At 62.1% G+C, this 57,671-nt stretch carries 50 protein-coding genes, 1 other RNA gene, 1 pseudogene and 1 riboswitch (2 of these 53 only partly in view); of the genes and pseudogenes, 35 read left to right on the top strand and 17 right to left on the bottom strand.

Annotated elements, in window-relative coordinates; translation table 11 throughout:
- From JOE60_RS11780 to JOE60_RS11755, 6 genes and pseudogenes are all read left to right on the top strand, one after another.
- On the top strand, positions 1 to 1,714 hold the 3' portion of the coding sequence (locus tag JOE60_RS11780) for a glycosyltransferase (protein WP_167263122.1). The gene continues 293 nt to the left of window position 1, outside the view; 1,714 of the gene's 2,007 nt are visible here — the last part of the coding sequence; the start codon falls outside the window, past its left edge; it ends in the stop codon at positions 1,712 to 1,714.
- Between the two features lie 2 nt (positions 1,715 to 1,716).
- A complete protein-coding gene (locus tag JOE60_RS11775; protein WP_167263120.1) occupies positions 1,717 to 2,574 on the top strand; it encodes an ABC transporter permease in 858 nt (285 codons plus the stop codon).
- A gap of 132 nt (positions 2,575 to 2,706) precedes the next feature.
- Positions 2,707 to 3,306 (top strand): annotated as a pseudogene (locus tag JOE60_RS11770) (ABC transporter ATP-binding protein); the annotation flags it as partial.
- A 71-nt stretch (positions 3,307 to 3,377) separates the two neighbouring features.
- Complete coding sequence (locus JOE60_RS11765) at positions 3,378 to 5,480, top strand: DUF6541 family protein (RefSeq protein ID WP_167263116.1); 2,103 nt, start codon at positions 3,378 to 3,380, stop codon at positions 5,478 to 5,480.
- Between the two features lie 2 nt (positions 5,481 to 5,482).
- Complete coding sequence (locus JOE60_RS11760; RefSeq protein ID WP_167263114.1) at positions 5,483 to 5,968, top strand: GtrA family protein; 486 nt, start codon at positions 5,483 to 5,485, stop codon at positions 5,966 to 5,968.
- Positions 5,969 to 5,971: 3 nt separating this feature from the next.
- On the top strand, positions 5,972 to 6,928 hold the full coding sequence (locus tag JOE60_RS11755; RefSeq protein WP_167263112.1) for a glycosyltransferase family 2 protein: 957 nt from the start codon (positions 5,972 to 5,974) through the stop codon (positions 6,926 to 6,928).
- Between the two features lie 79 nt (positions 6,929 to 7,007).
- Here the strand turns inward: JOE60_RS11755 and JOE60_RS11750 are convergent, their stop codons facing one another.
- Positions 7,008 to 10,220 carry a chitobiase/beta-hexosaminidase C-terminal domain-containing protein gene (locus JOE60_RS11750; protein ID WP_338112507.1) on the bottom strand — a complete coding sequence of 1,071 codons (3,213 nt, stop codon included), beginning with the start codon at positions 10,218 to 10,220 and terminating at the stop codon, positions 7,008 to 7,010.
- A 443-nt stretch (positions 10,221 to 10,663) separates the two neighbouring features.
- On the opposite strand from JOE60_RS11750, the gene JOE60_RS11745 reads away from it, so the two are divergent.
- The 3 genes from JOE60_RS11745 (at position 10,664) to JOE60_RS11735 (ending at position 13,508) form a co-directional block, all read left to right on the top strand.
- On the top strand, positions 10,664 to 11,287 hold the full coding sequence (locus JOE60_RS11745) for a hypothetical protein (protein ID WP_167263110.1): 624 nt from the start codon (positions 10,664 to 10,666) through the stop codon (positions 11,285 to 11,287).
- Between the two features lie 276 nt (positions 11,288 to 11,563).
- Positions 11,564 to 12,001: a hypothetical protein gene (locus JOE60_RS11740; protein WP_167263108.1), complete on the top strand. Its 438-nt coding sequence runs from the start codon at positions 11,564 to 11,566 to the stop codon at positions 11,999 to 12,001.
- Between the two features lie 160 nt (positions 12,002 to 12,161).
- Complete coding sequence (locus JOE60_RS11735) at positions 12,162 to 13,508, top strand: hypothetical protein (protein WP_167263106.1); 1,347 nt, start codon at positions 12,162 to 12,164, stop codon at positions 13,506 to 13,508.
- 70 nt (positions 13,509 to 13,578) lie between these two features.
- Here the strand turns inward: JOE60_RS11735 and JOE60_RS11730 are convergent, their stop codons facing one another.
- Complete coding sequence (locus tag JOE60_RS11730) at positions 13,579 to 16,263, bottom strand: GH25 family lysozyme (protein ID WP_167263104.1); 2,685 nt, start codon at positions 16,261 to 16,263, stop codon at positions 13,579 to 13,581.
- 283 nt (positions 16,264 to 16,546) lie between these two features.
- Here JOE60_RS11730 and JOE60_RS11725 point away from each other — a divergent pair, with 283 nt between their 5' ends.
- The 13 genes from JOE60_RS11725 (at position 16,547) to ssrA (ending at position 26,737) form a co-directional block, all read left to right on the top strand.
- Positions 16,547 to 17,770: a TadA family conjugal transfer-associated ATPase gene (locus tag JOE60_RS11725; RefSeq protein WP_167263102.1), complete on the top strand. Its 1,224-nt coding sequence runs from the start codon at positions 16,547 to 16,549 to the stop codon at positions 17,768 to 17,770.
- Entirely contained in the window at positions 17,770 to 18,621 is an 852-nt protein-coding gene (locus JOE60_RS11720; RefSeq protein ID WP_167263100.1) for a type II secretion system F family protein, read from the top strand. Before JOE60_RS11725 ends, JOE60_RS11720 begins: the two co-directional genes overlap by 1 nt.
- On the top strand, positions 18,618 to 19,559 hold the full coding sequence (locus JOE60_RS11715; protein ID WP_167263098.1) for a type II secretion system F family protein: 942 nt from the start codon (positions 18,618 to 18,620) through the stop codon (positions 19,557 to 19,559). Before JOE60_RS11720 ends, JOE60_RS11715 begins: the two co-directional genes overlap by 4 nt.
- 34 nt (positions 19,560 to 19,593) lie before the next feature.
- Positions 19,594 to 19,836 (top strand): hypothetical protein, encoded by a 243-nt coding sequence (locus tag JOE60_RS11710; protein ID WP_167263096.1) that lies wholly within the window; start codon positions 19,594 to 19,596, stop codon positions 19,834 to 19,836.
- Between the two features lie 62 nt (positions 19,837 to 19,898).
- Complete coding sequence (locus JOE60_RS11705; protein WP_167263094.1) at positions 19,899 to 20,246, top strand: TadE/TadG family type IV pilus assembly protein; 348 nt, start codon at positions 19,899 to 19,901, stop codon at positions 20,244 to 20,246.
- 82 nt (positions 20,247 to 20,328) lie between these two features.
- Positions 20,329 to 20,721, top strand: coding sequence for a hypothetical protein (locus JOE60_RS11700; RefSeq protein WP_167263092.1), 393 nt, complete (start codon positions 20,329 to 20,331; stop codon positions 20,719 to 20,721).
- A complete protein-coding gene (locus JOE60_RS11695) occupies positions 20,718 to 21,170 on the top strand; it encodes a pilus assembly protein TadG-related protein (protein ID WP_314323462.1) in 453 nt (150 codons plus the stop codon). The genes JOE60_RS11700 and JOE60_RS11695 overlap by 4 nt, the downstream gene beginning before the upstream one ends.
- 99 nt (positions 21,171 to 21,269) lie before the next feature.
- Entirely contained in the window at positions 21,270 to 22,388 is a 1,119-nt protein-coding gene (gene prfB, locus JOE60_RS11690; RefSeq protein WP_167263090.1) for a peptide chain release factor 2, read from the top strand.
- Positions 22,389 to 22,578: 190 nt separating this feature from the next.
- Positions 22,579 to 23,343 (top strand): cell division ATP-binding protein FtsE, encoded by a 765-nt coding sequence (gene ftsE / locus JOE60_RS11685; RefSeq protein WP_167263088.1) that lies wholly within the window; start codon positions 22,579 to 22,581, stop codon positions 23,341 to 23,343.
- A complete protein-coding gene (gene ftsX / locus JOE60_RS11680) occupies positions 23,340 to 24,254 on the top strand; it encodes a permease-like cell division protein FtsX (protein WP_167263086.1) in 915 nt (304 codons plus the stop codon). The genes ftsE and ftsX overlap by 4 nt, the downstream gene beginning before the upstream one ends.
- A gap of 55 nt (positions 24,255 to 24,309) precedes the next feature.
- A complete protein-coding gene (locus JOE60_RS11675; protein ID WP_167263084.1) occupies positions 24,310 to 25,725 on the top strand; it encodes a M23 family metallopeptidase in 1,416 nt (471 codons plus the stop codon).
- Positions 25,726 to 25,789: 64 nt separating this feature from the next.
- Positions 25,790 to 26,260 carry an SsrA-binding protein SmpB gene (gene smpB, locus JOE60_RS11670; RefSeq protein ID WP_167263082.1) on the top strand — a complete coding sequence of 157 codons (471 nt, stop codon included), beginning with the start codon at positions 25,790 to 25,792 and terminating at the stop codon, positions 26,258 to 26,260.
- Between the two features lie 108 nt (positions 26,261 to 26,368).
- Positions 26,369 to 26,737, top strand: a transfer-messenger RNA (tmRNA) gene (gene ssrA / locus JOE60_RS11665).
- 87 nt (positions 26,738 to 26,824) lie between these two features.
- Here the strand turns inward: ssrA and JOE60_RS11660 are convergent.
- The gene (locus JOE60_RS11660) at positions 26,825 to 27,199 is read right to left on the bottom strand and encodes a hypothetical protein (protein ID WP_239528854.1); all 375 of its coding nucleotides are present in this window, start codon (positions 27,197 to 27,199) and stop codon (positions 26,825 to 26,827) included.
- 37 nt (positions 27,200 to 27,236) lie between these two features.
- Between JOE60_RS11660 and JOE60_RS11655 the strand changes: the two genes are divergently transcribed.
- Entirely contained in the window at positions 27,237 to 28,655 is a 1,419-nt protein-coding gene (locus tag JOE60_RS11655; protein WP_167263080.1) for an MFS transporter, read from the top strand.
- 15 nt (positions 28,656 to 28,670) lie between these two features.
- Here JOE60_RS11655 and JOE60_RS11650 read toward each other — a convergent pair whose 3' ends face one another.
- From JOE60_RS11650 to JOE60_RS11620, 7 genes are all read right to left on the bottom strand, one after another.
- A complete protein-coding gene (locus JOE60_RS11650) occupies positions 28,671 to 29,384 on the bottom strand; it encodes a metal-dependent transcriptional regulator (RefSeq protein ID WP_167263078.1) in 714 nt (237 codons plus the stop codon).
- 9 nt (positions 29,385 to 29,393) lie between these two features.
- Positions 29,394 to 30,224, bottom strand: a complete 831-nt coding sequence (locus JOE60_RS11645; protein WP_167263076.1) for a class I SAM-dependent methyltransferase — start codon at positions 30,222 to 30,224, stop codon at positions 29,394 to 29,396.
- Positions 30,225 to 30,361: 137 nt separating this feature from the next.
- Positions 30,362 to 31,756, bottom strand: coding sequence for an aminotransferase class V-fold PLP-dependent enzyme (locus JOE60_RS11640; RefSeq protein ID WP_167263074.1), 1,395 nt, complete (start codon positions 31,754 to 31,756; stop codon positions 30,362 to 30,364).
- A gap of 33 nt (positions 31,757 to 31,789) precedes the next feature.
- Positions 31,790 to 31,903, bottom strand: a riboswitch (SAM riboswitch).
- Positions 31,904 to 32,076: 173 nt separating this feature from the next.
- Positions 32,077 to 32,889, bottom strand: coding sequence for a histidinol-phosphatase (gene hisN, locus JOE60_RS11635; RefSeq protein ID WP_167263072.1), 813 nt, complete (start codon positions 32,887 to 32,889; stop codon positions 32,077 to 32,079).
- Positions 32,890 to 32,943: 54 nt separating this feature from the next.
- A complete protein-coding gene (rsgA, locus tag JOE60_RS11630) occupies positions 32,944 to 34,059 on the bottom strand; it encodes a ribosome small subunit-dependent GTPase A (protein ID WP_167263070.1) in 1,116 nt (371 codons plus the stop codon).
- A gap of 2 nt (positions 34,060 to 34,061) precedes the next feature.
- On the bottom strand, positions 34,062 to 35,429 hold the full coding sequence (gene aroA / locus JOE60_RS11625) for a 3-phosphoshikimate 1-carboxyvinyltransferase (protein ID WP_167263068.1): 1,368 nt from the start codon (positions 35,427 to 35,429) through the stop codon (positions 34,062 to 34,064).
- A gap of 6 nt (positions 35,430 to 35,435) precedes the next feature.
- On the bottom strand, positions 35,436 to 35,951 hold the full coding sequence (locus JOE60_RS11620; RefSeq protein ID WP_167263066.1) for a DoxX family membrane protein: 516 nt from the start codon (positions 35,949 to 35,951) through the stop codon (positions 35,436 to 35,438).
- Between the two features lie 181 nt (positions 35,952 to 36,132).
- Between JOE60_RS11620 and JOE60_RS11615 the strand changes: the two genes are divergently transcribed.
- Complete coding sequence (locus tag JOE60_RS11615; protein WP_167263064.1) at positions 36,133 to 36,936, top strand: sigma-70 family RNA polymerase sigma factor; 804 nt, start codon at positions 36,133 to 36,135, stop codon at positions 36,934 to 36,936.
- Complete coding sequence (gene rsrA, locus JOE60_RS11610; RefSeq protein WP_167263062.1) at positions 36,933 to 37,193, top strand: mycothiol system anti-sigma-R factor; 261 nt, start codon at positions 36,933 to 36,935, stop codon at positions 37,191 to 37,193. The genes JOE60_RS11615 and rsrA overlap by 4 nt, the downstream gene beginning before the upstream one ends.
- A gap of 95 nt (positions 37,194 to 37,288) precedes the next feature.
- On the opposite strand, the gene JOE60_RS18590 is transcribed toward rsrA, so the two are convergent.
- From JOE60_RS18590 to JOE60_RS11600, 3 genes are all read right to left on the bottom strand, one after another.
- A complete protein-coding gene (locus JOE60_RS18590; protein WP_369299106.1) occupies positions 37,289 to 37,363 on the bottom strand; it encodes a 50S ribosomal protein bL37 in 75 nt (24 codons plus the stop codon).
- Between the two features lie 112 nt (positions 37,364 to 37,475).
- A complete protein-coding gene (locus JOE60_RS11605; RefSeq protein WP_167263060.1) occupies positions 37,476 to 38,075 on the bottom strand; it encodes a GDSL-type esterase/lipase family protein in 600 nt (199 codons plus the stop codon).
- Positions 38,076 to 38,219: 144 nt separating this feature from the next.
- Positions 38,220 to 42,005 carry a multifunctional oxoglutarate decarboxylase/oxoglutarate dehydrogenase thiamine pyrophosphate-binding subunit/dihydrolipoyllysine-residue succinyltransferase subunit gene (locus JOE60_RS11600; protein WP_167263058.1) on the bottom strand — a complete coding sequence of 1,262 codons (3,786 nt, stop codon included), beginning with the start codon at positions 42,003 to 42,005 and terminating at the stop codon, positions 38,220 to 38,222.
- Between the two features lie 492 nt (positions 42,006 to 42,497).
- Between JOE60_RS11600 and JOE60_RS11595 the strand changes: the two genes are divergently transcribed.
- The 5 genes from JOE60_RS11595 (at position 42,498) to JOE60_RS11575 (ending at position 47,894) form a co-directional block, all read left to right on the top strand.
- Positions 42,498 to 43,847 carry a hemolysin family protein gene (locus tag JOE60_RS11595; RefSeq protein ID WP_167263056.1) on the top strand — a complete coding sequence of 450 codons (1,350 nt, stop codon included), beginning with the start codon at positions 42,498 to 42,500 and terminating at the stop codon, positions 43,845 to 43,847.
- Positions 43,844 to 44,917, top strand: a complete 1,074-nt coding sequence (locus tag JOE60_RS11590) for a hemolysin family protein (RefSeq protein WP_167263054.1) — start codon at positions 43,844 to 43,846, stop codon at positions 44,915 to 44,917. Before JOE60_RS11595 ends, JOE60_RS11590 begins: the two co-directional genes overlap by 4 nt.
- A gap of 149 nt (positions 44,918 to 45,066) precedes the next feature.
- Complete coding sequence (locus JOE60_RS11585) at positions 45,067 to 46,026, top strand: metal ABC transporter solute-binding protein, Zn/Mn family (protein ID WP_167263052.1); 960 nt, start codon at positions 45,067 to 45,069, stop codon at positions 46,024 to 46,026.
- A 160-nt stretch (positions 46,027 to 46,186) separates the two neighbouring features.
- On the top strand, positions 46,187 to 47,002 hold the full coding sequence (locus JOE60_RS11580) for a metal ABC transporter ATP-binding protein (protein WP_204814917.1): 816 nt from the start codon (positions 46,187 to 46,189) through the stop codon (positions 47,000 to 47,002).
- 1 nt (position 47,003) lies between these two features.
- Entirely contained in the window at positions 47,004 to 47,894 is an 891-nt protein-coding gene (locus JOE60_RS11575) for a metal ABC transporter permease (protein WP_167263050.1), read from the top strand.
- Here JOE60_RS11575 and JOE60_RS11570 read toward each other — a convergent pair.
- Positions 47,891 to 48,358, bottom strand: a complete 468-nt coding sequence (locus JOE60_RS11570) for a Fur family transcriptional regulator (protein ID WP_167263048.1) — start codon at positions 48,356 to 48,358, stop codon at positions 47,891 to 47,893. The genes JOE60_RS11575 and JOE60_RS11570 overlap by 4 nt on opposite strands.
- Before the next feature lie 94 nt (positions 48,359 to 48,452).
- On the opposite strand from JOE60_RS11570, the gene JOE60_RS11565 reads away from it, so the two are divergent.
- Positions 48,453 to 49,106, top strand: coding sequence for an MBL fold metallo-hydrolase (locus tag JOE60_RS11565; protein ID WP_167263046.1), 654 nt, complete (start codon positions 48,453 to 48,455; stop codon positions 49,104 to 49,106).
- On the opposite strand, the gene cds1 is transcribed toward JOE60_RS11565, so the two are convergent.
- Positions 49,103 to 50,185 (bottom strand): L-cysteine desulfhydrase Cds1, encoded by a 1,083-nt coding sequence (gene cds1, locus JOE60_RS11560; RefSeq protein ID WP_167263044.1) that lies wholly within the window; start codon positions 50,183 to 50,185, stop codon positions 49,103 to 49,105. The two genes, JOE60_RS11565 and cds1, sit on opposite strands and share 4 nt — an antisense overlap.
- Before the next feature lie 104 nt (positions 50,186 to 50,289).
- Between cds1 and JOE60_RS11555 the strand changes: the two genes are divergently transcribed.
- Genes JOE60_RS11555 through JOE60_RS11545 form a run of 3 tightly spaced genes read left to right on the top strand, consistent with a single transcriptional unit; the run spans position 50,290 to position 52,762 of the window.
- Positions 50,290 to 51,186 carry a sulfurtransferase gene (locus JOE60_RS11555; RefSeq protein WP_167263042.1) on the top strand — a complete coding sequence of 299 codons (897 nt, stop codon included), beginning with the start codon at positions 50,290 to 50,292 and terminating at the stop codon, positions 51,184 to 51,186.
- A complete protein-coding gene (locus JOE60_RS11550; RefSeq protein WP_167263040.1) occupies positions 51,183 to 52,337 on the top strand; it encodes an NAD(P)-dependent alcohol dehydrogenase in 1,155 nt (384 codons plus the stop codon). Before JOE60_RS11555 ends, JOE60_RS11550 begins: the two co-directional genes overlap by 4 nt.
- The gene (locus tag JOE60_RS11545; protein ID WP_167263038.1) at positions 52,334 to 52,762 is read left to right on the top strand and encodes an HIT family protein; all 429 of its coding nucleotides are present in this window, start codon (positions 52,334 to 52,336) and stop codon (positions 52,760 to 52,762) included. Before JOE60_RS11550 ends, JOE60_RS11545 begins: the two co-directional genes overlap by 4 nt.
- Positions 52,763 to 52,784: 22 nt before the next feature.
- Here JOE60_RS11545 and hrpA read toward each other — a convergent pair whose 3' ends face one another.
- Positions 52,785 to 56,714, bottom strand: a complete 3,930-nt coding sequence (gene hrpA, locus JOE60_RS11540) for an ATP-dependent RNA helicase HrpA (protein ID WP_167263036.1) — start codon at positions 56,712 to 56,714, stop codon at positions 52,785 to 52,787.
- A gap of 120 nt (positions 56,715 to 56,834) precedes the next feature.
- Entirely contained in the window at positions 56,835 to 57,005 is a 171-nt protein-coding gene (locus tag JOE60_RS11535; RefSeq protein WP_167263034.1) for a hypothetical protein, read from the bottom strand.
- An 81-nt stretch (positions 57,006 to 57,086) separates the two neighbouring features.
- Here JOE60_RS11535 and JOE60_RS11530 point away from each other — a divergent pair, with 81 nt between their 5' ends.
- Positions 57,087 to 57,671, top strand: partial view of a helix-turn-helix domain-containing protein gene (locus tag JOE60_RS11530; protein WP_167263032.1) — the 5' portion only. The gene runs 384 nt beyond the window's last position; the window shows 585 of its 969 coding nt (coding positions 1-585); it begins with the start codon at positions 57,087 to 57,089; the stop codon falls past the right edge of the window.

Raw genomic sequence — 57,671 nt, 5'->3', positions numbered from 1 at the left:
TTACTTCAACGCGTTCCCCGCCAGCTACTGGCGCAAGTGGACCGTGGCAACCAAGACTGTCCTTCACCTGGACACCGAGGGCGAGGGCACGGTTATTGTTTACCGTTCCAACGCCCGCGGCGCTGCGCAGCGTGTGGACTCGATCCTTGTAGAGGGCGCATCCAGCAACGACTTCGAGTTGCCCCTCGCTCCCTTTGGCGACGGCGGCTGGTATTGGTTCGACCTGATCGCCGGCGGCGACGGCATGACGCTGAAGAGCGCGCACTGGGCCGTGCCCGATGAGGGCCGTCCGCAGGGCAAGGTCACGCTGGGTGTCACCACCTTCAACCGTGCCGACTACTGCCTTGAGACCATCAAGTCCATTGATGCGGACGCAGGGCTTCGTGAGATCCTTGCCGAGCTCATCATCGTGGACCAGGGCAACAAGAAGGTTGCCGATGAGGCAGGCTTCGATTCCGTGGCCGAGTCCATGGGCGAGCAGTTGCGCGTCATCAACCAGGGCAACCTGGGTGGTTCCGGTGGGTTCGCCCGCAACATGTACGAGATGCTCGTGTCCGACAAGAGCGATTACGTCATGCTGCTGGACGACGACATTGAGCTGGAAACCGAGGGTGTCATGCGCGCTGTCGCGTTCGCTGACCTCTGCCGGAAGCCCACGATCGTGGGTGGCCACATGTTCGACATGTACAACAAGTCGGTTCTCCACGCCTACTCAGAGGTAGTGAACTTCTACCGCTTCCTCTGGGGCCCGGTGGAAGGTCTGGGCAACCACGACTTCTCTGCGGCCGGCCTCCGGTCCACCCCGCAGCTTCACAGGCGTTGGGACGCGGACTACAACGGCTGGTGGATGTGCCTCATCCCCAAGACCGTGGTGGAAACCATTGGCTTGTCCCTCCCGGTCTTCATCAAGTGGGACGACGCCGAATACTCCCTGCGCGCCCGCGCAGCTGGATTCCCCACGGTTACGCTCCCGGGTGCCGCAGTGTGGCATGTCTCCTGGGCGGACAAGGACGACTCCGTTGACTGGCAGGCGTACTACCACGAGCGCAACAGGCTTATTGCGACATTGCTTCACTCGCCGTTCCCCAAGGGTGGACGTATCCTGCGCGAAAGCCTGAACGCGGACGTCAAGCACTTGGTATCCATGCAGTACTACCCCGAGCAGGCACGCATCATGGCTCTTCGTGATGTCCTGGCGGGCCCGGGGAATCTGCACGATCAGCTACCCACCATGATGCCGAAGCTTCGCGCCATGCGTGACGAGTTCCAGGACTCGCAGATCAAGACGGATCCGTCAGCCTTCCCGGAAGTTTTCCGCAAGCGTCCCCCGAAGAAGCCCCAGTCCTACAAGCAGCCGGGTGCGCTGGGCCTGCTTCCCTGGGCCGTGAAAACCGTCCTGAAGCAGGCGTTGGCTCCGGTCCGCGACTCTGCCAAGGTCAACCCTGAAGCGCACGTTGCGCACCAGGATGGCAAGTGGTGGAGCCTGGCACATCTGGACAGCGCCGTGGTGTCCAACGCCGATGGCACTGGTGCGTCCTGGCACCTGCGTGATCCCCAGCTGGCCCGTCAACTGGTGGTGGAGTCAGCGAAGCTCCACGCACAGCTTTTCTCGAACTGGGAGACCCTGCGGACCCAGTACCGTGAGGCCCTTCCGGAGATCACCTCCATGGAATCCTGGCGGAAGACCTTTGAAGCGTCGGAGCCCACCAAGTAGCGATGTCGAACTCCACTGATACATATGCCGTTCCCGGAGTAGGCGCCGGGCTTCTTGACGTCTACCGTCGCCGGTATCTGCTCAAGCTGATCGTGCGCAAGGAACTCCGGGTCCGGTACCGTGGCTCGGTGCTGGGTTTGGCGTGGTCCTACGTCAAGCCGTTGGTTCAGTACGTGGTGCTGTTCTTCGCCTTGGGCATCGTGTTGCGCGTGGGGGACCAGATCCCCAACTACGCGCTGTACATGTTCTCCGGCGTTATTGTCATCAACTTCTTCTCCGAGGCGTTCTCGAATGCCACACGGTCGATCGTTTCGAACGCGGCGTTGGTGAAGAAGATCTACCTGCCGCGGGAGCTCTTCCCCGTCGCCTCGGTGTGGGTTGCGGCAGTACATTTTCTGCCGCAACTGATCGTGTTGCTGGCAGCAGCGCTGCTCAACGGTTGGCACCCTGACATTTCGCAGCTTTTTGGTGCGTTGCTCGGGTTCGTCATTGTTGCGGTCACGGCCACGGGATTGGGACTGCTTGCCGGTGCCATCAATGTGTTCTTCCGGGACGCGGAGAACATCGTGGACATGCTCATGATGATTGTTACGTGGACTTCCCCGGTCCTCTACGACTGGACCATGATCCGGCGCCTGGCCGCACCCTGGGTATTGACCATTTATCAACTCAATCCCATCACGGTGGCTGTGGAACTGTTCCACTGGGCCTTCTGGTACCCCACCGTCAACCAGCCTGTCGAGTTGCCACCACACCTGTTGATGACCGGCTTCATTGGTCTGGGCATGGCTGCATTGTTCCTAGTTATCGGCCAGATCGTCTTCCGACGCCTTGAAGGCCACTTTGCGCAGGAGGTTTAGTTGGGCGCCGCAGTAATCGTCAAGGGGCTGAAAAAGACCTTCAACCTCCGCCATTCGCATTCCATGAAGGAAACACTGGTGTGGCTCGTGAAGGGCCGCAAGGGTGAGCTGACCAAGAAGTTTGATGCCCTGCGTGATGTGAGCTTCGAAATCCAGCCGGGCGAGACCGTGGCCCTGCTGGGCTTCAACGGTTCCGGCAAGTCCACGCTGTTGAAGCTGATCTCCGGCGTGATCCTGCCGGATCAGGGGACGGTCCGCACCAAGGGTCGTGTGGCCGGCCTGATCGAAGTTGGCGCAGGCTTTCACCCGGATCTTTCCGGCCGTGAAAATGTGTACCTGAACGCTGCCATCCTGGGAATGTCGGAGCAGGAGATCGAGGAGAAGTTCGACGACATCGTGGCTTTCTCGGAGATCGAGCAGTTCATCGATACCGAAGTGAAGTTCTACTCATCGGGTATGTTCCTTCGCCTGGCGTTCGCTGTTGCCGTCCACACCCAGCCGGACATCTTCCTGGTGGATGAGATCCTGGCGGTGGGCGACGAACCCTTCCAGCGCAAGTGTCTGGCCAAGATCAAGCAGCTCTCCGACGAGGGGCGAACCTTGGTGGTGGTCAGCCATGACCTCGACATGATCGCACGTATCTGTGACCGCGGCGTCGTACTGTCCTCGGGAACAGTGCAGTTCGAGGGACCTGCTGACGAGGCTGTGGCCTGGCTTCGGGACCGCAACTAACCGGCATCAATTGCAAGAGTCGTCTGTCAACGGATGGCTAGTAGAAGCATCTAAGAAAGGCGATCGTAGGAATGGGTATCGGCCCCCTGCTGTTGTGTGTACTCCTGATCGTTGTGTTGTGGTGGGGTCCAGGCTGGCTCCTGGGCGAAGCCCTGGGCGTGCGTCGTATTCTGCTGCCCGTGGTTGCCCCCTTGCTGGGAATGGGCGTCCTGACAGTTATCGGTGTCATGGGCAACGCCTTGGGCTTGAGCTGGCAGTTGCTGCCAGTGGTGCTGGTTCTGCTGCTGCTGTCGGCAGTTCTCTTCGTAGCGCGCCTTGCCCTCCAGCGGCGATTCCCGGATAAGTTCGATAATCCTCCCGCAAAAAGCATCTTCGGGAAGCACCACTTCAAGGGCACGTGGGTGGTCATCCTCGCGGGTCTGGTTGCCGGCGGTGCCGTCGCTGCGGTGTCGTGGACTGTTGGTACCGAGGGTCTCCTGGGAATCAACCAGGACTGGGACATCCCCTGGCACGCCAACATGATCCGGTTGATCTCGGTCAACCACGAGTGGGATCCCAGCATCGCGGGCAACTTTGCCTACTACGACACCAATATTGCCGAAGCGCCGATCCGCAGCTACCCGATCGCCTTCCACGCCGTGCTCTCGCTTTTCTGGCCGATGAGCGGCGTCAGCATCCCCGTTTTCCTGAACGTCTTTGTCCTGGTGATGATGGGTGTCCAGTTGCCCCTGAGCACCATGGCGCTGACCATGGTGGTGACCCGCCGCCCTCTTGCAGTGGCAGCCGCGGGTGCCGTGTCAGGCTGGTTCACCGTGTACCCATACGACCTGCTGTGGCGTGGTCCGCTGATCCCTTTCTTTGCTGGAATGTTGCTGGTGGGGCCCTTTGTCTACCTTGCTGTCAAGGGTGCTGTGGACCGTCGGAAGTTCTGGATTCCGGGGATAGCCTTCGGCGCAGTCGGCCTGATCGCCGTCCACCCCTCCCTGGCCTTCGTGGTCTTGCCGGTCCTGGTTTTTTGGATGCTCTCCGCGCTGGTTCGCCGCAAGGGAAGAATCTTGGGAATCACCGTCTACCTGGCGGTCTCGGGTGTGCTGGCCGTGATTCTCGGGCTGCCCATCATTACCCAGATGCTGAAGGAATCCGAGCGCGTTTCCAAGCAGGTCTGGGCAGCCGACACGGACCGCAACGGTGCCATCCAGAACATCATTTTCCTGAATCACGGCTCCATGGCCATGCCGATCCTCACCGCTATGGTGGCCTTGGGCTGCCTTGCCCTGGTCTTCAGGATCCGCATGTGGTGGTATTTCGGACCGGTCCTGGCGTTCGCGTTCCTGTCCGTTTACACCATGGGTACGGACAACCCCCGCTTTATGTCACTGACGGCGCCTTTCTACGATGACCAGTGGCGGATTTTCGGCATTCTGGTGATGCTCCTCATACCGCTGGCGGGCCTGGGTGTCGCCCAGGTCGCAGAGGCAGTTGCCTGGCTCGTTGGCAGGGTCCGCGCTTCCCGCTCCACCAACCGGGAGGTGGGCTCATCACGCCGGGGCAGCACGGTATTGACGGCTGCTGTGGCGGCCGCAGTGCTCCTGGTCAGCGGTATTGCGGCCATTCCGTACTTCAAGCAAAACGCGGAGCGGATCAACATCAACACCAAGGTGGACGGTGCAACTCTCAGCAAATCCGAGGTGGATCTGCTCAGCACCATGGACCGCTATGTCCCTCAAGACGCCACCGTCCTGAACGATTCCTGCGATGGTTCCGTGTGGATGTACGCGCTCGGGAACCGTATGCCCATGATTCGCCACTTCGAAATCCTTCCCACCAACCGGCAGTTGCTGGTCCTTCAGAAGCTGGGTGACCTGGCCTCCGACGACGCCGCACGTGCCGCTGCTTCCGAGCTCGGCATCGAATGGGTGTACATCGCCGATGGGCGGATCCGTGCGTGGGATGAGCCAAAGCCGGGCCTGACACAGCCGGATTCCATCCCGTACCTTAAGCTCGTGGTGCGTGAGGGCAACGCGGCCCTGTACCAGATCGACTGGAGCCAGCTCCCTGGCGGCAAGCAAGCGTTCGACGCCGCGTCCAAGGACCGTCTTCAGCTGGACGGTGTCTCCGGCATCCTTGAGAACACCAAGCCTGATGGCATTGCCCCGCTAGGAAGGATCTGCTGATCATGAAGGCTTTCATCGGAAAGTTCATGGCCTCGAGCCTGTTCAAGTTCCTTGTGGTGGGCGGCCTGAGCTTCCTGGTTGACCTTGGCCTGCTTGCTCTGTGTTTCCAGGTCTTCGGCTGGCCCCTGTGGCTCGCAACCGGAGCCGGTTTCTGGGGCAGCTTCTTCTTCAACTACTTCCTGCAGCGTCATTTCGCCTTCAACGGTGGTGGCACTGCTCTGGGCGGCGTTCTCAGGTACTCGGTCCTTCTGGCATTCAACACCGTGGCCGTCATGGGCATAGTGGAGCTCTTCCAGTTCCTTGGGGCCGGATATGTAGTGGGTAAAGTAGTTGCGACCATTGTCACCATGGGGTGGAACTACTTCATCTACAAGCACTGGATCTTCCCGCAGCAAAAGCAAGTGAAGAACGCCACTGAACCTGTAAATGGCGAGCCTGACTCCGGCTTGCCGGCCCAAAAACTCACACCTAACAGCAGCGAAGGATAATCGATGTATCGAGGCGTTCGAATTGCCGCGGTAGTACCGGCCTATAAAGAAGAAAACCACATTGCACGGGTCATCGAAACGATGCCCGACTTTGTCGATGACATTGTCATCGTTGATGACTGCAGCCCGGACGACACCTCTGGCGCTGCCCGCCGGGCCGACGACGGCCGGGTCACCTTGATCCGCCACGAGGTCAACCAGGGTGTTGGTGGCGCTGTCCTGACGGCCCACAAGGCCGCGATGGAACTGGGCGCAGACATCAACGTCGTCATGGCCGGCGACGCACAGATGGATCCCGATTACCTTCCACAGCTGCTGGATCCTGTAGTTGACGGCTATGGTTTCGCCAAGGCCAACAGGTTCTTCTCCGGCGAATCGTTCGCCGGCATGCCCGGCTACCGCATCTTCGGCAACATTGTGTTGTCCTTCATGACCAAGCTGGCTTCGGGCTACTGGCACATCTTCGATCCCCAGAATGGCTACACCGCCATCCGGACCGAGGTGCTCCGTCGTTTGCCCATGAACAAGGTCGCTGCCCGTTACAGCTTCGAGAACGACCTTCTCATCCACCTGAACATCCTGGATGTTCCGATTGTGGACGTTCCCATTCCGGCCGTGTACGGCAATGAGGTGTCCAGCATCAAGCTCCGGAAGGTCATCCCGGAACTCCTGGCAATGCTCTTCGGTGGTTTCTGGCGCCGGGTGTGGTGGAAGTACATGGTGTGGTCCTTCTCCGCCGTGGCCCTCCTGCTCATTGCCGGGATCGCGCTGATCGTCATGGGCCTTGTGGCCGGGATCTGGGTCCTGGCAGCCAGTGTGGGTTCGCCCACGGCGGGGTCGGTGATGCTTGCTGTGGTGCCGTTTGTGCTGGGCGTGCAGATGCTGCTGGTTTCGCTGCAACTGGATATTCAGGCCAGTCCCAACAGGCCCTCCATGCACCCCATGAAGGAACGCACCTAAAGGGCAGGACTCGAGAACACAAAGGGAGAGCCCGGACGCATCAAGCGTCCGGGCTCTCCCTTTTGTGCACCCCGTTCAGCTAGGGGAGGGAGGTAAACCCTCCCCAGCCCCATCCCACCTGGCTGCGGGACAGCCAACCGGAGTTTCCGTTGCCCGGGTAGAGGAAGAGGTTGCCACCCGAGTCCCGGGCGAGGACATCGTTCTTGCCGTCGCCGTTGAAGTCACCCGGGCCCAGGATGGCGGTCATTCCGCTCCAACCACTTCCCACCTGGACCCTGCTGAGCCACCCGCCGGTTCCGTTGCCGGGGTACAGCCAGAGGATGCCTGAGGTGTCGCGGGCAAGAACATCGGATTTCCCGTCACCATTGAAGTCGCCGGTGCTGAGGATCGCATTCATGGCATTCCACCCGGCGCCCACCTGCACGCTTGATGCCAAGCCGCCGCTGCCGTTGCCACGGTAGAGCCACAAGGTGCCCGCGGAGTCCCGTGCCAGGATGTCGGCTTTTCCGTCGCCGTTGAAGTCGCCCGGAGCGAGGATGAGCGTCATGCCCTGCCACGCCGTTCCTGCCTGGACCCTTGTCTGCAATCCACCGGTGCCGTTGCCCGGATAGAGCCAGAGGACCCCGCTGGTGTCGCGAGCCAGGATGTCGCTGCGTCCGTCACCGTTAAAGTCCTTGGTGGGGATGATCGCATTGAGCGAGTTCCATCCGGTCCCCAGGGACCGCTGGGTCAGCCATCCACCCGTTCCATTGCCCGGGTACAGCCACAAGGTGCCGCTGTTGTCCCGTGCCACCACATCGTTCTTGGCGTCGCCTGTGTAGTCCTTCCAGGTGTTGGCCGGCGGTGCAGTCACGGTGTAGTTCTGCGTCACGATTGCGGAACTGTTGTTGGAGGTGTCAACGGCGAAATACTTCAGCGTCATGGCTGCCGTCAGGATGATCGGCGCCGTGTACTTGTTCCCGGCCGTAGCCGTGGGATTTGCGCCGTTGGTGGTGAAGTAGATACTGGATCCCGCCTCGTTGGACGCCAGCGTGATCTGTTGATTCGCGGGGTAGCTGCCACCAGGCGGGGTGGCAGTGACCACCGGGGATGTGGTGTCCAGCACCGTGTAGGCGCGGGTCACCACGGTTGAGGCGTTGCCGAAGGCATCCACAGCCACTGCCTTGACGGTGGTGTTCGCTGTCAGGGCAAACGCGGCGGTGTAGGCCTTGGTGGTGCCTGTAGCCGAGGTTGCCGGCGTGGTGCCGTCAGTGGTGTAGAAGATGCTCCCGGCCTCACTTGATGACATGGTGACTTGCTGCCCGGAGGCATAGCCGCCGGCCGCGGGGGACACCGTGAGGGTGGGGGCCACATTGTCCAGGACGTAGCTTTGGCTGGTCACGGACGAGGTGTTTCCTGCTGTGTCCCGGGCGAAGTACTTCAGTGTCATGGACGTCAACGGGATCGGCCCGGCGTAAACGGGGCTGGCCGTTGTGGGAGTTGACCCGTCGGTTGTGACGAACACCGTGGCAGCTTCATTGACCGAAAGGGCAATGGTCTTGTTGGGTCCGTAGGTTCCGCCGACGGGATCAGCCGTCACCACCGGCGCGGTGGTGTCGGGGGCGAATACCGTCACATTCCGCGTGGCCGTAGCTGTGTTTCCTGCGTTGTCCCTGGCCTCCACGGTGAAGGTGGCAGGACCGCTGGGAAGGTCCGTGTACACCTTGGGAGAGGTGCATTCAGTAAAGGCGTTGGAGCCAAGCTTGCACCTGAAACCGGCGATGTCCGGTGACGACGAGGCGAAAGTGAAGGAAGGCGAGATGCCTACCGTTGCGCCCTCCGCCGGGTCACTGATGGCAACCTGCGGAGCCGTCAGATCAGCCGTGACAGTCACCGTGGCAACGGGGCTGATATTGCCTGCCATGTCCGTGGCCCTCACTCCGAGGACGTGCTGGCCCGCCGTTGTGAGGTTGTAAACGTAACTGTTGCTGCAGGCCGTGAACACGGTGGTGGAATCGACCGAGCAGCCCAGTGTGGTGTCGGGATCGGACGTTACCCCCAGTACCGGCTTCCCGTTGACTGTTGAACCGGCAAGCGGTGCGGTGATCACGGGTGCGGCAGGTGCCGTCAGATCAACGGTGAAGGAGCGCGATACCGGCAGACCCGATGGTGCTGCCCGGACCGAGAACGTGTATGCGCCGTTGGCCAGGGCAGCGGCCGGCGTGTAGGTACCGCCCGTGCAAACCTGCCACACCGGCGTAGCGGTGCTCAGTTGCAGGCTGCACTCGAGTGCTCCGCCTGCGGGGGTGGAAGCGACAGCGAAGGTGGGGGTGGAATCATTGGTGAAGGCCGGGTTTGCCGCCTGAGTTCCGTTGGCCGCCGTCGGACCACTGATGATGGAGGGGACCACGCCGCCCAACGTCAGCAACCTGCCGCGTTCACTGGGCTTGGCCGGATCCAGCTGGCCCGGATCTTCCATGACCAGGACCTTGCCGTTCCGCATGGACAGCCCACCGATTTTGCTGAAGCCAAGGGCCCACTGATTGTCCACTGTGTCCGTGCTCAGGTCAATGCGGGAGATGGTGTCCTTGCCGGCGTCGGCCGTGGTGGTTCCGCCTCCGGTACCGGTGTAGAGAACCAGGGGTGACTGCCAGTCGTAGTAAAGCGCTGTCGGCTTCCCGACGTTGTACAGCGGGGCCGGAACGAAATTGGTCAGCACGCCGTCGTCGGGAGCGGTGAAGACCGTCAGGCCAGACGTCTCAGCCACGTAGACCACCACGTTGCCGGAGCTGTTCCGGTGCGTGGCGGCCAGGCCCAGTGACTTCGAATTCACCGAGGCGATCGATTCGATGCTGGGGTGCAGCGCTGTGGGGTCCACGATCTTGATGATGGAGCGCGCATTCGCGAAGGACAGGTAGATGTTCCCGTCCGGGCCGTCGCTGACTGCGTTGGGCCGAAGATCGCTGTCGAAAATTGTCAAAGAACCGTTGTAATCGAAGGTCGACTTTCCCGGGTTCCAGCGTGCGCGCACAACATCGGAACTTCCGACGGCGGCATCCGGGATGAAGGCGATTTCGTCGCCGCTGCCGGCAGAAGCGGGTGACGGATCAATCATGGCCGGAGTGCCGGCCAGCGCGGGGCCGTCAGCGTGGCCGGGGAGTGTTCCTCCAAGGCAGGTGCCGGCCTCAATGGCTCCAGTGGTTGTTCCGCTGGTTTCGGTGACCCGGCAGAAGCCTGCCCGCGCATCCGAGACCCACAGCCGACCCTTGGGGTCCACGACGGTTCCGGAGGCTTTGGTCAAGCCGGTAGTCACAGTTTGGCGCGCTTGGTCTGCGAAGGCCGGCCCTGCGGTGAGTACACCGGTCAGAGCCGCCGTGGCCAGACTGGCCGTGGCCAGAACCGCTGTGACCTTGTGGCGTTGCCGCCCGTCACCCGCTCCACTGCGGACGGTTTTTCGGGAGTTTGGATGAAAGGTTCTTGAGCGACCGGCGAAGGCAAGACATGCCAAACCAAGCTGAAGAACACTGCGATTGCGCGTGTCCACCGAGGGATCCCCACTTCATTCGGATGCTCCCCAGCTCCGCATGCATTGGTTATTCGCCCCACGCCGTTTCCGGCTGCGTCTTAGTACATCTTCCACCAATTCCCGGATTTGTCACTAGTGGTTCCCATAAAACTGCGCTGTGGCCGGTATATGACGCGGCAACACGCTTGACCGTTCTGTGCCGGCCCCGCACGATGGTGGTGGAGGTTCGAATGCGCAAATCGTGGGCAATGGCAGTACCGCTGGTGATGCTTTTGGTCGGGTGCACGGCACCCTCTCCGCAGCCAACAACAGCCGGCCCCACCCCGCAACCAAGCGTGGGCAGCACAGCGTCGGCCAGCCAGCCGCCGTCGGACATCACGTCCCAACCGGTCACACCGAGCGGGCCGGCACTGCCCACGCAGGGCCCGGCTGCGGACCGGGAGCTGTCCGGTGCTGACGAACCCGGCCGGTACGCCTACCTTTGCACCAGCCTGGACGCATCACCGGAAGTCCAGCTGTCCAGCCTGGCCGAAGTGTGGGCCGCCACCAACTACACCCGCATGGCTTCCTGTGACGTCAGCTTCCAGGGCGACCAGCCTTTTGAACCGACTCCCGCCGAAAAGCAGGCGATTACGACGGCGGCACCTGACGCCGCGACTCCGGAACAAGGCCTCGCTGCCATGCTGGACGTGATGCGCCTCTGCACCAGGATCAGCGATGAAACCGGGCCAGGTGGTTTCAAGGAAGCGGCCCGCGAAACGTTGACTGCCGCGGCTGCCTTCTGTCCGGATGCCCCGCAGGCCAGGATCATTGCTGAATGGGCGGACGGCACCAGGACCGGAGCCGGACAGTAGGGCTCCGCCCCGGGCGGGTTCCATGACGGTCTTTCGGCGCCGGAAAAAGAAATGTAGTGACAAATTGAGGATTTAGGGCAAGATGTACTAAGACGCAGCCGGAAACGGCTTGGGGCGAATAACCAATGCATGCGGAGCTGGGGAGCATCCGAATGAAGTGGGGATCCCTCGGTGAACATGCGCAGGCGCAGTGTTCTTCAACTCGGTGTGGCATCTATTGCCTTGGCCGGCTGTTCAGGAACCAAAACAGACACGTCCCAAACCTCGGCTTTGCAAATGGCCCCTGTTGTCACCAAAGACAACAAAGTGGCTGTGGAGCGGCCAGAGCCCAAAATCCGGTATCAGTTTACTTGCACGGCTGCCGATGGCAGTCTGATCGGCAAGTTTTCCAGCCTTGACGAGGTATGGGCGTCAACGCGCTACATGTACATCGCCGACTGCCAGGTGGCCTATGTTGGCACTGGACCGCTTGTATTGACCCCCGAGGAAGCTGCTGCCGTCAACGCCGCAGTTGCAGCGGGCGCTCCTCCCGGACAGGCTGCAGAGCTGTGCCTCCGGATCGTGAGGGCCTGCACGCGCACAGATCACAGAACGCTCGCTGCTTCCTTGGCTGCCTACGGAGTTCCCGTGGTGAAAGGCGCCTTGACGCTGGCGCCATTGGCCCCGCAAGCCGCGCTTTTCACGCGCTGGCTAAAGACCGCTTCGCCCAAGTGAACCACCGTCCACTAAAAGGTCTTTTATCCACACATCTTTGCGGGTCCACATGGTGTAATGAAGATGGTCCCGCGTCTTGGTATTTCAACGTTTTCGGGAAGCTGACTTTGCTGGAGCAAAGGACGATCACCCGTTGCGCACAATCGAGGAGTGATCTCTAATGGCGTTTCGAATTGGAACGGCAAGCGCTGATATAACGCCGTCGCTAAGCACCAATCCGTATATGGCCGGATACGGTTCCACGGATGGTGGACGCGAGGCCACCAGCAGTTCACCGTTTGAACCCCTGTACGCCCGGGCCATCCTGATCTGGGAAGATGCCAGCCCCCACATCATCATCAGCCTGGATGTCCTGGCATTGCCGCGGGCCATGCACCAGAGGATCCGGGACAGGATCATTGCCCTGGCCGGTTGGTCCAGCAGCGACATCCTGATCCAGGCAACGCACACCCACAACGGGCCAGCCTTGATCGATACTTTGCACCCTTTCATGGCCTATGGACTGGCTGATCTCGGGCTGGTCCGCTCCTACAGCGCCGACTTGGAAGACACCATTGTGGATCTGGCCCAGTCCGCCCTTGATGCAGACGAGACCGCGGTGACGTTCGACTACAAGGTCTCCAGCCAGAACTTCTCAGCCAACAGGGTGGGCCTTCCCTACACGGAGACCGCAGTTCCCATCCTGGTGGCACGCCGGTCAAACGGTACCCCCGCCGCAGTGATTTTCAGCTACGGTTGCCACCCCATCAGCGCAGGCTTGCGCACGCTCTTCGACGGAGATTTCGCGGCAGGAGCGTGCAATTACATCGAGAACCGCAATGCGAATTGCTTTGCCATGTTCATCCAAGGGCCCGCTGGCGACCAGGATCCTGGTGGAGTCAGGAGCTGGGAACTCCGCGATCAGCACGGCGATGCACTGGGAGCCACGGTCAACAACAACATGCAGTCCGCTGGCCGCGCGCTCAGCGGTCCGCTGGTCACCCGCTACCAGGAAGTCCAGCTTCCGTTGGACATCACTCCGACGGCGGGAAACCTCGCCTCCGTGCGCGCGGCGTACGTTGCCCGGCTGGCGAACCCCAACGGCCAACCGCAGTGGTACCAGCGCCATGCCCAGGTGATGATCGGGCGCATCGACAGCAACTCCGTGGCCACGTCCGTTCCGTCTCCGTTCCAGGTGTGGAAGTTCAACGGCAGCCCGCAGCTCAAGATCGCCATGATCGGCGGGGAATTGGTCAGCGGTTACGCCGCTTACTTCAGGAACCGCAATGGCGGTACCAACGGAATCATTGTTGGTGGATATGCCAATGAATCCTGCTGCTACATTCCCAGCAACGAATTCTTTGCCCCATCCATGCCTTTGGGCAGTTATGAGGGCGGCTGGGAACCTGACTTCCCGGGAATTGCCGGAGGCTCCATGACGGTCTACGGACACATTGCGCATTTCAAGGCGGGAACCAATGGCGTGGAAACCACCCTCATCAATGCCATGAATACACTGTTGGCATAATCCAGGCACAAACAAAAGGGTCAGCCAACTCCCGTTGGCTGACCCTTTTGTTATTGTTCGGAAGCTGCTGCTACGGAGCCGCAGGAGCCAGGATGGTGAGCCCGTTCCAGCCTGAACCGATCCGGGTTGCCGTCCCCCAGGTCTTGTTCGCGCCGATGGGGTAGTACCTTAGCTCGCCGATGATGGTGCGGGCAATGATGCCGGTGGAGCCTGCTCCGGCGAAGTCCCGGACTGCGCTGAAGCTGGAAATGATGTTCCAGCCGGTGCCTTCCACGGTTGCGCCCGCCAGGAAGTTACCGGTCCCGTTGGAGCGGTACAACTTCAGATCACCGGTGCTGGTCTTGGCCAGCAGGTCCGGATTGGAATCCTTGTCAAAGTCCATCTGGACGATGTCCATCCCTGTCCATCCTGTGCCGATGGACACCCCATTGGAGACGGTCTTTCCCGAGGGATTGTTGAAGTAATACAACCGGCCCGTGGAGTCGTAGCCCACAATCCCTGGGTAGGCATCGGCTTTCTTCCACGTGCCCACAGTCAGCGTCCACCCCTTCCAGTTGTTGCCCAGGGAGATGGGTGTCCCAAAGCCCTTGCCGCTCTTGCCGGGGTAGACGTTCAACCGGCCATCGGACCACTGGGCAACAATGTCCAGGTTGCCGTCGCCGTTCCAGTCGGTCACATAGCCGGCTGTGAGTCCACCCCAGCCGGTTCCCACCAACTCCTGGGATGACAGGGCAGTGGCACCGGTGCCGGGGTATCTGTAAAGATTGGCATCGGGGCGGACCGCCAACAGGTCATCCGAGTCGATCCCGAGGGTGGAATCGACGTCCAGGGCGGCCCCGCTGATGAGGGCAGCGTCGTTCCATCCCAAGCCAATGAGGCTGCGGTCGCCCCAGTTACCGGAGTAAGCGGGGTAGTAGTACAGATCGCCATTGGCCGTCCGGGCATGAAGGCCCTGCGAATCTGCGCCAGCAAAGTTCGTGGAGGAACTCACCGCGGTCATTCCGGCCCAACCGGAGCCGATCACGCGTCCGGGCTCGTTGAAGAAGCTCCCGACGCCGTTGGATCGGAACAGCCGAAGGGTGCCGTCTGCCGTCCGCGAGACGATGTCCTGGTTGCCGTCGCCGTCGAAGTCGATCTGGTTCAACTGGTGGCCGCTGAAACCGGACCCGATTTGGGTGCCGTTCCCGAGTCCGCCTCCACTGCTGTTGGGGTAGCGGTACAGGTTGCCCTGCGAGTCCTGGCCAACCACGCCCGGGTAGCCGTCCCGGTAATCCCACCAGCCCACGGTCAGCGACATTTCCTGCCAGCCGGAGCCTACTTGGATCGGAGCGTAGAAGCCTCCCCCCGGGGCGCCGCGGAAGACCTTCAACGTCCCGTCATTCCATTGAGCAAGGATGTCCTGGACGCCGTCCTGGTTCCAGTCGACCACGAACAGTGACTTGGCGCCGGACCATCCTGATCCGATTCTCACTGGCCCGGTGATCCTGCCGTTTCCACCTGCAGGGAAGGCATCCAGTTGCCCGTTCGAATCCGTGGTCAGGATGTCGGCCGCTGATTTCACCGCCGGATTGGACGGGTTGGCTGCACCGCGGGCGAACGTCCTCAGATCGTCATAGCTTCCGTTGAAGATATTTGAATCACCTTCAAAGGGTCCCGTGCTGCTGTATTGCCACATGGTGTAGCCGCCCCAACTGGCGGGCAGCGAGCCCGGTGAGTTGGTGGGATTGTTCCAGTAAGAGGCGATCCACAGGGGATAACTGCCGAAGGTGCTGTTCCCCACGCACGTGTTCCACCAGTCGGTAGTTGAGTAGATCACCGGGAAGCGGCCGGTCAAGGCTTTGACGGTGTTCCCGAAGTCGGCCGCCCATTGGCCCAATTGTGCTTTGGACATGTCATAGCAGGTGTTGCCGAAGTAGAAGCCGTTGATGGTGCGACCGGCATAGGGGTTGTACTCGATATCCAGGACAGGGGGAAGTGTGTAGCCATCTGCACTCCAGCCGCCGCCATTGGCGACGAAGTACCTCGCCTGATCAGCGCCGGAGGACCAGTTGGGGATGGCAAAGTGGTAGGCGCCCCGGACCATCCCCACATTCCTTGAGCCGTTGTACTGCTGGGTGTAATTCTCGTTGAGGTAATAGTTACCCTCGGTGGCCTTGACGTACGCCCAGCGGGAGCCCTGGTTCCATTGGCTCTGCCAATTGACGTTGCCCTGGTGGGCGCTCACGTCCTGCCCTGCCACTCCGATGCCGGGCCTCCAGTGGCCGGTGTCGGCTGCCATGGGCTGAACTGCCGAATCGTCCAGGGTCCGTGCATCGCGTGCCGACGGATTTGCCGCCGGCGCTGCATCCGCCGTGACCCGGGGCGAGCGCTGACCCATTTCGGCTCCTCCGGCGGGTATGGCAGCGCGCATCTGTTCGTTCATCGTTGCGGCGCCCTGCCCGGTTCCCGGCGTCACCATCGCGTTGCGGGCAGCACTGGCGGACCCGCCCAGGGATTGGGCTGCGGGTTCCGGCAGGATCTGCTGCGGAGGCTCGACGGCGGCACCTGGCGTGGCTTGGGCGGCTCCGGATGGAGCGGGTTGAGGCGCCGGCTGAGGCGCTGGTTGGGACGCACCCGAAGGAGCCGGTTGCGGCGCGCGCTGAACTGCCTGGGCCGGAGAACCGAAACATCCCGCAGCCACCAGGGCGATGGTCAGTGCTGTACCTGCCCTCGCCAAAGATGTCCGTCGCGGCGAGTCTGAGAAATATCTTGTCATTTCCATTCCGGCCCTGCACCGCGGTTCAGCGGCGCATGGGTGGCTTGCGGACAAGCTCCGGGGCGGGCGCTTGCGCATGGGACCAAAGGCCAGCTCCTAACGGGGATATCTTAACACTCCGATACAGGGGTGACCAGAGGGTCAGGTGTTACGGACGTGACGAATGATTCGCTGTTATCCACAGGCGGTTGTCAGCGACTTGAGGGCGTCTCCGGGCTGGCCTAGCGTTGGTGACTCGAGATGCCCCTCTCATTTAGCAGAACACCTGACCATTGGGGAGCGCATGGAAGCTGTAAGAATCGTCGAAGGTGAGGTTCGTGAGCTCATCCGGCGCCGTGGCCTTGACCCGGCACAACAGCCGGCTGACGTGCGCCGCTTGGTTGATGCAGCCATCACTGACTACGACGAACGGGCGCTGCTTGGTCCGTTGCCCCCACTTGGCCAGGTGGAGACGGTCCGGCAGCAGGTCTTTGATGCGGTTGCGGGGTTCGGTCCGCTGCAGCCGCTTCTTGATGATCCCGGGATCGAGGAGATTTGGATCAACTCCCCACATGAGGTCTTCGTGGCGCGGAACGGTGAGTCGGAGCTGACCTCGCTGAGCCTGACGGGGCAGCAGGTGCGTGACCTGGTGGAAAGAATGCTCAAGAGTTCCGGCCGCAGGCTTGATCTTTCCTCGCCCTTTGTGGACGCTTCCTTGCCGGATGGGTCCCGGCTGCACGTGGCAATCCCTGACATCACCCGGCAGCACTGGGCAGTCAACATCCGGAAGTTCATAGCCAAGGCAAGCCGGCTTGAGCACTTGGTGGAGCTGGGCAGCCTCACTCCACAGGCCGCCAGGTTCCTGGGTGCAGCTGTAGCCAGTGGACTGAACATCCTGGTCTCGGGTGCCACCCAGGCCGGCAAGACCACCATGCTTAACTGCCTCGCCGCCAACATCGGGTCGCGCGAACGGGTCATCACGGTGGAAGAGATCTTTGAGTTGCAGCTTCCGCTCCGGGACGTGGTGGGACTCCAATGCCGCCAGGCCAATCTTGAGGGTGGAGGGGAGATACCCCTGCGGCGGCTGGTCAAGGAAGCGCTGAGGATGCGCCCCGACCGGTTGGTTGTGGGCGAGGTCCGTGAAGCAGAAAGCCTGGACATGTTGATCGCCCTCAACTCGGGGCTTCCCGGTATGTGTACAGTGCACGCCAATTCCGCCCATGATGCTGTGACCAAGATCTGTACTTTGCCGCTGCTGGCAGGGGCCAATATTTCGAGTACCTTCGTTGTTCCCACGGTGGCCTCCTGCATTGATTTGGTGGTGCACTGCAGCCGCCATTCTTCGGGTCGACGGCAAGTGACTGAGATTCTCTCGCTGGGACGACGCGTGGAGAACGGCATCATCGAGTCGTCGGTCGTCTTTGGCACGGTGTCCGGTCAATTGCAGCCGAGGGCACACTCGATGCCGGCCGTGGAGAAGTTCGCCAAGGCGGGCTTTGACGTGGCAGCGCTCCTGGAGTGGGACTGATGGCGCCGCTGCTCGGGATGCTCGGCGGCCTGGGTCTCTTCCTTGTCTGGTGGGCCGCATGGGAGGAACCTGCCGCAACAAAACCAAAGGGGCCAGGCCGCCTGCAGTTGTTGCTCGCCTCGGCCGGCATAGAAAAAGTGTCAGCGGGAGGACTGTTGGCGACATGTGCCGGGTCTGGCCTTTGCTCATTTCTTGTTTTCCTTGTGCTGACAGCCTCCTTGCCGGTAGCGGTTTGCTTCGCCGTTTTCGGTGCCTGGTTACCCCTTGCAGTTGTCCGCCGGCGTGCGCGGAAGCGGCTTGCTGCCATGCGGGTCCTTTGGCCCGATGTTGTGGACCACCTGCGGTCTGCGATCCGCGCCGGTCTCGCCTTGCCCGAGGCACTGATTCAGCTCGGCCACAATGGACCCGAGGAACTCAGGGATTTGTTTCACGACTTTGGTGCGGACTATCGGGCTGGTGGCCACTTCGAACCGGCACTGAACCGACTCAAGGAACGGCTGGCCGATCCTGTGGCAGACCGCATCGTGGAGGCGTTGCGGATGACCCGCGAAGTCGGTGGTTCCGACCTCGGCCGCATGTTGGGGACGCTTTCTGAGTTCCTCAGGGACAGTGCCCGCACCCGGAGCGAGCTGGAAGCCAGGCAGTCATGGACCATCAATGCCGCCCGGCTTGCCGTTGCTGCCCCTTGGATCGTCCTTGTGGTCATGGCCGGGCGTCCCGAAGCGATGACGGCGTACAGCTCCGCTACCGGGGCGTTCATCCTGCTCGGCGGCCTGTTGGTCTCGGTTGTCTGCTACTCGGTGATGCTCCGGATCGGTGCACTGCCCGACGACGAACGGATGCTTCGATGACGTCCACCACAGCGCTGTCTGTTCTCTGCGGACTCCTGCTGGGAATCGGCTTGTGGCTGACCGGGGTGCGGCTTCCATTTTTCCGTGCCACCAGCCTGGCGGAGAGAATCGAGCCCCAGCTTAGATCCCGCAGCCTCGAATCCCGGCTTTTGCGCGCTCCAACCCATCAGCTGACACCGTTCGGTCCGCTGGAACGCATTCTTCGTCCGGTGCTCCGTGACGCAGTGACCTACCTGTCACGCTTCAGCACCGGATCGGCGGCCTTACGGAAAAGGCTCGCGCGGGCAGGTACACGGAAATCCACGCTGGACTTCAGGGCTGAGCAACTCCTGTGGGCCGGCGCTGGCCTGGTGTTCGCGCTCCTCTTGGTGGGCATCAGCGCGGTCGCCGGGCACTTCACCCCGACTTTGCTCTTGCCGGCAATTCTTGGAAGTGCCCTGAGCGGATACCTCTTGCGGGACTATGCCTTGGGACAGCAGATCAAGCGCCGGGAAGCCCGCATGCTTTCTGAATTTCCCAGCTTGGCCGAGCTCATGGCCTTGGCGGTCGCGGCCGGGGAAAGTGCAGTGGCGGCCATGGACCGTGTGACCCGGACGTCCGGGGGCGAGCTCGCCGGCGAGTTTGCAATCGTCCTTGCCGATACTCGTTCGGGACAGTCCCTGACGGAATCATTGAAGGCCTTTTCCACCAGGGCGGAATTGCCGGCACTTATCAGATTCTTCGACGGCTTGGTGGTCGCAGTGGAACGCGGAACACCTTTGGCGGAAGTTCTTAGGGCGCAGGCGGCCGATGTCCGGGACGCCGCCAAACGCGAACTGATGGAAAGGGCCGGGCGCAAGGAAATAGCCATGATGGTGCCTCTTGTGTTCGGCGTCCTGCCACTCACAGTCGTCTTCGCAGCCTTTCCGGCGCTGGCGGCACTCCAATTAAACCTCTGAATCACCAGAACATCACCAACCAGTAAGGAACACCATGAAAAGCATGACCGTCTGGAGCACATCGACCCACGCTGCGCTCCTTCGCTGCACCTCGTGGCTGCTGACCGTAGCCGGAAGCGTTTCGCCGGTGGACGCAGACCACCGCGAGAGGGGCGATGTTCCGGGGTGGGTCATGATCACACTGATGTCCGCGGTCCTGGTGGCCGGGTTGCTGGCCATCGCAGCGCCTGCATTGGAGGACCTGTTCAACCAGGCGATCGACAAGGTGGCCAAATAGCCGCCACCCGGGCCGACCTGCGAGTGGCCGGAGATGACCACCCTGGCGATCGCGGATCAGCCATGGTGGAGTTCGTCCTGGTGGGAACCTTGCTGACACTCTTGTTGTTGTCGATACTGCAGTTGACCTTGATCCTGCACGTGCGGAACACCCTGGTGGACGCTGCGGCTTCGGGTGCCAGATACGGTTCCCTGGCCGACAGGACTCCTGAAGACGCCCGCGCACGCACCGTCGAGCTGATTCACGATGCGCTGAGTGACGACTTTGCGCAGGACGTGGCCACGGGCGAGGCGACGCTGGCGGGCCTGCGGACAATGGAAGTTACGGTCAGGGCGCCGCTGCCCGTGGTGGGACTGCTGGGCCCTGGCGGTCTGTTGGAGGTGAGGGGACATGCGGTTCTTCCGGACTGACGAACGGACAAGGCAGGGATACGTTATCCATGGGCCCACTGGCACGATGGCGCGCTGCCGGGGTTCAGAATCTGGCAACGCCATGGTGGAGTTCATCTTCCTTGCGTTGCTGTTGATGGTCCCGTTGATCTACTTCATTGTGACCATTGGCCAATTGCAGGGAGCATCGTTCGCGGTGGCCGGGGCAGCTGACCAGGCAGCCAAGGTCTTTGTGGACAGCGGTGACCCTGTGGCTGGGCGAGTGGCCGCGGAACAGTCGGTGGCCATTGCCCTGGCGGATTTCGGCTACTCCACGGAGCGGGCGGGCATGGAGGTTTCATGCAACCGGACAAATTGTTCAGCAGCTGGCACCAGCGTCACAATTGCCGTCCGGTTGGATGTCTCCTTGCCCATGGTGCCGTTTGGCGACAAATTGCAGTTGACCGCCGGAAGAGTCACTGCCACGGCTACCCAACTCGTCGGGCGTTTCCGGTGAACGCGAACCGGAGGAGGTCCGATCCCCGCGAGGAAGGCCAACTGACCGTGCTCATCATCGGATTCGTGGCGTTATCCCTCCTTGTAGTGGCAGCAGTAACGGCAGTCTCATCGGTCTATTTGGAACACAAGAAGCTGTTGTCCTTGGCAGATGGTGCTGCACTGGCGGCTGCAGACTCCTTTGTAGCGGGGGATCTCGGTAGGGGAACCGCCCCGGCTGCCGCCTTGGAGGATCGGCGTGTACTTGCAGCGGTCACGGCTTACCTGGAACAAGGGGATGCTCAAGGACACGACCACTTGAGCGTGGCACCTGGAACAGGGAGCGGCCCGGGAGGTACGGCAGTTGTGGTTCTCACCGCAGTAGCCCATCCGCCGTTGACAGGCTTCTTCCTGCCCGAAGGCATCGTGGTGGAGGCACAATCGACGGCCAGGGCCCGCTTGATCCAATAGGGGAATGGCAACCGGCTCCCGTAACGGATACTCCAAATCCCCCCCGGACGGCATCGCATCACCGGGAGTGTGTGACAGATAGCGTAGGCTTGGACAACCATGGCTGACATTGATTTTCCCGCAGAAATCCGCGCTCTTCGCGGCACTTACAGCTCCATCGAGAACGTAACCGATGTTGATGCACTCAAAGCAGAGATCGCGGAGTTGAGCGAGCAGGCAGGCGCCCCGGACCTCTGGGACGATCCCGCCTCGGCGCAGGTGGTGACTTCGCGTTTGTCCCATCGGCAAGCCGAAGTGGAGCGCCTGTCCAGGCTGGCTTCCAGGATTGATGATCTGGAAGTACTGGTGGAGCTCGGCCAGGACGAAGGGGACGAGGCCTCCATGGCGGAGGCTGCCAAGGAACTCGCATCCATCCGCAAAGCGCTCGCAGACCTCGAAGTGGTTACCCTGCTGTCAGGGGAGTACGACGAACGCGAAGCGGTTGTCACCATCAGGGCAGGAGCCGGTGGCGTCGATGCTGCGGACTTCGCAGAGATGCTGATGCGGATGTACCTGCGATGGGCTGAACGTCATGGATATCCCACCACGGTCATGGACACGTCGTATGCCGAAGAGGCCGGCCTGAAGTCTGCGACGTTCGAGGTCAAGGCGCCCTACGCCTTCGGGACACTCAGCGTTGAGGCCGGCACCCACCGTCTGGTCCGCATCAGCCCCTTTGACAACCAGGGCCGTCGTCAGACGTCCTTCGCAGCCGTGGAAGTCATTCCCCTCATCGAGCAGACTGACTCCATTGAGATACCGGACAACGAGATCCGCGTGGATGTTTTCCGGTCTTCCGGCCCCGGCGGCCAGTCCGTGAACACCACCGACTCTGCCGTCCGCCTGACGCACATCCCTACGGGCATTGTGGTCTCCATGCAGAACGAAAAATCGCAGCTGCAAAACCGTGCTGCCGCTATGCGTGTGCTTCAGTCGCGCCTGCTCCTGGTCAAGAAGGAGCAGCAGGACGCGGAGAAGAAGGCGCTTGCCGGCGATGTGAAGGCCTCGTGGGGCGACCAGATGCGTTCCTACGTGCTGAATCCGTACCAGATGGTCAAGGACCTGCGGACAGAACATGAAGTGGGCAACACTTCCGCCGTGCTGGATGGTGACATTGATGACTTCATTGATGCCGGTATCCGGTGGCGAACCGGCAACCGGAACGCCGCCGCTAACTAGTCTCCGTACCTCACGCATGGCGGGGCGGGCCGGCTCACGGTTCGCGCGACACGCCCCCGGAACGCCCCGGTAATTCGTCTTTCCGTGCGTATAGTCGAGGAGCCGGTGCTCTCACTTCCCCCAATCGAAAGCCCGTGCTCCGGCTGTTGGACTGGGCCACATTGTCATGTCCGGCGGGGTACTAAGGGCCATGATCAGATTCGAGAATGTCACCAAGGTCTACGAGCAGAATGCCAGGCCGGCGCTCGACGCTGTGAGCCTTGAGATCAACCGTGGTGAGTTCACCTTCCTGGTTGGTGCTTCGGGCTCCGGCAAATCCACATTTCTCCGGTTGATCCTCAAAGAGGACAAAGCCTCCTCCGGGTCCGTCTATGTGGCGGGCCAGAACGTGGCCAACATTTCCAGCTGGCGCGTGCCCAAGTTGCGCCGGGGGATCGGCGTGGTCTTCCAGGACTTCCGGCTTCTTCCGCAGAAGAACGTCTTCGCCAACGTCGCATTTGCCATGCAGGTGATCGGCAAGAGCCGGTCCATCATCCGCGAAACGGTCCCCGAGGTCCTCAAGACCGTGGGCCTTGAAGGCAAAGAGCGCCGCATGCCCCACGAACTGTCCGGCGGCGAGCAGCAGCGTGTGGCAATCGCCCGTGCGGTGGTCAACCGTCCCGGAATCCTGCTGGCCGATGAGCCCACCGGCAACCTGGATCCCATCACCTCGATGGGGATCATGGGGGTGTTGGACAAGATCAACCAGAACGGCACCACCGTAGTGATGGCGACGCACGATGACGACATCGTCAATGAAATGCGGCGACGTGTTGTTGAACTCAAGAACGGGAAGATCATCCGCGACGAAGCCAAGGCACTGTACACGTCCATGATTCCGGTGGTTGGCGAATCGCGGCGCTTGAAAGATGCCAGTGGCGAGGAACTCAACCGCGCGCAGGGGGCACAGCTGTGAGGCTTTTGTTCATCCTCGGCGAGATCGGAAGCGGTCTCCGCCGGAATCTCTCCATGGTGATTTCCGTGGTTTTGGTGACTTTCGTATCCCTTACCTTCGTGGGTGCTGCCGGGATGCTGCAGATGCAGATCAACCAGATGAAGGGCTACTGGTACGACAAAGTCCAGGTAGCCGTCTTCCTCTGCAACGACGGCTCGACGGCGGTGGGTTGCGCTTCCGGTCCTGCCACCCAGGAACAGCGTGAAAACCTTCAGGCGATGCTCGAGTCCCCGGCCGTAAAGCAGTACATCAACGACTTCCAGTTTGAATCACAGGCTGAGGCCTATACCCACTTCAAAGAACAGTTCTCCAACTCTCCGATCGTTGATTCGGTGTCGGAGGACCAGCTGCCGGCGTCCTTCCGCATCAACATGAAGAACCCGGAGAAATACCAGATCATCAGCGAGACCTTCTCGTCCCAGCCCGGCGTGGAGACGGTCAGCGACCAGCGCCAGGTCCTGGAGCGGATTTTCTCCTGGATGAATGGTGCGTCGGTGGCTGCAGTGGGTGTCGCAGCGGTGATGATTTTTTGCGCGGTCCTGCTGATCACTACCACCATCAGATTGTCAGCCTTCAGCCGACGGCGGGAAACGGGCATCATGCGCTTGGTGGGGGCCTCCAAGGCTGTGATCCAGTTGCCCTTCATTCTCGAGGGTGTGATTGCGGCGGTGGTGGGGGCTGTGCTGGCCTCCGTGACGCTGTGGCTCATGGCCCACTTCTGGCTCAACGGTGATCTTTCCCGCCAATTCCTCAATACTCCGTTCATCTCATCAACCCAGGTCCTGGTGATCGCGCCGGTACTCATTGCCTTGGGCGCCGGGCTGGCTGGGATATCATCCCTGTTGACCCTCCGGCGATACCTGAAGGTCTAGCGATGAGCACTCCGCATCACCACACAGCAAGAGCACAAGCGAAGAAGGACTCCTGATGACCACGCTGGACCCGATCTCACTGCGTCGGCGCTTGGCGTCCGGCCAAGCCCGCCTGCTCGGCGGACTCTTGGCGGTTGGTTTGGCGGTAAGCCTTCTCGCCGGCGCTCCGCCAGCCAAGGCTGACAACCTTGAAGACCAGCAGGCTGCCCTGGAGGCCGAGGGCGCGCGCGTGCAGGCTTCCCTGGAATTCGTGGATGCAAACATTGCCAAGGCAGCCGGCGACCTGGTGGTCTACCAAGGCCGACTGCCTGGCGCACAACAGGCTCTTCTGGAAGCTCAGGGCCGCGTTGCCAGTGCCGTCAAGGAAGTTGAGGCCCTGGCTGCGAGGGTGGAGCTTGCCCAGCAGAACAAGGCCAAGATCACCGAACAGTTGGAAAGTGATAAGCAGAAGATCACTGACACCAAGAAACTGATTGGCCAGATTGCCTCCCAGGCCTACAAGTCCGGCGGGGTGCCCACCAACATTGCTCTCCTTTTCGGGTCCAGTGAAACCGGTAGCCTGACGGAGTCCATGGACCTCGCTGACCAGGCCATGCGCAGCCAGAACGCTGCGATGACCAAACTGACCCAGCAAAACGCCACCAACGTCAACTCGCAGGCCAGGCTTGTTGCGGTGGAGGAAGAAATACAGGACCTCAAGACGAAGGCAGACGCAGCCCTCGAACGTGAGAAGTCTGCACGCGACGACGCAGCCAGCAAGAAAGCCGAAGTCGACAAACTGATTGAGGACACCACCAGGCTCAACAGCCAGCTTCAGGCGGCCAAGCCCGGAATTGAGGCCAACCTTGCCCGCGTGAAGTCGGAGCAGAACACTGTTGCGGCCGAAATTGTGGAGCGCGACCGCAAGCTCAGGGAAGCATGGGAAGCGGAGCAGCGGCGCCTGGCGGCGGAAGCTGCTGCTGCGGCCGCAGCTGCGGCAGCGTCACAGGGCAAACCTGCGCCCCCGGAGCAGCCTTATGTTCCGCCGGCCGTTGGGTCGCCGTCGGCGTTTGGGCTGCGGCACCCGTTCGCGAGCTATGTCCCCATCACGTCCGGTTTCGGCTGGCGCGCGACGCCGCCCGGAACCATCGACTTCTATGGCACCGGCGGTTACATGCACACAGGCATCGACTTTGGTGCACCGTGTGGTACTCCCGTCTACGCGGCAGCAGCAGGTGAAGTCTTCAACTCAGGCTGGAACTCAGCCGACGGCGGCGGCTGGCGCGTCAAGCTTTCACACGGTGTGGTTCAGGGCAACTCGCTGACCACCATTTACTACCACAACAGCAGCATCGTGGTGGCAAACGGCCAGCGGGTCTCCGCCGGTCAGCTCATTGCCTACTCGGGAAGTACCGGCAACTCAACGGGCTGCCACGCCCACTTTGAGACCTGGCTGAACGGTGCGGCAGTGGATCCCATGAACCTTCTCTAGGTCCCGGGGTGTCCCCGGGCTGGCGTACACTGGTTCAAATCCGCATCTAACAAGGAGTTCCAACGTGCCCAAGGAAAGTGGCCGTAAGGTAGTGGCCACCAATCGGAAGGCCAGGCACAACTACCTCGTGCTGGATACCTATGAGGCTGGCATCGCCCTCATGGGTACTGAGGTGAAGTCCCTTCGCGAGGGCCACGCGTCCATGGTTGATGGCTTCTGCACGTTCTACAACGACGAGTTGTGGATGGAGGGCATCCATATCCCCGAGTACAACCAGGGGAGCTGGACCAACCATTCCGCGCGTCGTCGTCGCAAGCTCTTGCTTCACCGGGAAGAGCTGGACAAAATCTCGCAGAAGATCCGTGAGTCGGGATTCACCGTGGTGCCCTTGCAACTGTATTTCCTGGACGGCAGGGCGAAGGTAGAGATCGCGATTGCCCGCGGTAAGAAGGATTACGACAAGCGGCAGACCCTCCGGGAACAGCAGGACAAGCGTGAGTCATTGCGCGAATTGCGCGAACGCAACCGTCGCTGATCCGGCGGCCTGGTGCCCGGCGGGTTGGGAATTATTGGTGCCTCGCATGCGCTATAGTAAGTAATCCGATGGCAGCCGTGAGGCTTCGTCGGTTTGGTAACAAAATACGGGGATGATCGGTTTCGACGATGTTAGTCGCGACAGGTGAAGCGGGCCGAGGATGCAGAATTATCTCGTAAACGCTGTCTGCAAACCAATAAGTGCCGAATCTAAGCGCACTGACTTCGCTCTCGCTGCCTAAGCAGTAAGACAGTCCGTCAGCCCGGGGTTGCTATCGCCCCGGTTCCTGGCGTCATTTAGATAGCCACTGCTGTTTGCCTTCGTCATTGGGGTAAACGGGACTTTTAGATGACTGGGCCCGGATCAGCTACCTGTTTGCAGGATGGCTGGGGCCGAGAAAATCCGACGCAAACTGCGCCCGGAGAAGCCCTGACAACACGACATCGGACGGGGGTTCAATTCCCCCCATCTCCACCTGGAAAAGCCCCCGGATCAATGTGATCCGGGGGCTTTTTTGTGTCCCGACGCGGGGTGTCCCCCAAGGGCCCGTAACCGGTCAAGAGGTCAGTTCCGCTGCTCCGGGACGTCAACCACACCAACGAACCGGCTGCCAACGCCTTCGTATTCGCTCCGGACCTCACCCAGGAAAAGCTCCGGAAGCTCGCTGTTCCGGTGGGTTCCGCAGTACACGAACGAGAAATCGGGCCACCACTTTTTAGGGCGGACTGCTTCGGAGTAGCTGCATACCGCGCAGGTGAGGTGTACCCAAACAGGGCGCTTGCCGGTGCGGTTGGCCCGGGATTGCGCCAGCCATGCGGGGGGATTCTCCTGGAGGTCCCGTAGTTCCGATTCCGTCATTCGGGTAGGTATGCCGTGGCGTTGGGCCATTTCCATCGAAATATCCAAGGCCAATGCGGCGTCACGTCTGCTGATCACCATTCAACGATACGGGACATGCCCGGCGTAGGCTGGGCACATGACCGACAGAGCGGCTCTTCCGGCAAGCACACCGCTGCAAAAGCGCGTGCTGGCGGTGGCAATAGTGGCCTCGTTCATTGCCATCCTGGATGGGTTTGTGGTGAATCTCGCACTCCCGGCCATCGGCAGGGAACTGGGCGGGGGTTTGGTGATCCAGCAATGGGTGGTGGACGCTTACCTCCTCACGCTGGGCGCCCTGATCCTGGTGGCCGGCTCGTTGTCCGACCATTTCGGCCGGGCGAGGATCCTTGAATGGGGATTGGCGGGCTTTGCTGTGACGTCGGTCCTCTGCGGTTTGGCCTGGACCGGTGAGGTTCTGGTGATCTCGCGTGCGCTGCAGGGCATCGCCGGCGCACTCCTGGTGCCGAGCTCACTCGCCATGATCATCTCCGCGTTCTCCGGTCCCGCCCAGTCCAAGGCGATAGGGCAGTGGTCGGGTTGGACCAGCGCCGCTGCGATCGTGGGACCGCTGATCGGGGGAGTCGCCGTGGACATGCTCTCGTGGCGGGTCATCTTCTTTATCAATGTGGTCCCCGCGGTGGCGATCTGGCCGTTGCTTGCGGGCCTCAGGTCCAGTGACGCTGCCCGCGACAGAAGCAAAAGGATCGATTACCCCGGGGCACTCCTTGCCATGGTGGGCCTGGGCGGTCCAGTGTTTGCATTCATCGAACAAGGCCGAGTGGGGTGGGGGAGCGCTCTGGTCTGGGTGCCGCTGGCCGTGGGGGTGGCGGCATTGGTGTTGTTCCTGATCCACGAAAACCGGACGCGCCAGCCCATGCTTCCGCTCCAGCTGTTTGGCATACGGAACTTTGCCTGGGGAAATGTGGCCACCCTGGCCATCTACGGCGGGATTTCCCTGGGGTTCTTTGTCTTGGGAATCTACCTGCAGCAAGTAGGTGGGATGGGGGCGACTGTCGCCGGCATTGCTTTGCTGCCCAGCACAGTGATCCTCATGCTCCTCGCGTCGTATTCCGGAGGGCTGGCGGGCAAATATGGTCCGCGGTGGTTCATGACGGTGGGACCGCTCCTGTGCGGGACAGGCTTCCTGATGTCCCTGGCAGTGGACGAACCCTTGAACTACTGGACCCAGGTATTGCCTGGGCAGATCGTTTTCGGAATCGGCCTGGCCACGCTTGTTGCGCCTCTCACCGCAGCGATCCTGGGCGCGGTTCCCCCGGAGGAAGCTGGAATAGGATCAGCCGTGAACAATGCCGTGGCTCGCATTGCCGGCCTGATTGCCATTGCTTTCGCCGGAGTGATTGTTGGCCCGGTTTTCTCAGGAGCGGGGCTCCGGAACGCACTGCTTGTCACGGCGGCCTTGTTCTTCCTGGGAGCGCTGGCCTCAATGGTGGGGATCAGGAATCCGCCCCGGGAACCCACGCCGTCGGCCGGGACTGCCGCTGGGGTTCAAAACTGACGACGGCGGGTCCGTTCAGGAAGCGGGAAGCACACAACCCGGGTGGGTTCCTGAGCTCTGGACCCACAACGCGGACGAGACTTCATCGGCGAGGTCGAACTCCCGGCCCTGTGAAGGGTTGCCGATACGCACCACCAGGGCACCACCGAAGGGCTTGCGTCCCAGAATCTCGATCGGAGCGTCCAAGGCTATTTCTTCGGTGGCCAGGTAGCGAAGCAATTCCGGGTTCTCGTCACTGATTCTGGTGATGCGGCCGGAATGTCCCTTGTCCAGTTCAATCATTTGATAGGCATGCGGGAGATCCACTGTGCCGTCCGCCGCGGGAATGGGATCGCCGTGGGGGTCGCGCAGTGGATGGCCGAGCTTGGCAGACATCCGTTCGATGAAGGTGTCCGACACAGCATGCTCCAGCATCTCGGCTTCATCGTGGACCTCGTCCCAGCTGTATCCGAGTTCCTCCACCAGGTAGGTTTCCAGGAGCCTGTGCCGTCGCACCATGGCGAGGGCAAGCTGCCGCCCTGATTCCGTCAGCCGGATGGCGCTGTAGGGCTGGTGGTTGACCAAGCCTTGGTCCTTGAGCTTACGGACCATCTCCGAAACCGAGGAGTTCGCTACACCCAGCCGCTGGGCAAGCTGGGAGGAGGTGATGGGCTTGTCCTGCCACTCCGTGAAGGAGTAGATGACCTTGACGTAGTCCTCTATCGAGGAGGAGGGCGTACTGGTCTTCACGTCACCAGCCTACCGTGGGGCCGTCCGAACCACTTTGCGGGCCCGCCAGGTTTGCGTCAAATAGGGCAAAGGAACGGTGTCCCCGGGAGCGTGTCTCAGGTGTTCGTACAGGTACCATTCCAGGTTTCCCAGCACCTTCTGGCGTGTAGCCTGATCCGCGCGGAGGTAGTAGCTGCGTGATTTGGTGAGTTCCATGATGGCTTCTGGTGTCAGGCGGTCCTCCCAGCGCGTATGGTGGCTTTCCAGATCGGTGAATTCCGGGCCTGTAACCGGCCTGAAGCCAGGTTTGTGGACATCACCGGCGTGCATGATCCGGGACAACCGGTGCACCCAGGGAATTGAGGTGTCCAGCTGGTTCCAGATCAACCCCAGGACACCTTCAGGGGACAGGATGCGTGAGAGTTCAGTGCTTGCAGCCAGCGGATCGCACCAATGCCAGGCTTGGGCAACGCTGACGACGTCGAATGTTGAGTCCGTCAGGCCAGTTGCCTCGGCCGTGCCCTCGCGGGCGTCCACCTCGGGGTACGCCGAGCGCAGTTGCTCCAGCATGTCCCGCGAAGGGTCCACCGCGGCTACGGTCAATCCGCGTTCAACAAGAAGGGCGGTAAACTTTCCGGTGCCGGCGCCGATGTCGGCTGCCGATGAGGCCCGGGCAGGGAGCAACCAGTCAACGGAGTCTGCCGGGTACCCCGGCCGGACACGGTCGTAGTGCTCGCCGCCATCCTGGAAGCTCCGGCCGAGTTCGTGCCTGCGGCCAGCCTGCAACTTCGGGCCCTTGGGCCCAGCCGGGCCGGGTACTGACCCGACGCCCTTCGGTGCCTTCGGTGAACTGCTGGCCACGCGGATCTCCTTCGCAGGGTGTAAAAGCAAACCCTACGAATTTACCGCAGTGCCGGCCGTTCCACCCCGGGTCGCACGTGCTTGGTCGCACACGCTTGGTCGCACGTGCTTGATCGCCCGAGCTTAATCGCCCGCGCCTAGTCGATGGTGCAGGGAGCGGCGCCAGCGGTTCCCGGAGTGTTCGGTGCCCAGTCCGGGTAGCTGCGGTGATCATTGGCAGGAACCCAGCGGCCCTCATCCACCACGTAATCCCAGCCGAGGCCGTCCACTGTCAGGGCTTCGATGCCGGCCAGAAGCCTGGAGGCATCCTCCAGCCGTGAACCCACGCCGAAGCTGGCGCGGAGCGAGCCCGAGGGCAAACCCAGCCGCTTGAGCAGGGGGTGGGCGCAGAAGCGGCCGTCGCGAAGGCCCACTCCATGTTCCGCTGCCAGATAAGCGGCCACCAAACCGGCGTCGAATCCCTCCACCGAGAAATTAACAACGCCAATGGTGTCCGTAGAGTCGCTGAAGATCTGGTGCACCGTGACGCCGTCCAGGGCTTCCAGTCCGGCTACCAGGTAGCTGCGGATGGCGGCTTCGTGGGCGTGCCATGCTCCTTCGTCCAGAGCGGCCAGGACTTGCGTTGCACGGGCCAGGGTTGCTGCGCCAAGAACGTTCGGCGAACCACCCTCGTGGCGGGCGGGACCGGTGGCCCAGCTCACCGAATCCAAGCGGGCCTCACGTACTGCCCCGCCGCCGGCCAAGTGGGGTGTTCCGGCGTCGAGCCAGTCAGGACGGCCCACTACGACTCCGGCGCCAAAGGGTGCGTACAGCTTGTGGCCGGAGAACACCACATAATCCACGTCTGCCTGCGCGATGTTGATGCGACGGTGTGGCGCCAACTGTGCCGCATCCACCACAATCCGGGCGCCGTATTGATGCGCCAGGGCGGCCAACTCCGCGATGGGCAGAATTTCGCCGGTGACGTTCGACGCTCCCGTAACGGCCAGCAGGCTCACGCCGCCCTGGGCCAGCTCGGCCCGGAGGTTGGCTACCGTCTCCTTCAGCGTCTTGGCTGCCACGACGCTCCTGTGGGGCACAGCCTGCCAGGGGAGAAGGTTGGCGTGGTGCTCAATGTCGAGGTAGAGGACGTCGCCTGCAGGTTCGCCGTCCACCAGGGGGAGGCATCCTGCCAGCAGGTTCAACGAGTCAGTGGTGTTGCGGGTGAAGATCACTACGTCATCAGCGCGGCCGCCCACGAACTCGCGCACGATGTTCCTGGAGTTCTCGTAGACGGATGTACTGATCTGCGACGCAAATCCAGCACCACGGTGGACGCTTGCGTAGTAGGGGAGGACCTCGTTGAGGTAAGCCGACACGATGGTCAGCGCCGGAGCCGAGGCTCCATAGTCCAGGTTTGCGTACCGGACGTGTCCACCCTGGATCAGTGGCGCCTGCAACTCGGCGCCTGTGACGGCCGCCAGTGGGCGCGCAGCAGCAGTGGTGAATGCAGCAGCGGAAGGGATCGGGGATTTAATCGTGGCAGTACTCATCAGACCTCATTCAAGAGGGACGCCCGCAAGGGGAATCCGCGCTTGCCGCATCCGTTCCGGACCGGCCGGGTCGTCACCCGGGGCACCCCACCGCGAATGGAGGGTTGCCGGCCAGCAAACCGGGGTTTAGCGCTGGCACTCGTGACCTGTAAAAAAGATTAGGGCACTCCCGGGAGCTGTCAAAAGCCGGGGGTAAATGTTAAGCCCATTGTTACGTTGGGCCTGATGTGAAGGATCTGGCGAATAAACGAACGGCGGCAGGGCCGAAAAGGGCCCAACCGCCGTCGAATATTCAGTAATGGTTCCAAAGCCGGGTTCTCTTAGAGGAGGTCATCCACTGCCGGATTGAGCCGCTTGAGGACCTCTGAGTGGAGAATCGAGTTCGTGGCAAGTGCGTTGCCCCCGAAGGGTCCGTCTTCGCCTTCCAGGGACGTGAAGCGTCCTCCGGCCTCCGTGACGATGGGAACCAGCGCCGCCATGTCGTAGAGGTTGAGCTCGGGCTCGCAGGCGATGTCGACTGCTCCCTCCGCAACCAGGCAGTATGACCAGAAATCGCCGTAGGCACGTGTACGCCAGATATCCTCTGTGAGCCCTATGAACTCATCGAGGTTGCCGCGTTCCTTCCATCCGGACAGGCTCGAATATGACATGGAGGCATCCGCCAGGGAGGACACATTCGAGACCCTGAGCCGGGTGGCCGAGGCCAGGGAGCGCCCCATATAGGCGCCCATGTCCTTGGCGGCCCACCAACGTTTACCCAGGGCCGGAGCGCTGACGACTCCCACAACCGGCTCGCCTTCGTCCACCAGTGCGATCAGGGTTGCCCATACCGGCACGCCGCGCACAAAGTTCTTGGTTCCATCTATGGGATCGATGATCCAGCGGCGCGAACCGTGGCCGCTGCTGCCGAACTCCTCACCGAGGACGGCATCACGGGGACGGGAGCGGGACAGTTGCCCGCGGATTGCTTCCTCTGCCGCCTTGTCAGCGTCGGTGACCGGGGTCAGGTCCGGCTTGGTCTCGATCTTCAGATCCAGCGCCTTGAAGCGATCCATGGTCTGCGCATCGACGGAATCGGCCAGGACGTGGGCCAGGCGCAAGTCATCGTTGTAGGTGGAAACGGGTTGGGTCATGCCACCAAACTATCCTGAAACGCAAGGATCAGGGGGAGGTGCGGCCCGTAACCATCAGTTGACGGTGCCGAGTTCCTTGGCTTCCTTGGCTTCCAGGCGCGGATCGGCTCCGAGCAGGCGGCGGAGGGACGCCAGCCGGGCCGGACCTGAGGGGCCCGCATGACCATCGGCCACCCAGGAGTCCAAGCCGCAATTGATGGCCGTGGCGTCGTGCTTGCATCCGCGTTCGCAGGTCTCGGTGCCAGGCTCCAGATCGGGGAAGGAATGCAGGATCCTGTCCGGGTCCACATGTGCCAGGCCGAAGGACCTGATGCCCGGCGTGTCAATGATCCAGCTTCCGGAGGGAGCATCAGCCAACTTCAACGCCAAGGCTGAGGACGATGTGTGCCGGCCACGCCCCGTGACGGCATTGACGCCTCCGGTTGCCCTCTCAGCGCCGGTCAGGGCGTTGACCATGGTGGATTTGCCCACGCCGGAGTGTCCCAGCATGACCGTTACCTTGCCGCCCAGGTGTGAGCGAAGCTGGCCCACGGCGTCCCTGTCCAATCGTGCGGAAAGTCCGTCGTCCGATCGGGCATCAATACCGCCGGCCTCTGAATTCGCTGTCCGGCTGATGATGACGGGGAAGTCCAGGCTCAGGTAGTTGGCCAGCAACTCGGTGGGGTCCTTGACGTCCGCCTTGGTGATGAGAAGCAGTGGTTCAATCCCGGCGTCGTAGGCTGCCACCAGGGCCCGGTCAATGAATCCCGTCCGTGGTTCAGGGTTGGCTGCGGCCACCACAATGACCAGTTGATCGGCATTGGCAACCACAACGCGTTCGATCGGATCGGTATCGTCAGCGCTTCGGCGCAGCAGCGTGCGACGTTCCTCCACCCGCACCAACCGGGCCAGCGTGTCTGCGGAGCCGGATACGTCGCCCACCAGGGCTACAAAATCTCCGGGAACCACCGGATTCCGGCGCAGCTCACGGGCGCGGGCGGCGATGATGACCCGCTCGTCGGATGTGTCCTCGTCAACCACGGCCCTGTACCGCCCACGGTCCACTGTGATGATCCTGCCTATGACGGCATCATCGTGGCTGGGGCGGTCCTTGGTGCGTGGCCTGGAACCTTTTTTGTTGGGCCTGATCCGGACATCGGACTCGTCCCAGGAACGTGCATCGCGACCCATGACTACTTGCCGGCCTCTTCCTCGCCCGTGGACTGGAGCATCCTCATCCACATCTCCGGGAAAGCGGGCATGGTCTTGGACGTGGTGGCGATGTCCTCAACCTCTACGCCTTCCACGGCAAGGCCCAGAATTGCTCCGGCGGTGGCCATCCGATGATCAGCGTAGCTGTGCACCACCCCGGCATGGAGTGCGGCAGGACGGATGATCAAGCCATCAGCAGTCTCTTCCGCATCCCCTCCCAAGCGGTTGATCTCAGCCACCAGGGCGGCGAGGCGGTCAGTTTCGTGGCCCCTGAGGTGGGCGATGCCGGTCAAGCGCGACGGACTGGTTGCCAGGGCGCAGAGCGCCGCCACTGTGGGGGCCAGTTCCGACGTCTCGTCAAAATCCGCGCCGTTGATAGTGGGGCCGCCCGTGACGGTCAGGGTTCCGTTGTCCAAGGAAACCGTGGCACCCATCTGGGCCAGGATGGAGCGCCAAAGGTCGCCCACTTGTGTTGTGCCCGTGGGCCAGTTGGGAATCCGGACGGTTCCGCGCGTTGCCAGCGCGGCCGCCAGGAACGGGCCCGCATTGGAAAGATCCTGTTCAATCCGCTGGTCGAAGGCTTTGATGGGACCGGGCGAAACCCTCCAGTGGTTGGGCACGGAATCGTCCACCTGAACGCCCACGCTGCGCAAAACAGCCACCGTCATGCTGATGTGGTCCAGGCTGGGAACGGGCTTGCCTACGTGCTCCAGGTGCAGTCCCTCGGTGAAGCGCGCGCCCACCAGAAGCAGTGCGGAGACGAACTGGGATGACGCACTGGCATCGATCACCAAGTGGCCACCGCGGACTGCGCCGGTTCCGTTGACGCTGAATGGAAGGGCCGACGGCGCCCTGCCGCCTTCAGCGGCGACAGGGACGCCCAGCGCCAGCAGTGCCTCGATGATGGTCCCCATGGGCCGGTTACGGGCGTGCGGGTCACCGTCGAACAGGGTGGTGCCTTGACGCAGGGCGGCCAACGGCGGAACAAAGCGCATCACGGTTCCGGCCAGGCCACAGTCAATGGCAGTATCACCCTCAGGCGCGTCCGGATCCAAGGGGGTGATGTGGAGGTCGGGACCGTAGTCGCCATCTCCGGGTACTTCGCTGATGCCGGCACCCAACTTCCGCAAAGCCTCGATCATGAGTGCTGAATCACGGGAGTGGAGGGGCGCCCGCAACACCGAGGGACCGTCAGCCAAAGCTGCCAGCACAAGGAAACGGTTTGTCAGCGACTTGGAGCCGGGCACTGTCACCGTTGCGTCCACCGGGCCTGCAGCATACGGTGCGGGCCACAAGGGCAGCGTGGTTCCGGGGGGCAAATCGGTGGTTGCGGGGGTGGTGCCTGTCATTCTTGCTTATGCTCCAACTGCGTTGTCTACGGCCTTGCGTACTGCTTTGTCGGCGCGCTTGATCTTCTTGCCAGTAACCTTTTTGGCATCGGCGGCGAGGTGCTCGGCGCGCCAGGCAATGCTGGGACGTCCGGCGGTGTCGACGGAAGCAAGCAGGACGCCACCGGTGAGGGAAATGTTCTTCAGCAACCGCATCTTGCGGGCGGAGCGGGCTTCCTTGGTGCTGATGTCTGCTGCGCGCCACTCAACGTAGGAGTTGAGGACAGAGGTGACGGTCAGGACCGTCGCAGCGAAGCGGGAGAGCTTGCCCAGGCCCAACAAGGCACCCGCCCCCAACTGGGCTCCACCGAGGACACGCGCGAGGGTCTTCTCGTCGGCTTTGAAGGGCAGTGATTCGGCGGCGCGTCGGAGAACCGGCGAAAGTTGCTTCGCAGTGTCGTCCGCATTCCGTAGCTTGTCCAGACCTGCCACGACAAAGCTGGACGCGAGCATGGGCCGCGCGAGAAAACGGATAACAGACATGTGTTGCCTCCTGGATGGCTTGCCGCACTGTTCTATCAGGGTGTGTTTCACGCCGGTGCAGTCTGCTCTAGTCTTGCATCTTTGCGGAATATTTACCCAGCAGCAGCCGTTGTGAACATCAGGCGCGGCGGAGACCGTGCCGCGGCATGGTGTTGCCGCTTCGCTGAACGGAGTTGATTTTTTGACTTTGGTAAAGGACCGCGCGGTTCTGCTTGAGCCCACGTATGGAACGCAGTCGGATTCACCCAAGCTGACAGTAGACTTGGCAACGATGAGCACCATTGAACCGGCCGCAGCGGCCATGTATGAAGCAGCCGACTCGTCCGCCGATGTCCAGGCGGAGGCGCCTGCCGCCGTCGACGTCTCCGAGGAGACGGCCGAACAGCGGCGTGCGCGATTCGAGCGGGACGCCATGCAGTACGTGGACCAGCTGTATTCAGCTGCCATGCGGATGGCGCGGAACCCTTCTGATGCGGAGGATCTGGTTCAGGAGGCCTACACCAAGGCATTCTCGGCGTTCCACCAGTACAAGCCCGGCACCAACCTCAAGGCGTGGCTTTACCGCATCCTCACCAACACGTACATCAACCTGTACCGCAAGCGTCAGCGCGAGCCGCTGCAATCCAACTCGGACACCATCGAGGATTGGCAGTTGGCCAAGGCTGAGTCCCATACTTCAGCGGGGTTGAGGTCCGCCGAAGCCGAGGCGCTGGACCACTTGCCGGACTCCGATGTCAAGAATGCCTTGCAGTCCATTCCGGAGGAGTTCCGGCTGGCTGTGTATTTTGCTGACGTTGAAGGTTATGCGTACAAGCAAATTTCAGAAATTATGAACACTCCCATAGGCACAGTGATGTCGCGGTTGCACCGCGGCAGGAAGATGCTGCGGGACATGCTGGCGGATTATGCCGCCGAACGGGGCTTCAAGGCCCAAACCGATGATCAGGCCACGGCCGGAAGCAACAATCAGGAGAAAGCGAAATGAGCGACTGCCAGGGATTGGGCGATTGCGACGATACACGGATGCAACGAATCTACGAGTACCTCGACGGTGCGTTGACACGCGAGGACCTGACGGAGATCAAGCAGCACTTGGACAACTGCGGGGAGTGTGCCGAGCAGTATGACCTTGAGTGCCTCATCAGGACCATGGTGAAGCGTTCCTGCACGGAGTCCGCGCCGGAGAACCTCAAGACGTCGATTCTTGACAGGATTCACTCCATCAAGGCCGTTGACGCCTGACTCGTCCTGAACCCTTGCTTTAAATGCGATGGACCCGGAAACCACAAGGTTTCCGGGTCCATCGCTTTTCAGGCATGTGACGCTAAGCCGCTGGCTTAGGTGTTGGGGCGCTTGCCGTGGTTCGCGCCGCCACGCTTACGGTCACGACGCTTACGTGCACGCTTGCTCATAGCTGGCCTCCTTCAAAAGATAGATACTCAATAAAGCTGCCCTCCAGTTTCGCACACCCGGGTGCTGCGCCGCGAACCGGGCCGGTTGCTGCGCCTCCTGGTCCAAGAGGTTTTACTCCGGCTGGGCTATGTTAAGCCACTGGAACCAGCCGCGGTGCAGGACCAACCAGGCGATCAGCCCATAGCCCGCCTGCCCGGGGGTTCCGCCGTTGGCAGAAAGGTCCGTCCGCCATTGCTCGTGGTTGAGCAGGGGCGAGAACGTGTCCACGTAGTGGTGGTTGCGCCGCGTGGTGACGTCGGCAAACGCCGTGTTGAGCTCTGCGAGCCGCTTGTTGCGTGCGGGATCCAGAGTGGGCGGCGGGCCCACCACGAAGACCTCCACGCTGCTGTGGGAGGCGCCGTCCAGGATGTTGGCCAGGTTAAGGCGGCTGCGGGCCGTGGACAGTCCGAACTCAAGGTCGCGGCCGGACAGTCCAATCACCAGGCGGTTTTCATGCTGGTCACTGAAACGCCTGCCCGCCTCGTCCTGCCAGCGTGCAGCCAGCCCCTCCGTGCCTTCCATGGGACAGGGGAGTGCGAAACTTTCCACCGTAACGGTGTCCTGGGGTGTGCGGGCCAATACTCTTCCGAGCCAGCCCAGCGCACGGGGATCCCCCAGGCCCGCGAGCAGTTCATCTCCTACAGCCGCGATTCGCAGCTTCCTGTCTTCCACAGTTACCTCTTCACACTCGTTACGGTCCTTGCTGGTCCTGGATCACCACCGGGTACCTGTCCCGTTACCGGGTACCTGTCCCATTAAACAGAACTGCCCGGTCTTCGGTGCGCATAGCGCGCCTCCGACCGGGCAATTTTGCAGTTACTTGTGGTCGAACGCCTGCTTGATCAGGGTGTCCTGCTCGGCAGCGTGGCGCTTCATGGACCCTGCGGCGGTGGAAGCCGACGCGGGACGCGATACCAGTCGCAGCTTGCGGTCCAGTTCAGGGGCCAGGTTCAAGCCCATGAACGGCCACGGTCCCTGGTTCGCCGGCTCGTCCTGCGCCCAAACGATGTCAGCGTTGGGGTACTTGGCCAACTCGGCATCAATCTCGGCCTTGGGCAGCGGGTAGAGCTGCTCAACGCGGACAATCGCCGTGGACGTATCTCCGGACTTCTGGCGGTTGGACAGGAGGTCGTAGTACAAGCGCCCTGAAACCAGGATCACGCGCTTGACCTGGTCAGCTTGAACCTCCGGATCGGCAATGACCGGGCGGAAGCCACCATTGGTGAAATCTTCGACGGCGGACGCGGCGCCCTTGAGGCGCAGCAGCTGCTTGGGAGTGAAGATGATCAGCGGCTTGCGCGGACGGCTGTAGGCCTGGCGGCGCAGCAGGTGGAAGTGCGACGCTGCCGTGGTGGGGTTCGCAACGATCATGTTGTCCTCGGCACACAGCTGGAGGAAACGCTCGATGCGGGCCGACGAGTGGTCCGGTCCCTGGCCTTCGTAGCCGTGCGGGAGCATGAGGACCAGTGAGGAGCGCTGGCCCCACTTCTGCTCGGCGGAGGAAATGAACTCATCAATGATGGTCTGGGCGCCGTTGACGAAGTCGCCGAACTGGGCCTCCCACAGCACCAGGGCATCCGGGCGCTCCACGGAGTAGCCGTATTCGAAGCCCATGGCCGCGTATTCGGAGAGCAGGGAATCGTAGATCCACAGCTTTGCCTGGTCATCGGTGAGGTTGCCCAGGGGCAGCCACTCATTGCCGTTGGCGCGGTCGTGGAACACGGCATGGCGCTGCACGAAGGTTCCACGGCGGGAGTCCTGGCCGGCCAGGCGCACGGGGACGCCTTCCATGATCAGCGAACCGAAAGCAGCGATCTCGCCGAAGCCCCAGTCGATGCCACCCTCGCGTGACATCTGCTCACGCTTCTCCAGCAGCTGCTTGAGCTTGGAGTGAACCGTGAAGCCATCCGGGATCTCCACGTGCGCCTTGCCGATCCGGGCAAGGGTTTCCGCCGAAATGGCTGTGGAGGCAGGGGAGTTGGTGCCGAAATCGGACTGCTGGGCGATGGGACGCTCGATGTCCGACACTGCTGCGGAATCCGCAGTGATGATCGGGATCGGGGATGTCTGTGCAGCATGGGTCTCGGCGAACACGCGTTCCAGGCGTTCCTGGTAGTCGCGCAGCAACTGCTCTGCTTCTTCCTCGGTGATGTCACCGCGGCCGATGAGGGACTCTGTGTACAGCTTGCGGACCGACCGCTTGGCCTCGATCAGGTTGTACATGAGCGGCTGGGTCATTGAGGGGTCGTCGCCTTCGTTGTGACCACGACGGCGGTAGCAGACCATGTCGATGACAACGTCCTTGTGGAAACGCTGACGGAACTCGTAGGCGAGCTGGGCTACGCGCACCACGGCCTCGGGGTCATCGCCGTTCACGTGGAAGACCGGTGCCTGGATCATCTTGGCGACGTCCGTGGAGTACGTGGACGAACGCGACGAGGAAGGCGCAGTGGTGAAGCCGACCTGGTTGTTGACGATCACGTGGATGGTGCCGCCGGTGCGGTAACCGCGCAGCTGGGAGAGGTTCAGCGTTTCCGCCACCACGCCCTGGCCTGCGAAGGCGGCATCGCCGTGGACCATGATGGGCAGGACCGGGAAGGACTCGCCCTGGTCAAGGCGGTCCTGCTTGGCGCGGACAATGCCTTCAAGCACGGAGTCCACGGCTTCAAGGTGCGACGGGTTGGCTGCAAGGTAAACCTTGGTCTGCTTGCCGTTGTCCGAGGTGAAGGTGCCTTCGGTGCCCAGGTGGTACTTGACGTCGCCGGAGCCCTGCACGGAGCGGGGATCCTGGGTGCCTTCGAATTCGCGGAAGACCTGTGCGTAGGTCTTGCCGGCGATGTTGGTCAGAACATTCAGGCGGCCGCGGTGTGCCATGCCGATGGCAACTTCGTCCAGGCCGTCGTCGGCGGCGTCGGAGATGACAGCGTCCAACAGCGGAATCAGGGACTCGCCGCCTTCGAGAGAGAAGCGCTTCTGCCCGACGAACTTGGTCTGCAGGAACGTTTCGAAGGCCTCGGCAGCGTTGAGCTTGGAGACGATCCGAAGCTGCTCTTCACGGCTGGGCTTGGAGTACGGGTGCTCCAACTGGTCCTGGAACCATTTACGCTCTGCGGGTTCCTGGATGTGCATGTACTCGATGCCGGTGGTGCGGCAGTACGCATCCCGGAGGACGCCGAGGATGTCGCGGAACTTCAGCATCGGCTTGCCACCGAAGCCGCCGGTGGGCCATTCGCGGTCCAGGTCCCACAGCGTAAGGCCGTAGGTCAGGACGTCGAGGTCCGGGTGCTTCCGCTGGACGTATTCCAGCGGATCGGTGTCGGCCATCAGGTGGCCACGGACGCGGTAGGAGTGGATCAGCTGCTGGATCCGGGCGACCTTGTTGATCTCGTCAGCCGGATCCACCTGGAGATCGGGGCTCCAACGCACGGGCTCGTACGGAATGCGCAGGGCTTCGAAGATCTCGTCGTAGAAGTTCTGGGCGCCCAGCAGGAGCTGGTGGACCAGCTTCAGGAACTCGCCGCTGCCTGCACCCTGGATGACGCGGTGGTCATAGGTGGAGGTCAGGGTGAGGATCTTGCTGATGGCGTTCTGGGCGATGATTTTCTCGCTGGCGCCCTGGAACTCTGCCGGGTAGTCCAACGCGCCGACGCCGATGATGGCGGCCTGGCCCTTGGACAGACGCGGCACCGAATGAACCGTGCCGATTCCACCCGGGTTGGTCAGGGACACGGTGGTGCCTGCGTGGTCGTCCGCAGTCAGTTTGCCGTTGCGGGCCCGCTTGATCAGGTCCTCATAGGTGTGCCAGAACTCGGCGAAGTCCATGGTCTCGGCCTTCTTGATGTTGGGAACCATCAGGAGGCGCGTGCCATCGGGCTTGGGCATGTCAATGGCGATGCCGAAGTTGACGTGTGCGGGCTGGACTGCACTGGGCTTGCCGTCGATTTCGTCGTAGTAGACATTCATCGAGGGGAACTGGGAGAGGGCGCGCACCACGGCGTAGCCGATCAGGTGCGTGAAGGACACCTTGCCGCCGCGGGCACGGGCAAGGTTGGAGTTAATGACAACACGGTTATCGATCAGCAACTTGGCCGGAACAGCGCGGACACTGGTGGCCGTAGGCACCTCAAGGCTGGTGACCATGTTGGTGGCGATGGCCTTTGCCGGACCGCGGAGGACGGAGACGACGTCTTCCTCTGGTGCAGTGGGGGCCTTGTTGCTCTTGGGCAGCTGAGCCGGGATGGGCTGGGTGGCGTTGCCTCCGGCGGGCTTCTTTGCGCCGTCGCGGGCAACCGTCGCCGGGGCCTTTTTGGTGGGGGCAGGTGCCGCAGGCGCAGCCTCCGCGGGGGCTGCCGGCGCCGGTGCCGGTGCCGCGGGGGCCTTGGCCACTACGGGAAGTTCCTGGGTTGGGGGATGGGCAGCTGCTGGGGCTGCGGTGGTTCCGTTGGAAGAAGTGCCGTCAGCGGAACCGAAGGATTCGAAAAGCGGCCACCACTTGGCGTCGACCGAATTCTTGTCCTGTTGGTACCGCTCGTACAGTTCGTCAACGAGCCACTCGTTTCCGCCAAATTCCTCTGGTAGACGGTGGCTGGGCTGCTCTGGCACTTGAAATACGCCTCTTCCATGAGTGATGTTTTCCCGCTGGCCAAAGTTGCTTTTCCGCAACAATGGAACAGGCTCCGGGTCCCGCGAACTCGGACCTCTGACAGTCTAGTTAGGATCGTTGGTTAACTGCCAATAGTGGTGACCTAAATCATGTTCGCATGGACTTGCGGCCCGGATGGGGGCGATGCTGGCAGGGATGAAGTCCGTTGATTAAGCGCGGCTCCGGGTGCGGACTGTAGACTGAAAGTCTTATGGACAGTAAATCTAGGTGCCGGCCTGGGAACTGTCGGGGGAGCCACAATGGCACCTCCGCACAGCGTGCCCGTCGAGCCGGCAATACCCGTTCACATGCCCATCACGCGCCGGCGCTTGCAGCCGGTGGTTCAGCAGGCATCGCGTCTGCCGGACCCGACCAGCCTCCGCCGGGACCAGGTCCTTGGGCGAAGGTACCATTCCTCCTTCACGTGCCCATCACAGGAGTGATGCGCTGACATGGAATGGTTGCTTCTCCTTGCCGGTTTCGCCCTGGTACTGGGCACCGGCTTTTTTGTAGCAGTTGAATTTTCCCTTGTGGCCCTGGATCAATCCAGCGTTCAGAGGGCCGTGGACAGCGGCGATCAGGGGGCGGCTCCGCTCCTGAAGTGCCTGAAGTCCCTCTCCACCCAGCTCTCCAGCTGCCAGTTGGGCATTACGCTCACCACACTGCTGACAGGTTTCGTGATGGAGCCGTCGTTGGGGCAGCTCCTCCTGGGCCCCCTGGGTGCGGTGGGCATCCCCGCAGAGGTCACCCATTCAGTGGCGTTGATCCTTGCCATGGTGATCGCAACCCTGTTGTCTATGCTGATCGGCGAGCTGGTTCCCAAGAATATGGCCATCGCTTTGGCTTTCCCGCTGGGTAAGGCGCTTGCCCGGCCCCAGCTCATGTTCACTGCCGTCTTCAAGCCGGCCATTGTTGTGTTGAACGGTTTCTCCAACAAGGTGCTCAACATTTTCGGCCTTGAGGCCAAGGAAGAGATTTCCGGAGCCCGGACCCCGGCTGAGCTGGCGTCCTTGGTGCGTCGTTCCGCCGAACTCGGAACCTTGGATGCGGGAACTGCGAATTTCGTAGCCCGGACGCTGAACTTCTCGGGCCGGACGGCTGCGGATGTCATGACACCCCGTATCCGCATGGAGACCATTGATGCAGACCAGCCCGTGGCCGACATCCTCGATGCCGCCAGGCGGACCGGGTATTCCCGCTTTCCGGTCATTGGCGACTCGACCGATGACATCCGCGGAGTTGTGCACGTTAAGAAGGCCGTTGCTGTGCCTTCCGAGCGGCGCGCCAAGCTGGAGGCCGGTGCGATCATGACCGATGTCCTGCAGGTGCCGGAAACCATCCACCTGGACGCACTCCTCTCGGAATTGCGCGAGGGAAACCTGCAGCTCGCAGTGGTACTGGACGAATACGGCGGAACGGCAGGCATCGCCACCCTGGAGGACCTCGTTGAGGAAATTGTGGGTGAGGTTGCCGACGAGCACGACAAAGTCCGCCCGGGTGTGCTGCAGAGCGCTTCCGGTGACTGGTACTTCCCGGGTCTGCTGCGTCCGGACGAAGTCTCCGAGCAGATACCGCATCTCACGGTGCCCGACGAGTCCGCTTACGAGACTGTGGGTGGATACGTGATGAGCCAACTGGGGCGCATCGCCAAAACCGGTGACGTGGTGGAGACCGGGACCGGCACCCTCACTGTCACCAGGATGGATGGCCGGAGGATCGACAGGATCTGCTTCCACTATGTAGAGGCAGAGACCTCGCCGTCCGATGCCGAACCGGCCAACCATGAGGCAGGTGCCCGATGAACGACTGGGCAGGCATAGTGTGGCTGGTTGTTCTCCTGATCGGCAACGCCTTTTTTGTGGGGGCGGAATTTGCGGTGATGTCGGCGCGAAGGAGCCAGATCGAACCGCTTGCTGAAGCGGGATCGAAGCGTGCGCAGACCACTCTGCGGGCCATGGAGAACGTTTCCTTGATGCTCGCTTGTGCGCAGCTGGGTATTACCGTTTGCTCCCTCCTGATTCTGCAGGTTGCAGAACCGGCGATCCACCACCTGTTGGCGGAGCCGCTGGAGATGGTGGGCGTGCCGGTGGAACTGGCGGACGTAGTTGCTTTCGCCATTGCGTTGCTCGTGGTGACGTTCCTCCACGTCACTTTCGGCGAGATGGTTCCCAAGAACATCTCCGTCTCCGTGGCAGACAAGGCGGCGTTGCTGTTGGCCCCGCCGCTGATGTTCATTGCCCGCGTGGTGAACCCCATCATCTGGTCCCTCAACTGGTTGGCCAACCACATCCTGCGGTTGATGAAAATCGAACCCAAGGACGAGGTCTCCTCATCGTTCACCCTCGAAGAGGTCCAATCCATTGTCCAGGAGTCAACCCGCCACGGATTGGTGGATGACGACGCAGGACTGCTGACCGGAGCCTTGGAGTTTTCGGAGCATACGTCCGCGCACATCATGGTCCCGCTGGACAAGCTGGTGGTCCTCAGGACGGCGTCCACGCCGGTGGAGTTGGAGAAAGCGGTCAGCCGCACAGGTTTCTCCCGCTTCCCCATGGTGGACGACGACGGCGAACTCGCCGGATACCTGCACGTCAAGGACATCCTCTCCATTCCGGAGGAAGGCCGCAGGCATCCCATAGCCGAGGGGCGCATCCGTTCACTGGCGAACCTTTCCCCGGATGACGAGATCGAACAGGCGATGTCCGTCATGCAGCGGACGGGATCGCACTTGGCGCGCGTGGTGGGACCCAAGGGCGACACCCAGGGCGTGCTGTTCCTTGAAGATGTGATCGAGCAGCTGGTGGGCGAGATCCGTGATGCTACCCAGGCCACCGGCATCCGCCGGTACGGTGCACAGCAAGTGGAGCAGTAACCCTGGCATAGCAGGCTGGAAACTCTGGCGTGGACCGTTGACGGTCCGCGCCAGAGTTGTCTCTAAATAGGAATGATTCCCAATTAGGGATACACTCGGATCTGTCAGTAATTGTTTTTGATTCTCATTGTGAGTAGATCGAGGTCCCCGTGCGTCGTAACGCCTCCCGCCTGTCCGTGGCAGCCTTTGCGGGCCTGGCAGCACTCCTGTTGTCATCCTGTGCGGCCCCCGCGGGCGCCGACAAATCGTCGTCGGGCGTGATCGACGTGGTCACGTCCACCAACGTTTACGGTGACATTGTCAAAGCCATTGGCGGTGACAAGGTCAACGTCACCGCGATCATTACCAAGACCAGCCAGGATCCGCACTCCTACGAGGCCAATGCCCAGGACAAGCTGGCGGTATCCAAGGCCAAGCTGGTGGTCGAGAACGGCGGCGGCTACGACGACTTCCTGCATAAAATTGCCGACGACACCAAGGTAGGGCATGAGAACATGATCAGCGCCGTGGAGATCTCGGGCCTTGCTCCTGATGAAGCACACAGCAGCGAAGCGGCAGCTGACGATGGCCACAATCATGATCACGGAGAGTTCAACGAACACGTTTGGTACAACCTTGCCACCATGCAGAAGCTTGCGGACGCCGTAGCTGCCAAGCTTGGCAGCCTGGATGCTGGGTCGGCGTCGACGTTCACGGACAACGCAGCAGCGTTCAAGACCAAACTCAATGGCATCAGCAGCAAGCTTGATGCCGTGAAGGCGGCGAACGACCACGCGCCGGTGGCCATCACCGAGCCCGTTCCGCTGTACATGCTGGAAGCGGCAGGACTGGAAAACAAGACTCCGGAGGCGTACAGCGCCGCCGTCGAAGAAGGAACGGACGTTCCGGCAGCCGTGCTCAAGGAGACCACCGATCTGCTCGCCTCCAAGTCGGTCCGGCTGTTGGCCTACAACGATCAGACGGCAGGCCCGCAGACCGAGGCCGTCAAACGCGCAGCCGAAACGGCCGGAGTGCCGGTGGTGGACTTCACCGAGACATTGCCTGAAGGCAAGGATTATCTGCAGTGGATGTCCGACAACGCGGACGCTGTGACGGCCGCGCTGAAGTAACTGCCTGAAAGGCTTTGCAGTGCTGGGCCCCGTACTCGTCCTAAGATATTCAGGATGGTGCGGGGTCTTCGGCTGCCGGCCTTCATCCTGGCATCACCACCGCCGCGCATGGCAGCGGCATAAGTTTGCGCGACGATGGCGCATGGATTGAGGACAACTTTTGACACCGGTAGTGAGCCTCCGTGGAGCCAGCCTGCAGTTCGGCAAGAGAATCCTGTGGCGGGATCTTGACTTGGACATCAATCCCGGAGAGTTCTTTGCCGTCCTGGGCCCCAACGGCAGTGGCAAAACGAGTTTCCTCAAAGTCCTTCTGGGGCTCCAGGAACTCCATGCCGGCACGGCAACCCTGGGCGGTCATCCGGTGGAACGGGGCAGCAAGAGGATTGGCTACATTCCCCAACAAAAGTCATTCGCACCGGACACCCCGTTGCGGGCACGCGACCTGGTGGGCCTTGGCATAGACGGGCACCGCTGGGGTGTGCGTCTCCCGGGTGGGAAAGTGAACGCCCGGATTGACGAACTCCTTGACCTGGTGGGGGCCTCTGACTACGCAAAAGTTCCCGTGGGCCAGTTGTCCGGTGGTGAGCAGCAAAGGCTGCGGGTGGCTCAGGCCCTTGCCACCGAACCGGAGGTGCTTCTCTGCGACGAGCCGCTTCTTTCGCTGGACCTCCATCATCAGCAGGGCGTCAGCTCGCTGATCAACAAGCAATGCCACGAGCGGAACAGTGCGGTAGTCTTCGTGACCCACGAGATCAATCCGGTGATGGACTATGTGGACAGGGTTCTTTACTTGGCGGGCGGGCAGTTCCGCATCGGAACTCCCCAGGAGGTCATGACCACCGAGGTCCTTTCCGAGCTGTACAACAGCCATGTGGAGGTCATCCATACCAACGGAAGAATCGTCGTCGTCGGGCTTCCTGACGCCACTACGCACTTCCACGATGACGCGCACGCCACCACGGAAGAGGAACGCTGACATGGACCTCACCAGCATTTTCCAGACAATCTTCAACTTCCAGAATTATCCGGAACTGCTTGTCCTGGTTCAGAACTCCATCTGGGCCGGCGCCGTCCTTGGGTTGCTCGGCGGGTTGGTGGGAACCTTCGTGATGAAGCGGGACCTGGCGTTCGCAGTGCACGGCATTTCCGAACTGTCCTTTGCCGGGGCGGCTTTCGCTCTGCTGATTGGCGCGGATATCATCTTCGGCTCGCTGATCGGCTCGGTGGCGGCCGCAGTCCTGCTCGGATTCATGGGTGTGCGGGCGCGGGACAAGAACTCGATCATTGGCGTGATCATGCCGTTTGGCCTTGGTCTGGGCATCCTGTTCCTGGCTCTTTATGAGGGCCGGGCGGCCAACAAGTTCGGGCTCCTGACGGGCCAGATTGTTTCCGTGGACACAGTGCAACTACAGGTACTGGCCGGAACTGCGGTGGTGGTGATGCTGGCGCTGGTAGCCATATGGCGTCCGTTGAGCTTCGCCAGCGTGGATCCGGACATGGCCGAGGCCCGGGGTGTCCCGGTCCGCGGACTGGCGATCGGCTTCATGGTGCTGCTGGGCGTCAGCGTAGCGCTGTCCATCCAGATTGTGGGCGCGCTGCTGGTTTTGGCCCTCCTGATCACGCCCGCAGCCGCCGCGTTGAAAGTGACTACGTCGCCGCGGCTTGTGGTGCTGCTGAGCGTCGTGTTCGCAATGACCGCTACCGTGGGCGGAATCCTCCTGGCGCTGGGGAGCAGGATCCCCATCAGTCCCTATGTCACCACGTTGTCTTTCCTGATCTACGTGGTGTGCAGGGTGATCGGACGGGTCCGGGCCAAAAGGGGATTGAACGGCAGGGTCACGCGCGATCTTCCCGCCGGGGCCCTCTAGAGCTGACCGGCCGCCTTCTTGGCGGTGCATTCAGGGCACAAGCCAAAGATTTCCACGGTGTGGGCTACTTCGGTGAAGCCGTGGTCCGTTGCGGTGCGGGCGGCCCAGGTTTCGACGGCGGGTGCCTCCACCTCAACTGCCTTGCCGCAGTTGCGGCACAGGAGGTGGTGGTGATGGCCGGTGACTGCGCACCTGCGGTAGACGGCCTCGCCCTCGCCGTTGCGGAGTACGTCAATGAGGCCATCGTCAGCCAGCGACTGCAGTATCCGGTAGGCCGTAGCCAGGGAAACCGAGATGCCCTTGTTCTGGAGCAGCCGGTAGAGTTCCTGCGTGCTGACGAAGTCATCCAGCTCGTCCAATGCCGCGCTGACGGCCAGGCGCTGCTTGGTGACACGCTGCTCACGGACACCGCTGCTGGCTGCCGCCGCGGTACCGGTGGTGGCGGAATTGGCGCCCTGTGGCATGGAACTACTCACTTCCGTGGGAATCGTGGCAACTCCCGATTTTACCAGCAGTAGAACCTAGGAAACTGTCAGGGGGCCGCTTTAGGCTTGCCCCATGAAGCTCACCAAGTACACCCACGCATGCGTCCGGTTGGAAAAGGAAGGAAAGGTGCTGGTGATTGATCCCGGCGCTTTCTCTGAGGCCGCGGAAGCTTTGGAGGGCGCACACGCTGTGCTCATCACGCATGAGCACCAGGACCACATTGACCCGCCGGCACTGATGGCTGCTCTTGGTGCCAATGATGCCTTGCAGGTTTACGCTCCGGAAGGTGTGGCTGGAACCCTGCGAAAGGACAGCGACGCTGCAGAACGTGTGCACACGGTGCAGCCGGACTCAACGTTCCAAACGGCGGGATTCAATGTCAGGGCCTTCGGCGGCCAGCATGCCCTGATCCATGCAAAGATTCCCATGATTGCCAACGTCGGCTACCTGGTGGATGAGAACGTCTTCCACCCGGGGGACTCCTTTGTGGTGCCGGACGGCATCGACGTCAAAACGTTGTTGGTTCCCATTCATGCCCCGTGGTCAAAAGTGGGGGAAGTGGTGGACTTTGTGATCTCAGTCCGCGCACCCAAGGCCTACCCGGTGCACGATGCCCTGCTCAACGAGTTGGGACGCGGAATCGTGGAGTCGCACCTTGCCCGCATTGGTGCCCAGTACGGCTCAAGCTACCAGCGGATCAACCCGGGCGATTCCGTGGAGGTCTAGGCCTGCCACAGGCCCGTTTCATGGAAGCGGGCCAGGACTGCCTCATGCGGCGCCGGGTCCAGGCCGTGGTTGGCCAGCCACCCGGCGTCGTAATAGCTTCCTGCGTAGCGGTCACCGGAATCGCACATCAGCGAGACGATGCTTCCGGTCCGTCCTTCGGCCACCATGGCTGCGATCAGCTGCCACACGCCCCACAGGTTGGTTCCGGTGGACGGGCCGGCGTGCAGACCGGTGAGAGTGCGGAGATGCCGCATGGCTGCCACGGAGGCGGCATCCGGCACCTGGATCATGTGGTCGATGACCGCGGGCACAAAACTTGGTTCGGAGCGGGGACGTCCGATGCCCTCGATCCGTGAGGGTTGTCCCGTGGCTGTGGCGGCCGTTCCGTCACGCCATGCAGGGTAGAACGCCGAATTTTCGGGGTCCACAACAGCCAGGCGGGTGGGGTAGCGGTTGTAGCGGAGGTAACGGCCGATGGTGGCACTGGTTCCACCGGTTCCTGCGCCCACAACAATCCACTCCGGAATGGGATGTTCTTCCAGGGCCAACTGATCGAAAATCGACTCGGCGATGTTGTTGTTCCCGCGCCAGTCTGTGGCCCGCTCGGCAAAGGTGAACTGGTCCATGTAGTAGCCGCCGGACGTCCTGGCCGTTTCCTCTGCCACGGCATAGACCTCTGACGCGTGATCCACCAGGAGGCACGTACCGCCGAACTCTTCGATGAGTGCAATCTTCTGCGGGCTGGTGGTCTTGGTCATCACAGCCACAAAGGGCAAGCCGATCAGGCGGGCAAAGTAGGCCTCGGAGACTGCTGTGCTGCCGCTGGAGGCCTCCACGATTGTTGTGCCCTCGGTGATCCATCCATTGACCAGTCCGTACAGGAACAGGGACCGGGCCAGCCTGTGTTTGAGGCTGCCGGACCGGTGGGTGGACTCGTCCTTTAAGTACAGCTGGATGCCCCATGCGTCCGGCAAGGGAACAGCGTAGAGGTGCGTGTCCGCGGAACGGTTGTTCTCCGCCTCTATGGTGCGGATGGCTTCACTTGCCCAGGACCTGTCCTGAATACACGAATTGCTCACCGGATAAGCCTAGGCTGGAATCCTGGCGTCGGCAGCACTGGGCACCGTGCCCCGCGCTGCACAGACCACAATGCTGCGTCGTGGCGCAGGAACGAAGGAGAGCCATGGACACCTTGATGGACGCAGCCGAGCTGGTCAACCGGCAGGCCTCCGGCCAACTGACCGTGGTCCTGGACGTCAGGTGGGTGCTGGGCCGCGACGATGGGCACGGCGAATACCTGCGGGCGCACATTCCCGGAGCGGTCTTCGTGGATCTCCCCGCGGACCTGGCAGACCACACGCAGGTGGGCCAAGGCCGGCACCCTCTCCCTTCGCTGCACAGGTTCCAGGCGGCGGCCCGGAACTGGGGTATCAATGACGGTGACACCGTGGTGGCCTACGACAACAGCGGAAACATGGCGGCCGCGCGCGTCTGGTGGATGCTCCGCAACGCTGGTCTGGCCTCGGTTCACCTGCTCGACGGCGGCCTGGCCGCCTGGCGTGCGGCGGGGTATCCGCTGGAGGCAGGCGAGGTGCGTGCCGCCGTCGGAAATGCCACGCTGGGCCACGACAGCATGCCGGTCATCGCCGAAGCAGAGGCCGGAGCCTGGCATACGCAGGGAATCCTGTTGGATGCCCGGGCAGGAGAGCGTTACCGGGGGGAAGTGGAGCCGGTGGATCCTCGCGCCGGGCACATCCCCGGAGCGCTCAGTGCTCCCACCACCGGAAACCTTGCCGGCGACGGTAAATTCCTGTCGGCGTCGGAGTTGCGGAGCAGGTTTGAGGAACTCGGAGTGGACGGGACCTCCAATGTGGCCGTCTACTGCGGATCAGGCGTAACTGCGGCCCATGAGGTTGCAGCCTTGGAAATTGCCGGGTTCCGGGCTGCCCTGTATCCGGGATCATTCTCGCAATGGTCCAGCAACGAGCGGAACCACGTTGAGGTGGGCAGCCAACCCGGGGGAGCGGACAACTCCCCAAGTGGCAGAAGCACAGCCGCCGGGAGTAGCGTCGAAGCATGACACCCGGACGCCCCGTACCCCCAGCCCTCGCCAAAGCCATCACCCCGGACCGCGGTTCCGGGCCCCAGGAGGCAGGCACCCTTGCAGCTGCCTATGGGGCAACATCGCCTGACAGCGGGTTGGTGCCGCTGACCGTCGCGCGGCGCGCACCCACAGCCGATGACGTCGAAATCGCCATAGAATTCTGCGGCTTGTGCCACTCGGACGTTCACGCAACGCGGGGCGAATGGAGAACCCCTCCTTACCCCTTGGTTCCCGGCCACGAAATTGTTGGCCGCGTTACCCGCGTGGGCTCCGACGTCCAGGACTTCGCCCCGGGCGACCGGGTGGGCGTGGGCTGCATGGTGGACTCCTGCCGGGAATGTGAAAGCTGCCTGGAGGGCCTTGAGCAGTATTGCGAAAAAGGCAACATCGGCACCTATGGCGCTCCGGATCCCCGCCAAGGGGACGCTGTAACCCAAGGCGGGTATTCGACGTCGGTGGTGGTGGATCGCAGGTTCGTTCTCAGGGTTCCGGAGTCGCTGGACCCGGCCGCAGCAGCTCCGTTGCTGTGCGCAGGCATCACCACCTACTCACCCTTGCGGTACTTCGATGTGGAAGAGGGCGACTCCGTTGGAGTGGTGGGCCTGGGCGGCCTGGGGCACATGGCAGTCAAGATCGCCAAGGCCATGGGTGCGGACGTTACGGTCTTCACCACCTCCGAAACCAAATTCGCGGCTGCCCGCGAACTGGGCGCTGACCATGTGGTCCTCTCCAAGGACGAGGACGCCATGGAAGCAGCAAACCGAACCATCGACGTCATCATCGACACCGTGGCCGCACCCCACGACCTCAATCCGTACTTCCGGACGCTTCGCCTGGACGGGGCGCTCTTCCAGTTGGGCCTTCCCGCCGACGACATGCCTCCGGTGAGCCCCGGAATGCTGATCCGCCGCCGTCTTGCGTATGCGGGTTCCCTGATTGGCGGGATCGAGGAAACCCAGGAGATGCTGGACTTCTGTGCCGAACACGGCGTCGCCAGCGACGTTGAAGTTGTTGGCGCGGACCAGCTCAACGAGGCCTATGAGCGCATGGTGGCGGGCGATGTGAAGTACCGTTTCGTCCTGGACACGGCCACGCTGCAGGCAGCCTCGGAAAGGGCGGACGCATGAGCACTTTGTTCACCAAAATCATCAACGGCGACATCCCGGGCCGCTTTGTCTGGAGAGACGCCGACGTCGTCGCGTTCCTGACCATCGCACCACTGACTCAAGGCCACACTCTTGTGGTGCCGCGTGAGGAAGTCGATTCCTGGACGCACGCCAGCCCGGAACTTCTGGCCAAGGTCATGGACGTTGCGCAGAAAATCGGGAAGGTCCAGGAGGTCCTGTTCGACGCAAAACGGGTTGGCGTGCTCATGGAGGGTTTTGAAGTGGATCACCTCCACGTCCACGTGTGGCCGGCCTATTCAACGGCAGACTTTGAAGTCCACAACGTTGACCACAACCCGGACCCTGCCCTAATGGACTCCACCGCGGTGCAGCTGCGGAAGGCGTTGGACGATGCGGGCTTCGGGGAGAACGTCCCCCAGGACTGAAACCCGGCCCTGCGCCCGCCGGTCAGGCGGGCGCCAGGGCCTGGTTCAGTGCTGTGCGAATCCGCTTCTCGGAAACGGAGAACGCCGTTCCCAGCTCCACGGCGAACAGGCTCACCCGCAGTTCCTCAATCATCCAGCGCACCCGGGTTAACTCCGTGCCTGCGCGGCGACCGGGAAGGAGCGCGGAAACGGCGTCGTCGTAGTCATCTTCCAACGCTTGGACGACTGCCATGTTCAAACCATCGCGCTGGACATTCCCGGGGAGCTTCTCCAGCCGCTTTTCCATAGCCTGAAGGTAGCGGGGAAGTTGGCTGAGCTGCGCGTAGCCCGTCTGTGCTACAAACCCGGGGAACACCAACTGTTCCAGCTGGCTCTTCATGTCGTTCAGGGCACTGATGAGCGGAAGGCTGGCGTTGGACTTGAGCCCCTTCTGGATCCGGCGGGTACTGGACAGCACCCGTTCGACGACGGCCGTCACCGTGAAGACCGTATCGATCAGTTCGGCCCGGACTACCTCGTACAACGCGTCGAAGGCAGCCTTGTCCCAGGGCAGGTCCGCCGGAGTGAGTTTGTCGATCGCCGCCAAGGCACAGTCGGCAATGAGCGCACTCACCGAACCATGCGGGTTCTGGCTGAAGGTCAGCTTCTCAGTGTTGCTCAAGTGTTCCAGCACATAGCGGTCCGGTGGTGGAATCCGCAATGCGAGCAACCGGATGACGCCGCCACGCATGGCTGCTTCCTGCTCGGGGCGGGTCTGGAACACGCGCAGTGCAACTGATGTTCCTTCGTCCACCACCGCCGGGAACCCGGTGACATCGTGACCCTTGACGGTCCGGGTGACCTGGCGTTCCACGGTGCCGAAATCCCACGTGGTCATTCCGCTGCGTTCCGCGAGGCGCGCATCGGTGATCCCGTTCCCTGAAGCGGCAGGTCCGGCGTCGACCGTCTGCTTGCTGTTTTTGGACCGCGGGGTGGTGGCGGGGGTGGCTCCCAAGGACTCGGCGATGGCCCGGCGTGTTGCCGGCGCAAGTGTCTCCTGGAGGCGGGCCAGGTCCTTGCCCTCGTCCAGCACTTTGCCCTTGCTGTCCACCACCTTGAAGCTCACACGGAGGTGCGGGGGCACCGCATCCCAGTTCCAGGAACCGGGCGGGATCACGTGCCCGCGGAGGCGCCGGAGAACCAGTTCAAGTGAAGCTTCCAGCTCATCCACGGCCGGGTCAAAATCCGCTTCCAGGGCGGCCGTGGCCTGCCGGGCAACATCGGGGGCAGGCACAAAGTTCTTGCGTATCTGCTTGGGCAGGGACTTGATCAGTGCTGTTACCAAATCGGCGCGCTGACCGGGTATCTGCCACCTGAACGGCGCGTCATCGAGCTGGTTGAGGAACAGCACGGGAACTTCGGCCGTGACACCGTCTGAAGGGTTTGGCACAGAGCCAGGAGCCACCGGGTGGAATTCGTAGCTCAGGGGCAGGTCGAAGCCCTTGTGTACCCAGGTTTTGGGATACGCGGAATCGTCCAGGGCATCCGCGTCCTCGCTGATCAACAGTGATTGGTCGAAGTCCAGCAGGGCAGCGTCGCGTTGGCGGGCGTCCTTCCACCACCTGTCGAAGTGGCGCTCGGACACGACGTCCTTGCCCACTCGGGCGTCGTAGAACTCAAACAACGTCTGGTCATCCACCAGGATGTCGCGCCGCCGCATACGGGTTTCGAGCTCTTCGATTTCCTGAAGCAGGGCGCGGTTGCGGTGGAAGAACTTGTGGTGGGTTTTCCATTCACCCTCCACTAACGCATGGCGGATGAACATTTCCCGCGACAGTTCAGGATCGATGCGGCCGTAGTTGACCCTCCGGTCCGGAATGATGGGGACGCCGTACAATGTCACCTTCTCGTGCGCCAGGACGGCCCCCTGGCGGGATGACCAGTGTGGCTCGCTGTAGGTGCGCTTCACGAGGTCGGGTGCCACCTGTTCGGCCCAGATGGGATCGAACTTGGCAGCAACCCTCGCCCAGAGCCGGCTGGTTTCCACGAGCTCGGCCGCCATCACGAACGCCGGAGACTTCTTGAACAGCGCCGAGCCCGGGAAGATGGCAAAGCGGCTGCCCCGCGCGCCCGCGTATTCACGTTTGCGTTCGTCCAGCAAGCCAATGTGGCTCAGGAGTCCGGACAACAAGCTGATGTGGATTCCCTCGTAGTTTCCCACCGGATCAGCTTCACGCTTGTTGTCCAATGCGATGCCCAGGGGCTTGGCGAGCTGCCGCAACTGGGCGAAGAGATCCTGCCATTCACGGACCCGCAGGTAGTTGATGAACTCCGTGCGGCACAGCTTGCGGAACTGCGTGGAGGAAAGCTCGCGCTGTTTTTCCTGGAGATAGTTCCACAGGTTCAGGTAGCCGGTAAAGTCCGAGAGCTCATCCCGGAACCGTGCATGCTTCTCCGAAGCGAGCTGCTGTTTGTCCGTGGGACGCTCGCGTGGGTCCTGGATGGTCAGCGCGGCGGCCAAAATCATGACTTCCCGGACGCATCCGCGCTTGCCTGCCTCCACAATCATGCGGCCAAGCCGCGGATCCACGGGCAGCTGGGCAAGTTGATGTCCGACGGCGGTGAGGCCGCTTGCGCCGCGGCCCTTGCCGCGATCGTCAGCTGCCTTGGGTGAAGCAAGGGCGCCGAGTTCGCGCAAGAGGGTGACGCCGTCGTTGATGGCCCTGGAGTCCGGGGGTTCAACGAAGGGGAAGTTCTCAACATCCTTGGGACCGCGGGCCACGCCCATGGCCGTCATCTGGAGGATGACGGCGGCGAGGTTGGTGCGGAGTATCTCCGGGTCCGTGAACTGGGGCCGGGACTCGAAGTCCTCTTCGGAGTACAAACGGATGGCGATGCCCTCGGAGACACGTCCGCAACGGCCTGAGCGCTGGTTGGCGGAGGCCTGCGAGACGCGTTCGATGGGAAGACGCTGGACCTTGGTGCGGTGCGAGTACCTGGAGATGCGCGCTGTGCCGGTATCAATGACGTACTTGATGCCGGGCACCGTCAGGGAGGTTTCCGCCACGTTGGTGGCCAGGATGATTCTTCGCTTGCCGCCCGGGTTGAAGACCCTGTGCTGTTCCTGCAGGCTCAGCCGTGCATAGAGCGGCAGTACCTCGGTGCCCGCCAGCCGGCGGTTGCTTTGGATGCGCCCGTTGAGGGCCTCGGTGGCGTCCCTGATCTCACGTTCGCCGGAGAAGAAGACAAGGATGTCTCCCGGTGCTTCCTTGGCGAGTTCATCCACGGCGTCGCACACCGCATCCAGCGGATCACGGTCCTCTTCAAGCTCATCGTCGGAATCCTCGTCCTGCCCACCGGCAGGTTGGGACAGCGGCCGGTAGCGGATCTCCACCGGGTAGGTCCGGCCGGATACCTCGATGATCGGTGAGGGATCCTCGTCGCTGCCGAAGTGCTTGGCAAACCGCTCGGGATCGATCGTGGCTGAAGTGATGATGACTTTGAGGTCGGGTCGCTGGGGGAGGACGCGCTTGAGGTAGCCCAGGATGAAGTCGATGTTGAGGCTGCGCTCGTGGGCCTCATCAATGATGATGGTGCTGTATTTGCGCAACAACTTGTCGCGTTGGATTTCCGCGAGAAGGATGCCATCGGTCATCAGCTTGATCTTTGTGGCAGCGCTGACTTCCCCGGTGAAGCGGACCTGGAAGCCGACCTCCTGCCCGATCTCAACACCAAGCTCGAACGCGATGCGCTCAGCCACTGTGCGGGCAGCAAGGCGGCGTGGCTGGGTGTGGCCGATCAAGCCCTTGTCACCAAGGCCCAGTTCCAGGCACATTTTGGGGATTTGGGTGGTTTTACCTGAGCCGGTTTCCCCGGCAATGATGGTCACTTGGTTGGCGGCAATGGCCGCCATCAGATCCTCGCGGCGCTCGGAAACGGGCAGCTCTGCGGGGTAGGCGATATGAAGTGTCATGGCTGCTGACAGTCTACTGCGATTGTGCCTGGCCTTCCGCGGTTGCTGTCACACTGGTTCCGGCTGTCCGTCGCGGCGTGGTGCCCCCGCCGCGCGGCAGTCAAAGGTTTTTTGGAGCAGCTAGTAGATGCGGGGATTCCAGTAGGGGCCGCTGGGGGCTTCGAAGGCGCTCCAGGGTTCCTTGGATGACACCGGGGGATTGTGGCCGCGGCCATCTTTCAGCAGAGCGGAAACTGTGGCTCCGGCGGCGGTCAGAAGGACTATGACGAGGATGATTCCAAAGATTTCCATACCTCCAGCCTGCTCGTGCTGGACGGCAGAAAATAGTGGCAGAAATGACCCTTTTAGATAATTTTCTGCCACACTGTTTGTATGTTGACATCAGTGGCAGTGATTGTTGTCCCGGGCTTTTCCATCTTCGAGTTCGGCACGGCGTTCGAAGTCTTTGGGATTGATCGCTCGGAGCGCAACTCAGGTGTTCCGGCCTTCGACTTCCGGGTGTGTGCCCCCGAGCCGGGAGACATCCCCATGAAGTCCGGATTGTCCATGCATGTCAGCCGGGGGCTGGAAGCGGCCGCGGATGCTGACCTGGTGATCATGACTCCGTTTGGCAGGGACCAATCACTGCCAGAGCCCGTGTTGGAAGCATTGCGGGCTGCCCAACAACGCGGGGCGTGGGTGATGTCCATCTGTTCAGGTGCCTACGCCTTGGCCCGGGCCGGTGTGCTGGATGGGCGCCGCTGCACCACCCACTGGCATTACTCGCAGGATCTGGCCAGCCGGTACCCTGCCATCACCGTCAACGAAAACGTCCTTTATGTGCAGGACGGAAATATCATTACCAGCGCGGGCACCGCGGCAGGAATCGATGCGTGCCTGCATCTGGTGCGGGTGGAGTTGGGGGCCAATGTGGCGGCGGCGATCGCCCGGGACATGGTGGTTCCACCACACCGCGAT

Origin of the sequence: Paenarthrobacter ilicis (assembly GCF_016907545.1) — a bacterium.
GTDB lineage: Bacteria > Actinomycetota > Actinomycetes > Actinomycetales > Micrococcaceae > Arthrobacter > Arthrobacter ilicis.
This window is presented reverse-complemented; position numbering and strand designations above follow the sequence as displayed.

Bases quoted from the DNA above. Each gene is read 5' to 3' on its own strand.
- JOE60_RS11760 (WP_167263114.1), top strand. From the start codon at position 5,483: ATGAAGGCTTTCATCGGAAAGTTCATGGCCTCGAGCCTGTTCAAGTTC.
- JOE60_RS11535 (WP_167263034.1), bottom strand. From the start codon at position 57,005: ATGGAAATCTTTGGAATCATCCTCGTCATAGTCCTTCTGACCGCCGCC.
- rsrA (WP_167263062.1), top strand. From the start codon at position 36,933: ATGAGCGACTGCCAGGGATTGGGCGATTGCGACGATACACGGATGCAA.
- JOE60_RS11655 (WP_167263080.1), top strand. From the start codon at position 27,237: ATGACCGACAGAGCGGCTCTTCCGGCAAGCACACCGCTGCAAAAGCGC.
- JOE60_RS11545 (WP_167263038.1), top strand. From the start codon at position 52,334: ATGAGCACTTTGTTCACCAAAATCATCAACGGCGACATCCCGGGCCGC.
- JOE60_RS11740 (WP_167263108.1), top strand. From the start codon at position 11,564: ATGGCCCCTGTTGTCACCAAAGACAACAAAGTGGCTGTGGAGCGGCCA.
- JOE60_RS11700 (WP_167263092.1), top strand. From the start codon at position 20,329: ATGGTGGAGTTCATCTTCCTTGCGTTGCTGTTGATGGTCCCGTTGATC.
- JOE60_RS11720 (WP_167263100.1), top strand. From the start codon at position 17,770: ATGGCGCCGCTGCTCGGGATGCTCGGCGGCCTGGGTCTCTTCCTTGTC.
- JOE60_RS11710 (WP_167263096.1), top strand. From the start codon at position 19,594: ATGAAAAGCATGACCGTCTGGAGCACATCGACCCACGCTGCGCTCCTT.
- JOE60_RS11705 (WP_167263094.1), top strand. From the start codon at position 19,899: ATGGTGGAGTTCGTCCTGGTGGGAACCTTGCTGACACTCTTGTTGTTG.
- JOE60_RS11660 (WP_239528854.1), bottom strand. From the start codon at position 27,199: ATGGTGATCAGCAGACGTGACGCCGCATTGGCCTTGGATATTTCGATG.
- hisN (WP_167263072.1), bottom strand. From the start codon at position 32,889: ATGACCCAACCCGTTTCCACCTACAACGATGACTTGCGCCTGGCCCAC.
- JOE60_RS11565 (WP_167263046.1), top strand. From the start codon at position 48,453: ATGAAGCTCACCAAGTACACCCACGCATGCGTCCGGTTGGAAAAGGAA.
- JOE60_RS11620 (WP_167263066.1), bottom strand. From the start codon at position 35,951: ATGTCTGTTATCCGTTTTCTCGCGCGGCCCATGCTCGCGTCCAGCTTT.
- JOE60_RS11590 (WP_167263054.1), top strand. From the start codon at position 43,844: ATGAACGACTGGGCAGGCATAGTGTGGCTGGTTGTTCTCCTGATCGGC.
- JOE60_RS11640 (WP_167263074.1), bottom strand. From the start codon at position 31,756: ATGAGTACTGCCACGATTAAATCCCCGATCCCTTCCGCTGCTGCATTC.
- prfB (WP_167263090.1), top strand. From the start codon at position 21,270: ATGGCTGACATTGATTTTCCCGCAGAAATCCGCGCTCTTCGCGGCACT.
- JOE60_RS11715 (WP_167263098.1), top strand. From the start codon at position 18,618: ATGACGTCCACCACAGCGCTGTCTGTTCTCTGCGGACTCCTGCTGGGA.
- JOE60_RS11595 (WP_167263056.1), top strand. From the start codon at position 42,498: ATGGAATGGTTGCTTCTCCTTGCCGGTTTCGCCCTGGTACTGGGCACC.
- rsgA (WP_167263070.1), bottom strand. From the start codon at position 34,059: ATGGGTCGCGATGCACGTTCCTGGGACGAGTCCGATGTCCGGATCAGG.
- JOE60_RS11745 (WP_167263110.1), top strand. From the start codon at position 10,664: ATGCGCAAATCGTGGGCAATGGCAGTACCGCTGGTGATGCTTTTGGTC.
- JOE60_RS11570 (WP_167263048.1), bottom strand. From the start codon at position 48,358: ATGCCACAGGGCGCCAATTCCGCCACCACCGGTACCGCGGCGGCAGCC.
- JOE60_RS11755 (WP_167263112.1), top strand. From the start codon at position 5,972: ATGTATCGAGGCGTTCGAATTGCCGCGGTAGTACCGGCCTATAAAGAA.
- aroA (WP_167263068.1), bottom strand. From the start codon at position 35,429: ATGACAGGCACCACCCCCGCAACCACCGATTTGCCCCCCGGAACCACG.
- hrpA (WP_167263036.1), bottom strand. From the start codon at position 56,714: ATGACACTTCATATCGCCTACCCCGCAGAGCTGCCCGTTTCCGAGCGC.
- JOE60_RS11575 (WP_167263050.1), top strand. From the start codon at position 47,004: ATGGACCTCACCAGCATTTTCCAGACAATCTTCAACTTCCAGAATTAT.
- JOE60_RS11550 (WP_167263040.1), top strand. From the start codon at position 51,183: ATGACACCCGGACGCCCCGTACCCCCAGCCCTCGCCAAAGCCATCACC.
- JOE60_RS11735 (WP_167263106.1), top strand. From the start codon at position 12,162: ATGGCGTTTCGAATTGGAACGGCAAGCGCTGATATAACGCCGTCGCTA.
- JOE60_RS11775 (WP_167263120.1), top strand. From the start codon at position 1,717: ATGTCGAACTCCACTGATACATATGCCGTTCCCGGAGTAGGCGCCGGG.
- ftsE (WP_167263088.1), top strand. From the start codon at position 22,579: ATGATCAGATTCGAGAATGTCACCAAGGTCTACGAGCAGAATGCCAGG.
- JOE60_RS11555 (WP_167263042.1), top strand. From the start codon at position 50,290: ATGGACACCTTGATGGACGCAGCCGAGCTGGTCAACCGGCAGGCCTCC.
- JOE60_RS11675 (WP_167263084.1), top strand. From the start codon at position 24,310: ATGACCACGCTGGACCCGATCTCACTGCGTCGGCGCTTGGCGTCCGGC.
- JOE60_RS11725 (WP_167263102.1), top strand. From the start codon at position 16,547: ATGGAAGCTGTAAGAATCGTCGAAGGTGAGGTTCGTGAGCTCATCCGG.
- JOE60_RS11765 (WP_167263116.1), top strand. From the start codon at position 3,378: ATGGGTATCGGCCCCCTGCTGTTGTGTGTACTCCTGATCGTTGTGTTG.
- JOE60_RS11730 (WP_167263104.1), bottom strand. From the start codon at position 16,263: ATGACAAGATATTTCTCAGACTCGCCGCGACGGACATCTTTGGCGAGG.